At 54.1% G+C, this 57,671-nt stretch carries 51 protein-coding genes, 1 tRNA gene and 2 pseudogenes (2 of these 54 running past the window's edge); 28 read left to right on the top strand and 26 right to left on the bottom strand.

Annotation, left to right across the window (positions count from 1 at the left end; all coding sequences use genetic code 11):
- From FDP13_RS21795 to FDP13_RS13305, 4 genes and pseudogenes are all read left to right on the top strand, one after another.
- A pseudogene (locus FDP13_RS21795) lies at positions 1 to 425 on the top strand (transposase) (its annotated part extends 89 nt beyond the left edge of the window); the annotation flags it as partial.
- A gap of 118 nt (positions 426 to 543) precedes the next feature.
- On the top strand, positions 544 to 858 hold the full coding sequence (locus FDP13_RS13295; RefSeq protein WP_143839620.1) for a hypothetical protein: 315 nt from the start codon (positions 544 to 546) through the stop codon (positions 856 to 858).
- A gap of 79 nt (positions 859 to 937) precedes the next feature.
- A complete protein-coding gene (locus FDP13_RS13300) occupies positions 938 to 1,717 on the top strand; it encodes a hypothetical protein (protein ID WP_143839621.1) in 780 nt (259 codons plus the stop codon).
- A gap of 418 nt (positions 1,718 to 2,135) precedes the next feature.
- Positions 2,136 to 3,244: pseudogene (locus tag FDP13_RS13305) on the top strand (IS3 family transposase).
- Between the two features lie 49 nt (positions 3,245 to 3,293).
- Here the strand turns inward: FDP13_RS13305 and FDP13_RS13310 are convergent.
- Together FDP13_RS13310 and FDP13_RS13315 are read right to left on the bottom strand one after the other, a co-directional pair.
- Complete coding sequence (locus FDP13_RS13310; protein WP_143839622.1) at positions 3,294 to 4,295, bottom strand: NADP-dependent oxidoreductase; 1,002 nt, start codon at positions 4,293 to 4,295, stop codon at positions 3,294 to 3,296.
- Positions 4,296 to 4,543: 248 nt separating this feature from the next.
- Positions 4,544 to 5,407 (bottom strand): SDR family oxidoreductase, encoded by an 864-nt coding sequence (locus FDP13_RS13315; protein WP_143839623.1) that lies wholly within the window; start codon positions 5,405 to 5,407, stop codon positions 4,544 to 4,546.
- 116 nt (positions 5,408 to 5,523) lie between these two features.
- Between FDP13_RS13315 and FDP13_RS13320 the strand changes: the two genes are divergently transcribed.
- A complete protein-coding gene (locus tag FDP13_RS13320) occupies positions 5,524 to 6,573 on the top strand; it encodes an aldo/keto reductase (RefSeq protein ID WP_033575783.1) in 1,050 nt (349 codons plus the stop codon).
- Between the two features lie 93 nt (positions 6,574 to 6,666).
- Positions 6,667 to 7,248, top strand: coding sequence for a TetR/AcrR family transcriptional regulator (locus FDP13_RS13325; RefSeq protein WP_033575784.1), 582 nt, complete (start codon positions 6,667 to 6,669; stop codon positions 7,246 to 7,248).
- A gap of 12 nt (positions 7,249 to 7,260) precedes the next feature.
- On the opposite strand, the gene FDP13_RS13330 is transcribed toward FDP13_RS13325, so the two are convergent.
- From FDP13_RS13330 to rlmG, 11 genes are all read right to left on the bottom strand, one after another.
- Entirely contained in the window at positions 7,261 to 8,232 is a 972-nt protein-coding gene (locus FDP13_RS13330; protein WP_143839624.1) for an FAD:protein FMN transferase, read from the bottom strand.
- A gap of 357 nt (positions 8,233 to 8,589) precedes the next feature.
- Entirely contained in the window at positions 8,590 to 11,367 is a 2,778-nt protein-coding gene (locus FDP13_RS13335; protein ID WP_143839625.1) for a flavocytochrome c, read from the bottom strand.
- A 539-nt stretch (positions 11,368 to 11,906) separates the two neighbouring features.
- On the bottom strand, positions 11,907 to 13,334 hold the full coding sequence (locus FDP13_RS13340) for a coniferyl aldehyde dehydrogenase (protein WP_143839626.1): 1,428 nt from the start codon (positions 13,332 to 13,334) through the stop codon (positions 11,907 to 11,909).
- A gap of 166 nt (positions 13,335 to 13,500) precedes the next feature.
- Complete coding sequence (gene apbE / locus FDP13_RS13345) at positions 13,501 to 14,550, bottom strand: FAD:protein FMN transferase ApbE (protein WP_143839627.1); 1,050 nt, start codon at positions 14,548 to 14,550, stop codon at positions 13,501 to 13,503.
- 605 nt (positions 14,551 to 15,155) lie between these two features.
- Positions 15,156 to 15,632: an ATP-independent periplasmic protein-refolding chaperone Spy gene (gene spy / locus FDP13_RS13355; protein WP_012771156.1), complete on the bottom strand. Its 477-nt coding sequence runs from the start codon at positions 15,630 to 15,632 to the stop codon at positions 15,156 to 15,158.
- A 247-nt stretch (positions 15,633 to 15,879) separates the two neighbouring features.
- A complete protein-coding gene (gene uhpT, locus FDP13_RS13360) occupies positions 15,880 to 17,271 on the bottom strand; it encodes a hexose-6-phosphate:phosphate antiporter (RefSeq protein WP_012771157.1) in 1,392 nt (463 codons plus the stop codon).
- A 151-nt stretch (positions 17,272 to 17,422) separates the two neighbouring features.
- Positions 17,423 to 18,766: an MFS transporter gene (locus FDP13_RS13365; RefSeq protein ID WP_012771158.1), complete on the bottom strand. Its 1,344-nt coding sequence runs from the start codon at positions 18,764 to 18,766 to the stop codon at positions 17,423 to 17,425.
- Positions 18,766 to 20,283, bottom strand: coding sequence for a signal transduction histidine-protein kinase/phosphatase UhpB (gene uhpB / locus FDP13_RS13370; RefSeq protein WP_143839628.1), 1,518 nt, complete (start codon positions 20,281 to 20,283; stop codon positions 18,766 to 18,768). The genes FDP13_RS13365 and uhpB overlap by 1 nt, the downstream gene beginning before the upstream one ends.
- A complete protein-coding gene (gene uhpA, locus FDP13_RS13375) occupies positions 20,283 to 20,873 on the bottom strand; it encodes a transcriptional regulator UhpA (protein WP_015847832.1) in 591 nt (196 codons plus the stop codon). The genes uhpB and uhpA overlap by 1 nt, the downstream gene beginning before the upstream one ends.
- A gap of 242 nt (positions 20,874 to 21,115) precedes the next feature.
- Positions 21,116 to 21,412 (bottom strand): MbeD/MobD family mobilization/exclusion protein, encoded by a 297-nt coding sequence (locus tag FDP13_RS13380; protein ID WP_015847833.1) that lies wholly within the window; start codon positions 21,410 to 21,412, stop codon positions 21,116 to 21,118.
- 111 nt (positions 21,413 to 21,523) lie between these two features.
- Entirely contained in the window at positions 21,524 to 22,681 is a 1,158-nt protein-coding gene (rlmG, locus tag FDP13_RS13385; RefSeq protein ID WP_033575790.1) for a 23S rRNA (guanine(1835)-N(2))-methyltransferase RlmG, read from the bottom strand.
- Positions 22,682 to 23,124: 443 nt separating this feature from the next.
- Here rlmG and FDP13_RS13390 point away from each other — a divergent pair, with 443 nt between their 5' ends.
- Entirely contained in the window at positions 23,125 to 24,078 is a 954-nt protein-coding gene (locus FDP13_RS13390) for a TerC family protein (protein WP_015847835.1), read from the top strand.
- Between the two features lie 38 nt (positions 24,079 to 24,116).
- Here FDP13_RS13390 and FDP13_RS13395 read toward each other — a convergent pair whose 3' ends face one another.
- The 4 genes from FDP13_RS13395 to uxaC form a co-directional block, all read right to left on the bottom strand.
- Positions 24,117 to 24,665, bottom strand: coding sequence for a YgjV family protein (locus FDP13_RS13395; RefSeq protein WP_143839629.1), 549 nt, complete (start codon positions 24,663 to 24,665; stop codon positions 24,117 to 24,119).
- 113 nt (positions 24,666 to 24,778) lie between these two features.
- On the bottom strand, positions 24,779 to 26,269 hold the full coding sequence (locus tag FDP13_RS13400) for a UxaA family hydrolase (protein ID WP_015847837.1): 1,491 nt from the start codon (positions 26,267 to 26,269) through the stop codon (positions 24,779 to 24,781).
- An 18-nt stretch (positions 26,270 to 26,287) separates the two neighbouring features.
- Positions 26,288 to 27,739: a tagaturonate reductase gene (locus FDP13_RS13405; protein WP_015847838.1), complete on the bottom strand. Its 1,452-nt coding sequence runs from the start codon at positions 27,737 to 27,739 to the stop codon at positions 26,288 to 26,290.
- A gap of 214 nt (positions 27,740 to 27,953) precedes the next feature.
- Positions 27,954 to 29,363, bottom strand: a complete 1,410-nt coding sequence (uxaC, locus tag FDP13_RS13410; protein WP_015847839.1) for a glucuronate isomerase — start codon at positions 29,361 to 29,363, stop codon at positions 27,954 to 27,956.
- A 513-nt stretch (positions 29,364 to 29,876) separates the two neighbouring features.
- On the opposite strand from uxaC, the gene FDP13_RS13415 reads away from it, so the two are divergent.
- The 9 genes from FDP13_RS13415 to FDP13_RS13455 all read left to right on the top strand — a co-directional run bounded on the left by FDP13_RS13415 (position 29,877) and on the right by FDP13_RS13455 (position 36,987).
- Entirely contained in the window at positions 29,877 to 31,178 is a 1,302-nt protein-coding gene (locus tag FDP13_RS13415) for an MFS transporter (RefSeq protein WP_143839630.1), read from the top strand.
- A gap of 360 nt (positions 31,179 to 31,538) precedes the next feature.
- Positions 31,539 to 32,318, top strand: a complete 780-nt coding sequence (gene exuR, locus FDP13_RS13420) for a transcriptional regulator ExuR (protein ID WP_015847841.1) — start codon at positions 31,539 to 31,541, stop codon at positions 32,316 to 32,318.
- A 618-nt stretch (positions 32,319 to 32,936) separates the two neighbouring features.
- Complete coding sequence (locus FDP13_RS13425) at positions 32,937 to 33,611, top strand: DedA family protein (protein WP_015847842.1); 675 nt, start codon at positions 32,937 to 32,939, stop codon at positions 33,609 to 33,611.
- Positions 33,612 to 33,614: 3 nt separating this feature from the next.
- Positions 33,615 to 33,956 carry an EnvZ/OmpR regulon moderator MzrA gene (gene mzrA, locus FDP13_RS13430; RefSeq protein ID WP_143839631.1) on the top strand — a complete coding sequence of 114 codons (342 nt, stop codon included), beginning with the start codon at positions 33,615 to 33,617 and terminating at the stop codon, positions 33,954 to 33,956.
- A gap of 224 nt (positions 33,957 to 34,180) precedes the next feature.
- A complete protein-coding gene (locus tag FDP13_RS13435; RefSeq protein ID WP_015847844.1) occupies positions 34,181 to 34,486 on the top strand; it encodes a YqjD family protein in 306 nt (101 codons plus the stop codon).
- A 3-nt stretch (positions 34,487 to 34,489) separates the two neighbouring features.
- The gene (locus FDP13_RS13440) at positions 34,490 to 34,888 is read left to right on the top strand and encodes a phage holin family protein (RefSeq protein ID WP_143839632.1); all 399 of its coding nucleotides are present in this window, start codon (positions 34,490 to 34,492) and stop codon (positions 34,886 to 34,888) included.
- A complete protein-coding gene (locus FDP13_RS13445) occupies positions 34,885 to 35,187 on the top strand; it encodes a YqjK-like family protein (RefSeq protein WP_015847846.1) in 303 nt (100 codons plus the stop codon). The genes FDP13_RS13440 and FDP13_RS13445 overlap by 4 nt, the downstream gene beginning before the upstream one ends.
- Positions 35,188 to 35,502: 315 nt before the next feature.
- On the top strand, positions 35,503 to 35,898 hold the full coding sequence (locus FDP13_RS13450) for a DoxX family protein (RefSeq protein ID WP_015847847.1): 396 nt from the start codon (positions 35,503 to 35,505) through the stop codon (positions 35,896 to 35,898).
- A 102-nt stretch (positions 35,899 to 36,000) separates the two neighbouring features.
- Positions 36,001 to 36,987, top strand: coding sequence for a glutathione S-transferase family protein (locus FDP13_RS13455; protein ID WP_015847848.1), 987 nt, complete (start codon positions 36,001 to 36,003; stop codon positions 36,985 to 36,987).
- Positions 36,988 to 37,084: 97 nt separating this feature from the next.
- On the opposite strand, the gene FDP13_RS13460 is transcribed toward FDP13_RS13455, so the two are convergent.
- Positions 37,085 to 37,981 (bottom strand): LysR family transcriptional regulator, encoded by an 897-nt coding sequence (locus FDP13_RS13460; protein ID WP_015847849.1) that lies wholly within the window; start codon positions 37,979 to 37,981, stop codon positions 37,085 to 37,087.
- A gap of 109 nt (positions 37,982 to 38,090) precedes the next feature.
- Here FDP13_RS13460 and FDP13_RS13465 point away from each other — a divergent pair, with 109 nt between their 5' ends.
- Complete coding sequence (locus FDP13_RS13465; RefSeq protein WP_027713154.1) at positions 38,091 to 38,798, top strand: pirin family protein; 708 nt, start codon at positions 38,091 to 38,093, stop codon at positions 38,796 to 38,798.
- Positions 38,799 to 38,978: 180 nt separating this feature from the next.
- Complete coding sequence (zur, locus tag FDP13_RS13470; protein WP_015847851.1) at positions 38,979 to 39,488, top strand: zinc uptake transcriptional repressor Zur; 510 nt, start codon at positions 38,979 to 38,981, stop codon at positions 39,486 to 39,488.
- A gap of 250 nt (positions 39,489 to 39,738) precedes the next feature.
- On the opposite strand, the gene lexA is transcribed toward zur, so the two are convergent.
- Together lexA and FDP13_RS13480 are read right to left on the bottom strand one after the other, a co-directional pair.
- Positions 39,739 to 40,350, bottom strand: coding sequence for a transcriptional repressor LexA (gene lexA / locus FDP13_RS13475; RefSeq protein WP_015847852.1), 612 nt, complete (start codon positions 40,348 to 40,350; stop codon positions 39,739 to 39,741).
- A 109-nt stretch (positions 40,351 to 40,459) separates the two neighbouring features.
- On the bottom strand, positions 40,460 to 40,825 hold the full coding sequence (locus tag FDP13_RS13480; RefSeq protein WP_015847853.1) for a diacylglycerol kinase: 366 nt from the start codon (positions 40,823 to 40,825) through the stop codon (positions 40,460 to 40,462).
- Between the two features lie 129 nt (positions 40,826 to 40,954).
- On the opposite strand from FDP13_RS13480, the gene plsB reads away from it, so the two are divergent.
- Positions 40,955 to 43,432 carry a glycerol-3-phosphate 1-O-acyltransferase PlsB gene (plsB, locus tag FDP13_RS13485; protein WP_033575802.1) on the top strand — a complete coding sequence of 826 codons (2,478 nt, stop codon included), beginning with the start codon at positions 40,955 to 40,957 and terminating at the stop codon, positions 43,430 to 43,432.
- 43 nt (positions 43,433 to 43,475) lie between these two features.
- Here the strand turns inward: plsB and ubiA are convergent, their stop codons facing one another.
- The 5 genes from ubiA to FDP13_RS13510 all read right to left on the bottom strand — a co-directional run bounded on the left by ubiA (position 43,476) and on the right by FDP13_RS13510 (position 47,907).
- Positions 43,476 to 44,339: a 4-hydroxybenzoate octaprenyltransferase gene (gene ubiA, locus FDP13_RS13490; RefSeq protein ID WP_027713159.1), complete on the bottom strand. Its 864-nt coding sequence runs from the start codon at positions 44,337 to 44,339 to the stop codon at positions 43,476 to 43,478.
- 21 nt (positions 44,340 to 44,360) lie between these two features.
- Positions 44,361 to 44,876 carry a chorismate lyase gene (gene ubiC / locus FDP13_RS13495; RefSeq protein ID WP_027713160.1) on the bottom strand — a complete coding sequence of 172 codons (516 nt, stop codon included), beginning with the start codon at positions 44,874 to 44,876 and terminating at the stop codon, positions 44,361 to 44,363.
- Between the two features lie 351 nt (positions 44,877 to 45,227).
- Positions 45,228 to 46,874, bottom strand: coding sequence for a chaperonin GroEL (groL, locus tag FDP13_RS13500; RefSeq protein ID WP_015847857.1), 1,647 nt, complete (start codon positions 46,872 to 46,874; stop codon positions 45,228 to 45,230).
- A gap of 45 nt (positions 46,875 to 46,919) precedes the next feature.
- The gene (locus FDP13_RS13505) at positions 46,920 to 47,213 is read right to left on the bottom strand and encodes a co-chaperone GroES (RefSeq protein WP_013316258.1); all 294 of its coding nucleotides are present in this window, start codon (positions 47,211 to 47,213) and stop codon (positions 46,920 to 46,922) included.
- Positions 47,214 to 47,406: 193 nt separating this feature from the next.
- Positions 47,407 to 47,907 carry an FxsA family protein gene (locus FDP13_RS13510; RefSeq protein ID WP_143839633.1) on the bottom strand — a complete coding sequence of 167 codons (501 nt, stop codon included), beginning with the start codon at positions 47,905 to 47,907 and terminating at the stop codon, positions 47,407 to 47,409.
- Positions 47,908 to 48,350: 443 nt separating this feature from the next.
- Here FDP13_RS13510 and aspA point away from each other — a divergent pair, with 443 nt between their 5' ends.
- The 7 genes from aspA to FDP13_RS13545 all read left to right on the top strand — a co-directional run bounded on the left by aspA (position 48,351) and on the right by FDP13_RS13545 (position 55,783).
- Complete coding sequence (aspA, locus tag FDP13_RS13515) at positions 48,351 to 49,790, top strand: aspartate ammonia-lyase (RefSeq protein ID WP_015847859.1); 1,440 nt, start codon at positions 48,351 to 48,353, stop codon at positions 49,788 to 49,790.
- A 186-nt stretch (positions 49,791 to 49,976) separates the two neighbouring features.
- Positions 49,977 to 51,278 (top strand): anaerobic C4-dicarboxylate transporter, encoded by a 1,302-nt coding sequence (locus FDP13_RS13520; protein WP_015847860.1) that lies wholly within the window; start codon positions 49,977 to 49,979, stop codon positions 51,276 to 51,278.
- Positions 51,279 to 51,386: 108 nt separating this feature from the next.
- Positions 51,387 to 51,767 (top strand): divalent cation tolerance protein CutA, encoded by a 381-nt coding sequence (gene cutA, locus FDP13_RS13525; RefSeq protein WP_015847861.1) that lies wholly within the window; start codon positions 51,387 to 51,389, stop codon positions 51,765 to 51,767.
- Positions 51,743 to 53,461, top strand: coding sequence for a protein-disulfide reductase DsbD (locus FDP13_RS13530; RefSeq protein ID WP_143839634.1), 1,719 nt, complete (start codon positions 51,743 to 51,745; stop codon positions 53,459 to 53,461). Before cutA ends, FDP13_RS13530 begins: the two co-directional genes overlap by 25 nt.
- A gap of 87 nt (positions 53,462 to 53,548) precedes the next feature.
- On the top strand, positions 53,549 to 54,124 hold the full coding sequence (locus FDP13_RS13535; protein WP_143839645.1) for a transcriptional regulator: 576 nt from the start codon (positions 53,549 to 53,551) through the stop codon (positions 54,122 to 54,124).
- A gap of 162 nt (positions 54,125 to 54,286) precedes the next feature.
- A tRNA-Phe gene (locus FDP13_RS13540) sits at positions 54,287 to 54,362 on the top strand.
- A gap of 161 nt (positions 54,363 to 54,523) precedes the next feature.
- On the top strand, positions 54,524 to 55,783 hold the full coding sequence (locus tag FDP13_RS13545; RefSeq protein ID WP_143839635.1) for an integrase arm-type DNA-binding domain-containing protein: 1,260 nt from the start codon (positions 54,524 to 54,526) through the stop codon (positions 55,781 to 55,783).
- Positions 55,784 to 55,922: 139 nt separating this feature from the next.
- On the opposite strand, the gene FDP13_RS13550 is transcribed toward FDP13_RS13545, so the two are convergent.
- Entirely contained in the window at positions 55,923 to 56,111 is a 189-nt protein-coding gene (locus tag FDP13_RS13550) for a hypothetical protein (RefSeq protein ID WP_033111580.1), read from the bottom strand.
- A gap of 122 nt (positions 56,112 to 56,233) precedes the next feature.
- Between FDP13_RS13550 and FDP13_RS13555 the strand changes: the two genes are divergently transcribed.
- Together FDP13_RS13555 and mobC are read left to right on the top strand one after the other, a co-directional pair.
- The gene (locus tag FDP13_RS13555; RefSeq protein ID WP_015855074.1) at positions 56,234 to 56,584 is read left to right on the top strand and encodes a hypothetical protein; all 351 of its coding nucleotides are present in this window, start codon (positions 56,234 to 56,236) and stop codon (positions 56,582 to 56,584) included.
- A gap of 892 nt (positions 56,585 to 57,476) precedes the next feature.
- A protein-coding gene (gene mobC, locus FDP13_RS13565) for a MobC family replication-relaxation protein (RefSeq protein WP_143839646.1) crosses the window boundary here: on the top strand, positions 57,477 to 57,671 show its 5' end (the start). 549 nt of this gene lie beyond the right edge of the window; only the first 195 of its 744 coding nucleotides appear in the window; its start codon is at positions 57,477 to 57,479; its stop codon lies off the right edge, out of view.

Consider the following 57,671-nt stretch of genomic DNA (forward strand, 5'->3'; position numbering starts at 1 on the left):
GCAACTAAAATACATAGCTACGCCGGGGCATAACCAGAAGCATGATTTGGCTGGCGCGCTGCATTCAGGGAGGGGTACAAATCCCCTACGCCAGCAGCAATAGTTCTGATTTATTTATCGGTTGTTAGAAGTATTGCAGTGTACGTACCGGTGAGCGAAAAGCATCACGTTAGTGGTGGGATAACTACATCATCCATAAAAACCGCAACGTGGGGCGCTGGCTGGAAAAAATACGACGTTCCGGTTGTTATTCCTGCTAGCGTATTCGTCGTGGTTGGATCCGATAGAGCGACTGTGGCTTTCGTTACACGAAACGATAACGCGAACCATAAGCGTCTATACATGTGGTAGTTACTTGACAGTTTATGAATGCTGTTTCGCCATTCCCCGACAATCAACACGGTATGGCTGAAGTGGGGTGGTAATGTGCGAAGTTATTTAATCTGTATGAGATTAGGCGTGTATCTCTGGCAACAGATTTTAGAATAAAGGACAAGTAGAATGTTGAGGCAAGCAGTAATACCGGACTATCGGAATACCTTGATGAAAACCAAAGGAAACACTACGATTCCGACTAACCAGCCATTGTATGGCTGGTTACCAGAAGTGCATGGTTCAGTATTATTTCCTTGCTATTTCCCTACCCCAAAAATGATTCAACACACTGAAATAGAGAGTCAACATGCGCAGCCTCCCTATATTTCTCGGCACACTTTTAGCCAAAATTTCATAATGAATGGAGGAAATACGCTAACATTACTAAAAGTTCTCGGTAATACTGAAATAACGATGCGCTATGCCAGTTTTTCTCCCGAACATCTGGATGATGCAATTAGGTTTAGTCCTTTAGAGAATTAACTTAATCATGAAAAAATCAATCTTTTCTGTAATAATTACTACATTATTAATTTTTTTGTTTATATCAGTAATCACCTACATGTTGAAGTCCCATACTTCACCATTACCCAATAACACATTCAATTGGGATGACTTTAACGCTTATATTTTAGGAAATGGCGGAATTATATTCTCTGGTTTAATGCTTATTGGATTAATAATGACCTTGAGCATTACCATAAAAAACAACAATAAAAACAATGAATTACTTGAATCCAATCTTCGTGCAACGACCGAAAATCACAAAGAACAACTCGAATTACAAAAGAAATTTTATAAAAAAGAAGTCAAAAAAAGAAGAAAAGAGTATGCATTATCATTACTCATCAGATATGTTAGTGCTCTAAATAACAAACTTGATAATAAAAAATACCATATCTGGGATGAAGAATCACAGATTTATACCACAAAATCAGAAAGTGAATTTCTAGAGCTCGCTTTATTACGATATAACAATCACATTGATTCAAATGAAAGTGATGATAATGGAAAAATAAAAAAATTACCTTTTTTCTTTCACTTTTACATGATAACTGATGAAATGAAAGTTAAATATTTTGAAGAGATTTTAATATTAGAACAAATAATAAAAATAATAGATAGCTTCGATAATGAACAGTTCAAATTGGATTTGATTAATATTTTCCTAGCCAATACATCTCGCGAAAGAACATTCTGGCTATTAGTCTATGCAGAGCACAGTTACAAACCTGTTAAATATTTTTTCGAGGCCCATAGTAAGCAATTACTAATAATGCCAGAAGCAATTATGTTAAGTCAGCCAACTTATCATAAGAAAGTATCAACAAAAAGATACTAGAAATAACATACAGATAGAGGCGTATATGCTTTCTATGTTCTTTCATAATGAAAAAAATTGACAAAAAACAATTAAGGCATTGATTTAAAATGAAATAAACCGAAGGGAAACTATGTTTTTATAACCGTTTGGTCGTTGGTTCAAACCCAACAGGGGCCACCAAATTTTAGCTTTAAAATCATATGATTAAGCCACCTCTTGGCGGGTGGCTTTTTTGTTATTCAGGGGCGAGTGTCCTATTTTTGTCGCCCTATTTTTAAAACCACTCCTAATCTAATATCTCATTTTCCATATGATTAGAGTCTGCTAAATCAAACAGATAGAATCTAGCCTACAGTTCTGCACACCCTTTTGATCTTACCCAGCATTAGTGGACAGGCAACTAAGTGAGTAAACTCTCAACCAGAGGTGATTACTCATGACAAAACCCGCATCAACCAGTAAAGCGTCCCGTAAACAGTACACGCCTGAATTCCGCAATGAAGCCCTGAAACTGGCTGAACGCATCGGTGTTGCCGCCGCCCGTGAACTCGGCCTGTATGAATCCCAGCTCTACAACTGGCGCAGCAGGCAACAGCAACAACTAACCTCGTCTGAACGCGAAAACGAGCTGGCGGTTGAAAATGCCCGTCTGAAGCGGCAACTGGCAGAGCAGGCAGAGGAACTGGCCATCCTCCAAAAGGCCGCGACATACTTTGCGAAGCGCCTGAAATAAAGGTTGTCTTCATCGATGAGCATCAGGCTGAGTTCAGCATCAAAGCCATGTGTCGGGTGCTTCGGGTTGCCCACAGCGGCGGGTATGCCTGGCGTATTCATCCTTGCCAGACAACCCCGCGTTAGCAGTTCCGGCTCACTTGTGATGAGGCTGTCCGTAAGGCATTCGCTGAGGCAAAACAGCGGTATAGTGCACCGCGTCTTGCTATGGCGCTGCCGGCGTACAACATCAAAACCATTGCGGCCAGTCTGCGTCGTCAGGGGTTGCGGGCGAAAGTCAGCCGTAAATTCAGTCCGGTCAGCTACCGTGGGCATGGCCTGCCGGTATCGGAAAACCTGCTGGAGCAGGACTTCAGCGCCAGCGGTCCGAACCAGAAGTGGGCAGGCGGCATCACGTATCTTCGCACGGACGAAGGCCGGGTGTATCTGGCGGTGGTCATTGACCTGTGGTCACGCGCCGTGATTGGCTGGTCGATGTCGTCGCGAGTGACAGCGCTATGGCGTCGTAAGCGACCGAAAAACGTTATCGTTCACACCGACCGTGGGGGCCAGTACTGCTCAGCGGATTACCAGAGCCTGCTGAAACGGAATAATCTGCATGGCAGTATGAGTGCAAAGGGCTGCTACTACGATAATGCCTGTGTGGAAAGCTTCTTTCATTCGCTGAAGGTGGAGTGTATCCACGGAGAACGCTTTATCAGCCGGGAATGATTGCGGACGACGGTGTTTACTTATATAGACAATCGCTGGCGTCGCCACAGTGCCTGTGGCGGTCTCAGCCCGGAACAATTTGAAAATCAGAACCTCGCTTAGGGCTGTGTCCACATTACGTGGGTAGGATCATTTCGCCAACAGCCAACCACTAGCTTAATTTGACGACTACCTTGCCTTTTGCCCGCCCCGTTTCAACGTAAGACAGCGCATCTGCGGTAGCAGCAAACGGAAAGACCCGGTCCACCACCGGTCTGATGATGCCTGACTCAATGAGAGCGCTAATGTCGTCAAGCTGCTTGCCGTTGGCTCGCATAAAGACAAACGCGTAGCTCACTCCCTTCTGCTTCGCCCGCTTCCTGATACGGTGGCTCAAGAGGCGCATTACCTGCTTCAGCCCCCATGAAAGCCCCTGTTCTACCGCAAATTCCGGTGTGGGCGGGCCGGATATCGAGATGAGCTGCCCGCCGGGTTTTAACACCCGTAGCGATTTTTCCAGCACATCATTACCCAAACTGTTCAGCACCACATCGTATCCATGTAGTACGGTTTCAAAATCTTGTTTCCGATAATCAATGACGACATCGGCCCCCAGCGCGTTGACCCATTCGACATTACTCGTGCTGGTCGTGGTAGCGACGAAAGCACCGAGATGTTTAGCGAGCTGGATAGCGATGGTGCCTACACCGCCGGAACCGGCGTGAATCAGTACCTTTTGCCCTTTCTTCAGCTTTGCGGTTTCAACCAACACTTGCCAGGCCGTTAGGCTAACCAGCGGCAGAGAAGCGGCTTCTTCCATACTGAGGTTGCCAGGTTTCAGCGCCAGAGAATCCTCTTTGACGGCGATAAATTCGGCAAAAGTGCCGATACGCTGCTGATCTGGCCGAGCGTAGACCTCATCGCCCGGCTTAAATCGTTTTACTGACGGCCCGACGCGAACGACGACGCCGGCCACATCATTTCCCAACACCAACGGTAAACGATAAGGCAGAACAAGTCTGAATTCGCCTTTCCCGATTTTGGCATCAAGCAGATTGACGCCGGCAGCATGAACCTGAATCAAGACGTCATCGCCCCGTAGTTCCGGCTCAGGCATCTCGCCAATTCGTCCGCCGCCTCTGCGGCCATAGCGATCGATAATGAACGCTTTCATAAGGTGTTGATCTCCAGAATGATGACCGTTAACGGTATGCCAACCCGTGCTTATCGGTACGAATAACAGAAAGAAAAACAATGTGAAAATGAAGAACAGCCGTATCGACAAGAAAGCCAGAAACCGGAATCCGAGGGATAAACCGTCGTACGCTGAATTTCCTAAACATCAAGCGGCAACCCCTGCCGGATACCCAACGCCAGTAAACCTGGCACTATCGGCTCATTTGATGTCATAAAATACCTCGTCTATTGATTCGTCATTAGGCGGTCTGTTTTCTGAGTAAATAAAATCGGCGCACTGTGGACGCAATTCATGATAGGCGTATGCATCAGTCGATAACGTGCAGCAGAATGCGCCTGTGCGAACCCCGGCAGCATCGCTTGCCGGGCGTGTTGATAGCTCGCCCATTGCCCGAATTCGTGGAGCGACGGGATGGTTACCGGTTCGCGGCGATCAAAACCAACCAGTGCGGTATCCACCAGTTCCTCTACTGCCATCACGTCGGGAAGCGTATTAATATCAGTGCCTGAGCACTCCCCAATCTCCGTGTACGTCACGTCAGGAAGCACGGCCTGAACGTAGACACCTCTGGGAGCCAACTCAAGACTGAGTCCCTGAGACAGAAACAGCACGAATGCCTTGGTCGCGCCATAAACGGTCAACCCGAACTCCGGAGCCATGCCGACCACTGAGCCAATATTGATGATGGCTCCCCCACCAACCTCCGCCAGCCGTGGGGCAATCGCGCTGGTAAGCCGGACAAGCGCCGTCGTGTTGAGTGTGACCAACCGCTCGACATCGCCCGTCGCCTGTTCAATGAAATTCCCACCGATATTCATCTCCGCGTTATTCACGAGGATGCCAATACGACTGTCTTCGCGCAGTCGCGCCGCCACCGCAGCAAGATCGTCGGATCGGGTCAGATCAGCCGACAGAACATCGACAGTGATGCCATTCTTCTGGCGCAGATCGGTTGCCAGGGCATCCATGCGTACATGATCGCGGGCAACCAGCACCAGATCATGGCCACGGCTGGCGAAACGCTCGGCATAGACAGCACCAATGCCGGATGAAGCGTCGGTAATGAGAACCGAAGGAGTCGTTGTCATACGTTTGCTCTTTTGTCAGGGCGATAGAGATGATGAACTTCATGCTTGCATGGATAGATGATGTATGACATATATTATAAATGTCAACCGACATTTATAATGTGAGGGTTCGCAACATGCACTACACCACGTTTGGCCGTAACACCGGTTTACGCGTATCCGAGCTGGCGCTCGGCACAGGCAACTTTGGTACCCGTTGGGGCTATGGTTCGGAAAAAGAAGAGGCAAAGCAGGTATTTGATCGTTATGCCAATGCCGGCGGCAACTTTATCGATACGGCTGATGCCTATCAGTTCGGCCAGTCTGAGGAGATGATCGGCGAGTTCATCGCCGCTGAGCGCGATCACTTTGTCGTCGCGACGAAATACACCCTAAGCGCGATGCCGGACGCGGGCATCTCTCAAACCGGCAACAGCCGTAAGAACATGATTTCGTCGGTGGAAAACAGTCTTAAACGACTGAAAACCGACCGTATTGATATACTGTGGGCACATTTTGACGACCAATTAACCCCGCTGGAAGAGATCGTTCGCACCTTTGATGACCTGATCCGCGCGGGGAAAATCCAGTATGCCGGGCTATCCAATTTCCCGGCCTGGCGTATCGCCCGGGCGGATACGATGGCGGAGCTGCGTGGCTGGTCGCGTATTGCCGGTATTCAGGTGGAATACAGCCTGGCACAGCGCACCGCCGAACGGGAACTGCTGCCGATGGCGGAAGCGCTGGGGCTGGCGGCAACGCTTTGGTCTCCGCTGGGCGGCGGTCTGTTGACGGGAAAATACCGCCACAGCAGTGAAGGTCGCCTGCAGGGATTTGGCGGCAGGCTGGTGCACATCGAGCAGGATACCGCGCTGCTGGATGAAGTCATCGCCGTGTCACAAGAACAACAGCGGCAACCGTTGCACATTGCCATTGCCTGGCTGCGGCAGAAAGCGGCCTATTCCAGCACCAGTCTGATCCCTATTCTGGGCTCCCGTACCCTGAATCAGTTGGATGATACTCTGGCGGCACTGGAGGTGACGCTAAGTGATGAACAGATGGCGCGCCTTGATAACGCCAGCGCCGTCTCGCTTGGAACCCCGCACGATCAAATAGCAGGCAGTCTGTCCCGCGCTCAGGGTGGCGACACCGCGCGCATCGCCGCGCTACGACCGCCACGTGCCTGAGCCGTTCGATCATTATTGATGAAAGGCATCATCTATTGAGTCTGCTATTTTCATACACTAAGATGATGCCTGCCCGGTGATGAGGAGAAAGCAATGGCCCGTGTATCAAAACAGCAGATGGAGCGAAACCGCGAAGAAATCATCCACGTTTCTTCGCAGCTCTTTCGTGAACGTGGCCTGAACGGCGTCAGTGTGAATGACTTGATGGCGGCAGCGGGATTAACCCACGGCGGCTTCTATGGACACTTTGCTTCCAAGGATGAGCTAGTCGCTATCGCCAGCCGCAAGGTGTTTGAAGACGCCTGTATCCAGTGGCGGGCGATCAGCCAACAGCCGGGGCAAAACAACCTGTACACACTGGTAGAATACTACTTGTCTGCCAGACACCGTGATGACGTCAAGGACGGATGCGCAATCACCGCGTTAGCCAGTGATGTCGCTCGGGAAAGTGAAGAAAAACCGATACGAGAAGTGTATCTCAATGGCGTGAAAGACATGCTGAACAGACTTGAGCCCCTTTCCGACAAGGAAAACGGCGAACAGCGCAGGCAACAGGTGCTAACCCAGACTGCCTTGCTAGTCGGCGCATTAATGCTGTCACGCGCCACCTGTGGCGATCCGCTATCGGATGAATTTCTCGCGGCAGCCAAAAAAGCGCTGCTGAACGAGGCATAGCCCGTCGCGCTGTTACAGCACCACCCTCTCATACTCCGTATCCAGCAGCGTAAAATCATACTGCCGCTGCGAGGAGAGCATCACCCGCCGGTCTTTAGTCACCAAAATGGCTTCGATGTGCGGTAGCAGGGACAGGTAAGCCAGACCTTTTGCCACGCCCAGACCGTAAATCAGGGTGGTGTAAATGTCCCCGTCGATGGAGGCATCGGAAATGATGGTCACGCTGAGTAATTCGTTATCCAGCGGGTAGCCGGTTTTCGGGTCGAGGATATGGTGATACACACGACCATCACACTCGAAATAACGCTCGTAAATGCCGGACGTCACCACCGACTTATTCGCTACATGAATCATGCCGATGAGTTCGCCATTGTCACCAAACGGTTTTTGCAATCCGACCGACCAGGCAGTCTGGCCGCCGTTCTGCGGCCTGCCAATCGCCAGTACATTGCCGCCCAGGTTGATCAACGCATGGTAGACGTGCTGCTGGTACAACAATTGCCTGATGACATCAGCAATATAGCCTTTCGCTATCGCCCCTAAATCAATTTCCATCCCCGCTTTTTCCAGCCATACCGAGCGTTGCTGCGCGTTGAGCACAACGCAACGCGGGTCGGTCAGCGCCAGCAACGCTTGCAGTTCGTCGGCAGGCGGCACACTGCGGCCGTGAAAACCGATTCGCCAGCGTTTGACTACAGGCCCGATGGTGAAATTAAAGCTACTGTCCTCCAGCAGGCTGACCTCTTTGGCGCGCTTAATCAGATTAAACAGCGGCTGACTGACGATAACTGGGTGTTTCCCTGCCGCCTGATTGATAGTCATCACATCAGAGTGAGCGCGATTAACGGTGAGTTCATCTTCCAGTTGTTTAATCCGCTTAAACACCAGCAAAGCCAGTGGCTGATTAGGTTCAAACAATTTCAGCAGAATCGGCGAACCCATAAGAACCGTGGAATAGGTATAAACCCGATCGTCTGGCGGCATAATGAATACCCCCGAAAGAGAAGTGAATGATGCCTGCGTCAGACGTGGGCTCTGACGCAGGCCGGCGTTAATGACATCTGTATACCCGTCATACTTCAAGTTGCAGGTGCGTTGGCTTTATTACTCGGCCCCTCCCTGGGCCTCGCCCTACGGGCCGCAGCGAGCTGCGTTCAAATCTGCTCCCGGCAGATTTGTCGCTCACCCCTGTCACTTACTTGAGTAAGCTCCCGGGGATGAAATGAGAGACATCCTGCCTCTCACCAGAGGCCAGCCGTTGGCTGGTCAAATTCGTTCCCGACGAATTTGTCACTCAGTTGCCGTCTTCCTGCAACTCGAATTATTTTGGTTATATATCAATTACATCTGCACGTAGGATGCCGCGTTACGGCCCGCCTGAATACCAAAAACGATGATGTCGGCAACGGCATTGCCGCCGATACGGTTACCGCCGTGGATGCCGCCCACCACTTCACCGGCAGCAAAAGCGCCGCGGATCACCCGTTTTTTGTTGTCCAGCACCGCGGTATCGGTGTTGATGACCACACCGCCCATGGTGTGATGCACGCCGGGCGCGATGCGGATAGCGTAGAACGGCCCCTGATTGATGGGGTGACGCAACGCGGTTTTGCGGCCGAAGTCGTCGTCATGCTGTTTTTCGACAAACAGGTTATAGCGCTCCAGCGTGGCCAACAAAGCGTGAAAGTCCATCGCCAGTTTGTCGGCCAGTTCGCGTGGAGAAGCGGCGCTCACCACAAACCCACGGGATAAATACTCGTCCGCCGCCTTGTTTTTGGTTCTCACCTGCTCATCAAACAGGATATAGGCGTACTTCTCCGGCAAAGCGATGATCGATGCCGACACCTTGTCGCGGGTTTCCATTTCGTTAAAGAAACGCTGGCCTTGTTGATTGACCAGAATCGCGCCGCCGCCGCGAATGGATTCGGAAATCAGGTAAGACGTGCTCTGCTCGACGGTCGGATGGATCTGAATTTCCCCCAGGTCAACGGTATCGGCGCCCACCTTCTCCAGAATCGCGATACCGCTGCCGGTCGCGCCTTTATGGTTGGTGGTGACAAAGCCGTCCAGATCCGGGCGGTATTTCACCACCATTTCACGGTTGGCGCTGAATCCGCCGGTGGCGACCACCACACCCTTGGTGGCGATGGTCAGTTGCTCATTGTCCTCGTTAATTACCCGTACACCGGTAATCGCGCCGGCGTCGTGAACGATATCGATGACCGACGTCTCCAGCATCACGTCGATATTGCGTTTGTTGATGTTTTTCACCAGTCCGCTGATCAGGAAGCCGCCGACCGCCGAGCCATCCGCCGGGCGATGGGTGCGATCCACGCTCATCCCGCCGGTAATGGTAATGTCGTTCAGTTCGATCCCATGTTCCGCCAGCCATTCAATCGCCATCGGCGCGCCTTCGACGAATCGTTTCAGCAAATCAGGGTTATTTTTTGCCTTACCGCCTTTCAGGGTCTCCTCGTAGAAACGCTGCTTGTCGTCAACAATGCCGCGCATCTTCTGGAAGCGGGTGCCTGCCGCGTTCATACCGACGGATGCCTTGATAGTATTACCGCCGATACTGGACATCTTCTCGACAATCAACACCTTGGCGCCGTCATCACACGCCTGAATCGCTGCGGCCAGGCCAGCGCCGCCGCTGCCGATCACCACCACGTCATACTGCTGCGCCTCGGCCGGATCGCCGCCTTCCGCCATAATCGCCGCCTTGCAAGACTTGGCCAACGCTTTGGACACGGCTTTTTTCACCGCTTCGCTTTGGGTGGTGGCGCCGGTAACGGCATCCACGTGCGGGCTGTTAGCCTCCAGAATACGGGAGCGGATAACGTCGAAGCTGCTGACGAAATCGGTATTCAGCTGCGGATTCGGCTCCAGCGTGACGTCGGCGATGCGGTCTGTTTCCAGGCAGACATTGATCACCAGGTCGCCGGCATCGTCCTGCACTTTTTCCTGAAAAACGCCGGCCTGGAATTTTTTCGCCGACAGGCTCATGTCGCGGATCATCGCTTCCACCAGCGAGAAACGCCACAGCGGTTCCGGGATGGTCAGCGCTTCACGTTGGGTACTGTCGATAAACAGGTCGATTTTCTGCTGACTGATGAGACGATCGGTCCAGTCCGGGTAGGCAATACAGGCTTTTCCTACTGCGACCAAATCGTAACCGTGCTCCAGCGCCGCGTCTGCATCCGCTTTATTCACCACACCGCCGACGCCGATGACCGGCACCTTCGCCAGCATGTCAGAACGCATAGCAACATATTTGCTAATCAACGGGGTGGGATCGGTGGTCTCAACGATGGACGAGCGCAGAGTATGTCCCATAGAGAAGTGAAGATAATCCACCCCACGCGCCGCCAGCTTTTCCAGCAGATACAGGGTGTCGTCAAACCGAATGCCCGGCTCTTCGATTTCTTCCGGCGAGAAGCGATAACCGATGATGAAGGACGCATCTGCATACCGGCGCGCCATCTGGTGGGTGATTTCCAGCACGGCGAGCGGGAATCGGGCGCGGTTGTCGCGGCTGCCGCCCCATTCGTCGGTGCGCAGGTTGGAGTTCGGGGAGTAAAACTGCTGAATCAGATAAGTATTGGCGCCGTGAATTTCCACGCCGTCGAAGCCGGCTTCAATGGCGCGTCGCACCCCTTCGCCGAATTTGGCGATCATGGCTTCCACGTCTTCAGCCGTCAGCGCCAGCGGAACCGCCGCCCCTTCTCGCGGCGCGGCAACGGCGCTCGGCCCGACCGGCGTACGGCCGCCAATCAGTTTCGGCTCCACCATGCGCCCGCCGTGGTAAATCTGCAGGATGGCTTTCGAGCCTTTCTCCTTGATGGCCGAGGCGATTTTCGCCAGCCCGGCTACCTTGTCGTCGTTGTCGATGCCAATGGCGCCCGGAAACGCCAGCCCTTTATCGTCGATAAAGCAGCACTCCACGATCACCGCGCCGATGCTGCCGGCACGCACCTGATAGTACTCGACCAGCTCTTTGGTGACGGTGCCGTCATAAAAACCGGTGCAGGTGGTCATGGGTGCCATCAGCAGACGATTTTTAAGCTCGACGCCATTGGGCAAGGTAAACGGACTGAGTACCTGGTTATTAACGCTCATAGTAAGAGACTCCATAAATTACCAATGTTTTATATGCTTTGAATTTGTTATCGGTTTATTGTTTTTGGTTTTGCTTAAGCGGGCCGATGTCATAACGTTAATATGATTGTCTTTTTAGTTTATAAATAATCAAATTAGTTAATTAACTAATAATCCACTATTATGTCATCGCGTTGTTTAAAGAGTGATTCAATAAAAAATAAATCATTCACAATTATTTAAAATTAAATAACGCCTTATTTACCTGAATATGTCGCCTGCCGAACATGCCCGTTCTGGTAAGGCTCATACGCGATGTGAAGCTCCGTAGAACGGCACCCACTACCGTTACCGGAGCAGAAAAAATATGACCAATAACGCTAAATAAATAAAACACCGGTTCAAAATTACCACTTAAAAAATATCACCTCGAATTACCCTTTCTTTTTTTACGTCTATTCCATTGGCAATGCGCGTTATTTCCACATTGCCTGAAACGGGGCAATAATGTAAAAAGCCGCCTTTTCGGCGGCTTATACCAATGGCAAGCGCCAGGCGTGCTACTCATTAATCAATTGAGCGACCAGCCGACGAGATGCGTCATCAAACGGTGCCCGCATCAGCAAATTGGATTCGCCGCCGGGGCTTTGATAGAACACCGGCCGCGCATGTGAGAAACGTTTAAAACCAATCTCGCCATGGTAAGCCCCGATTCCTGATGCCCCAACACCGCCGAAAGGCACATCATGCACCAGCACATGGCTCATCACGTCATTGATAACCAGCGCGCCGGATAATGTCCGATGCCGGATTTGCGCGATCTCCAGCGGATCATCGCCGAAGTAATAGGCTGCCAGCGGGCGGTCCATCCGATTGATGAGATCCAGGCACTGTTCAAGATGGTCGTAGGCGATCACCGGTAACAACGGCCCAAAAATTTCCTCCTGCATGATGCGGGAAGTCAGCGGCGGGTTAATCACAAATGTCGGCACCATACGCCCACGCGGCAGGTCATCCTCTTCTTCCGTCGCTCGCACCAACGTCGCCCCCAACGCTCGGGCATCATCCAGTAGCGTGCAGAGCCGCGCCGTTTGACGAGCATTCACCACCGATGTGTATTCGCGGTTGTCGATAAACGTGCCGAAGCGCTGGTGTAAAAACGTCTTGGCCTGTTCAACGAACGTCGGCAGATCATCCTGATGCACCAACACATAGTCTGGAGCGATACAGATCTGCCCGGCATTAAAGGTTTTGACGGTCATGATGCGCTGTGCCGCCTGGGTGAGATGACTGCCGCGCGACACCACCACCGGCGATTTACCGCCCAACTCCAACGTGACCGGGGTAAGATTTTCCGCCGCCGCTTGCATTATCTGCCTGCCCGTCGCGGTGCTGCCGGTAAAAACCAGGTGGTCGAACGGCAACGATGAAAACCGCCTCGATGCCTCGATGCCGCCTTGTAGCGTTGAGATTTCCTCTGCACTAAAGTACTCGGCGATCAACCGGCACAGTAACCGGCTACCGTTTTCGGCTAATTCGGAAGGTTTAATCATCGCCCGGTTACCGGCGGCAATCACGCCCGCTAACGGGCCAAACGTCAGTACCAGCGGGAAATTCCATGGACTGATGATACCGACCACCCCCAACGGTTTATATTCGACGACCACTCGCGTTCCAGGAAACGGCGAGGTTCGCGGCTCCTCAGAGACCCACTGTTCCAGATGCTGCGCCGCATGGCGCAGCGCCTCGATCGAACCGAGGATATCCGAAACCAGCGTGTTGCCGGGAGCGCGGTAGCCAAAATCCTGACTGTAGGCGTCGCATAACGCGTCCTGATGCGTTCTTAACAGTACGATGCAACGGTTTAATATGGAAATACGCTCGGAGACAGTGAGCAGGTGCTCTGCGGCCACCGCTTTCATTCGGGAAAGGTGCTGTGAAATAACATCAGCCGCAACAGGCTGATTATTGAGAATAAAATGATTCATGGCGACTCATCTAAAATATACAGGAATGACGCCTTCTGAAAAGAAGGATACGGGTATATGTATTTGATGAGTAAGTAGCCGGGGTGGATTGTACGTTTGCGCCGCCGGATTATCCAGCCATAAACGCCGGAACCTGATGCATGGCGTCATCAGGTTCCTGTTCCGGTCACGGCGTCGGCAAGAGAAACGCTTTAAACTGCGGCGTCATCACCGCCTCGAATCCTTTATCGGTTTTAGTAATCAGGTACACCGCCAGCCCTTGCTGTTCCGCCAGCTTCAGCGCCTTTTCCGCCCCCAGCACCATCAAGCCGGTATCCCAGCCATCCGCTTCCAGTGCGGTTCTGGCAATCACGGTAACGGAAACCAATTGATGCGTAATCGGCCGGCCGGTAGCCGGATCGATGACATGAGAATAGCGTTTGCCATCCTGCTCAAAATAGTTGCGATAACTGCCGGACGTGCTGATACCGTAGCCGTGGAGGTCAACCGCCGCCTGAATGGCGTTTTCCTTGTCGGTAGGTTTCTGAATGGCGACCCGCCAGGGCTGCCCCTGACCGTTGACGCCGCGACTGGAAATCGCCCCGCCGACGGAAACCAAATAGTTGGTGATGCCTTTACGGGTCATCAGTTGCGCCAGCAGATCCGCACCGTATCCCTCACCCAGGGTGGAAAGGTCCACATACAGGCTCGGCAAATCTTTCTGCAACCACTCCCCCTGGTCATTGCTGACGAGGCGCAGGTGGTTCAGCCCGACTTTACGCCGCGCCTCGTCAATCTGCTGCTGGCTGGGGATGGTAACCGGCTGCTTCTGCGGCCCGAATCCCCACAGATTGACCAGCGGCCCCACCGTGATATCCATCGCCCCGCCGGTTGCCCGGCCGATACGTTGTGCGGCCAGAATGATATCCGCCATACCATTGCTAATAGGCTGCGGCCCGGCTCCGGCGTACTGATTAAAACGGGACAACACCGAGTCGTTGCGATAGGTGGAAATCTCGTTGTTCGCCTGCTCCAGCAAGGCATCGATCTCCTGTTGCAATTGCTGGCTGCTTTCCGGCAACGCCCCGCTTATTTTCACGCTGTAAAAGGTGCCCATGGTTTTACCTTCAAACGTGGTAAACGGGCGAGCGGCATCCACTACCGCCTCTTGCTTACAAGCGCTCAATACGCTGATGAGACCGAGAAAAAGGACAGATTTTAGGGCGAAAGACGCCATGAGCCGCACTCCTTGAATCACAATGACGCGCTATTGATAGAGCAAGATCGGGTGATTGAAAAGCGCTGATGGGGAAAAACCTGTCTGAACGCAAGAGATTAGGCAAACGGGGCGCCTCTGCCAGGCGAAACGCCGCTATTTTTCAGCAATCAAAGACGCATTCCGACAACAATTCGACAATAACGACAAAACGCGCCGACTGGCGCGTTTCAGACTGCTGACAAACGCATTAACTACAGGATGAAGCATCTTTCCGGCGTCAAAAACTGCGCTGAGGTGGGCGACTTCGCCGGGTGAGCGACAGGACGTCGCGAAAGCCCGTGCCGTGTTGGGAACACGTCACGGGCGGCCCGAACAGCGAAGTCGAACGCCGAAGGTAGCGCGTAGCGCCGCAGTTTAGCCACCAGCCAGTGGTCAAGGAGAGGTGGCGCTTGCACCTCTCCTTGTCGTGCGTGCGATGAAATAGCAGAGGAACCACACCGTTTATCCCGCACGAAACCATTCACTGAATAGACAGACTTCACCGTTCACAAGACAACCCGGCTGTTTGTCAACAGCCTCAAACGCGCCGACTGGCGCGTTTCGGTAAGCTCGGGTTGTCGTGGTTACGGTGCTTTTGGCGCAACAGGCTCCTGCTGGCGTTTGGCAAAGTTGTCGTTGAACTGTTTTTTCTGTTCCGGCGTCAGCACGTTGTACATTTGGTTATGCAGTTCCAGACGTTTTAACATATGCGCTTTGTTGGCTTCGGCCATTTTATTGACCATCGCTTCGGCTTTGGTTTTATCGAAGCTATCGGCAGCAATCAGGCTATGCCATTGCGTACGTTCTTCCGCTGAAGGACGTGTACGGTCTTTTTTGGCGTTCTCCATAATGTCGCGCATTTTCTGACGCTGCTCGTCGGTCAGATTCAGTCCTTTGAACATCATATTCTCTTCCATCATGCCGCGCTCACCGCGCCCGCCGTCATGGTGTTTCATCATGCGCGCCCCTTGATCCGGCATCGACGTATCGGCCGCGTAGGCAAATCCGGCGCTACCCAGTGCCAGTGCAGAGGCAATCACAATCGCAGTTAATTTAGACATAAGACCTTCCTTCACGTTACGGTTTTAATTATCAACGCATCGCAATGCGTCAACCTTTGTTATGCAGTATAGGCCGGTGAATTTCAGTTAACCGGATGACAGGGTAAAGCTTTGCAAGGGGGATATTCACAATTGGGCCAATTGTGGAGAAAGCGGAAATATTCCGTAAACAGCGTTACGGCTAATGAGGCCAGACGATGAAAAAGGGCGCGTCGGGTCACCTCGCGCCCTTGCGATTAGCGGTTCATCAGGCTGCTTGTACCTGACGCAAACGTTTTTCGCGGCGAATCTTACGCTCTTCCATGATAGCGACCATCGCCATCAGACAAATACAGCCGATAGCGGCGGCATCCAGCGCAGCAAAGGTGCCGGCCCAACCGGTTAATCCAAAAATCGGCGTGCCGTCGGCGATCATCCCCAGCCCCAGCTTCGCGAAACTGTCGCCAATCAGGTAAGCGAAGGTGCCTTTGATGCCATCGGCGGCGCTGATAGCCTTTTTCGGCACAAACCCGACGGCGGCGACGCCAATCAGCAACTGCGGGCCGAACACCAAAAAGCCCAGCGCAAACAGTGACGACAGGTACACATACTGGTTGCTGGCGTGTTGATAAATCCCCAGCGTCGCGATGATCAACGCCAGTGCGATGCAAGCCACCAGCCCACGGCGACCATTCGCGAGATCCGATAACCATCCCCACAATAACGTGCCCACCAGCGCACCGGCCTCAAACAGGGTAAACCCTTGTATCGCCACCGATTTCGGCAGTTTCAACTCCTGATAGGCATACACCGTGGACCACTGGTCGATACCGATGCGCACCACATACAGGAAGATGTTGGAGAAGCACAACAGCCAGATCACTTTATTTTTCAGCACGTACTCGACGAAGATCTGCCATTTGGTCATATCGCCGTCTTCCGCCTCTTTGTCTTCTTCGGAGATAGCTTCGTCAAACAGTTCTTCCGCTTTCCCCAGGCCATAGGCTTCCGGCGAATCGCTGCCAAAACGCAGGCCAATCACACCGACGATAAGCGCGATAATCGAGGGGAAAACAAACATGCCGATGACGTGACCGTCGAACAGGTAGTTAGCGCCAAACAGCGCGACACCCGCCGCACCGGCGCCGCCGAGGTTATGGGAAATATTCCACAACCCCAGGTAGGTACCGCGTTTGCGGCGTGGCGTCCACTTGGTAATCGTCGAGTAACTGCATGACCCGCCGGTACTCTGGAAAAAACCGCTCAATGCATAAAAGGCGATCATCAAAAACAGGCTGACGGACCCCGCGCCCATGCTGGCGCTAAAACCCAACATACAAATGGCGGAGAGGATCAACATAAACGGCAGGAACTGCTTGGTGTTTTTGCCGTCCGCATAATAGGACACCAGTGTTTTGCCCACGCCGTAGGTGATTGAGAAACCCAGGCCGATCATACCGAGTTGCGTCATGCTCAACCCGTAAGTGCCGATCATATCGTTCTGGGCAATGTTGAAGTTTTTACGAATCAAATACATGGTCAGGTAGCCGATGAATACCACCATATAGGACTGCATAAACGGCTTGAACCACATTTTGCGCCGTACATCGAGCGGCAAATCGAGCGTCGGCTGACGCACCTGGGTTAAAAAGTTGAGCATGATGTTTCCTCTTACAGGACGGGGCGGCTTGCGGCCTTTTATTTCCCTGCATTGTAAGAAGCGTCGGCGCAACGGCGCCTGAGGGAACATCCTGCTTAAACTAGGAAATTTTCCCGGTTTTCGCCGATTCGGGAAAAAAGAGTGAAGCGAATCACGCTACGTCGGTCGTGGCGCGCGGCGACGAAGCCCGCAGGAAGGGCAGCAACAACAGCGCAGAAATCCCGCCGGCTACGGCGATCACCGCGAAAAAGCCGGTCCAGTGCCACACATCCATAATGCGTGCCAGTGGCCAGCCGGACAGCGACGCCCCCAGATAGGCGAACAGGCCAACAAACCCGGTGGCGGCGCCGGCGGCGTCCTTGTGAGAGCACTCTGCGGCCGCCATGCCTATCAGCATTTGCGGGCCAAAAACGAAGAATCCGGTGGTGAAGAAGCAGGTTGCCTGCATCACATAGCTGGCAAACGGCATCAGCCACAGCGAACCGACGGACAGCAAAATGCCGGCGGCGAAAATCAGGTTCATCGGGCCGCGATTGCCGTTAAACAGTTTGTCCGACCCCCAGCCGGCGACCAGCGCGCCGATAAATCCGCCCAGTTCGAACATGGTGACCGCCGAGTTAGCGGTCACCAGGTCGACCCCCAGCGTTTCCGACATATAGAGGTTACCCCAGTCATTGATGGCGGCGCGCACCACATACACCAGCACGTAGCTGCAAGCCAACAGCCAGATGTACGGATTGGCGAACACATATTTATGCAGGATTTCCCGCCGCGATAACCCGGCCCCCTCCTGCTGTTGGGCGATCTCCAGCGCATCGTTACGCCACTCCCCCACGCTTGGCAGGCCGAGCGTCTGCGGTTTATCACGCAGCCGCCAGCATAAAAACAACCCTGCGACGATCGCGAGCGTTCCGGCAATCATCATGCCGACGCGCCAGCCGTAATGCAGCGCCGCCGCTCCGACCACCATCGGGATCAGCGCTCCGCCTACGTTATGCGCCGTGTTCCACAACGCCCACCAGCTACCGCGTTCGGTGCGCGAATACCAGCTGGTGAGTAACCGGGCGCAAACCGGCGCGCCCCAGCCCTGAAAGAAAGCGTTCGCCATCCACAATACGGCGAACGCCCACAACGACGAGGAAAAACCGAACAGAATGTTCACCACGCCGGTCGCCAGCAGCCCGATCCCCATAAAATAACGGGCATTGGAGCGGTCGCTCACGATCCCCGAAAGGAATTTAGACGCCCCGTAGGTGACGTAAAACAATGTGGCCAGCAGCCCGATATCGGTGCGCACCATCAACCCGCTGGCGAGAATTTCCGGTACCGCGGCGTTAAAACTTTTGCGAGTGAAGTAAAACAGCGCATACCCCAAATACAGCGTAATCAGGATATGGCGGCGCCAGTAGCGATAGGTATCGTCAATAGTTTGACGGTCAGTCAGCGGCGGCACATCGGCAGGGATATTCAGAAAACGAATGGTCGGAAAAGGCATCACGACTCCTTGCCGGCAGGTAGCGGCAGGCTGACGGTTAAACGGGTGCCGTGGGTACAGGAAAGTTGCAGGGTGCCACCCAGCGCCGTGACGCGCTCACGCATCCCAATCAGGCCAAAACCTTGCGAACCGGAGCCCGGCGGCAGCCCACCGCCATCATCCTCGATAACCAGCATCAGCCGCCCATCTTCATCCTGTTGCCAGGCTTGCAGCATCACCGCACTGGCGTTGGCATGTTTCACGATATTATTCAGCCCTTCCTGACAGACGCGAAACAGCGTGACCCTCAGCCCTTCGCTGAGGGTCGTTTCGTCGATATGCCAGGTAATATGACTGACGATACCTTGCGCCTCCAGCTCCATCTCACGCATTAAAGAGCGCACTGCCTGCTCCAGCGTAAGATCGTCAAGCTGGCGCGGGCGCAAGCGCCCCATCAGCCGACGCACCGAGTCATACACGCTCAGCGATAATTGCTCGATGAGCGCGCTGCTCTGCTGCACGTTGCGGCTTTCCGGCGCTTGCCGTTGGAGAATGCCCGCCTGCGTGCGAATGGCGGTTATCGTCTGGCCGATATCGTCGTGCAGTTCACGTGCGACGTCGCGCCGCACGTACTCTTCCGTTTCCAGCAAGCGCTCCGCCAGACGACGATTGCGCGCCAGCTGGTTTTGCAGCGACAGGTTAAGCTCGCGCAGGCGCTGAATACCCGCGCCGAGCAACAGCCCGGTCAGGCTTTGCGCCAGCAGCGAGAGCAATAAATCGACCGGGTGTTCATGCCAGGTCTGGCTGGCAATTAGCGCAATCGCATTCATCAGCGTGGCGATCAGCGCCCCCTGCCAGCCATAGTGCCAGGCGAGCGCAATAATCGGCAACGCCAGACAAAACGGGGTAAAACGCGCCAGTTCCGACGGTAGCCCCAGTTGTAGCCATAAACTCACCACAAACAACAGCAGATACAACAACAAGTGTCGCCCGCGCCAATCCACCGGCTGGGAAACCAGCGATGGCCCGAGCGGCAGCCAGGTCGAACTGGACAGATAATGCCAGATAAGCAAACACGTGGGCGAAAGCGTCAATCCGCCGGTCAGCGTCAACAGCAGCACGGTGAGCGCCTCTTCGCGATGACTGAGCCACGGCAGAGATTGCAGCAACGCCGCGGCAATCAACGCGCCGCCTTGCAACAGTAACGTATGCCAGTCATCCCGCCGCGGCCGCCGGGATGCCAGCATCACCGGCAGCAGCGTCAGCAGGCTTCCCACCAACAGCAACGGCAGATTCGCCAGCGCCACCTCCTTCGCCAGCCAGATAAGCAACAGCCATTCACTCACCAGCAGCACCGGCCAGAAACGACGCGGAGATTGCAACATCAATCCCAACCGTAGACCGAAGGGAAACAGCAACGCAGCCAGATCCGGGCGGGCGACCAGATGCAGGCTGATGCTCCACAGGCAAAACCAGGCGGCACAGAAGATAAAACAACTGGCGAAGGCGGCGATAAGCCGGGTAGCAATCGGGCGCATTACCAACCATCAAACATGCGGCGGGCCAATTCCACGTCATTGCTGACGCCCAGTTTTTCCATCAGGTTGGCACGGTGAACATGGACCGTTTTCGGCGATAATCCCAGCTCAGCGGCGATGGCTTTCACCGCCATCCCCTGCGCCAGTTTTTCCGCCACCTGCCGCTCGCGTCGGGTCAGCGGGTCCCGGCGGCTTGACGCCAGCTTCAGGGCGATATCCGGCGTGAGATAACAGCCGCCGCCCGCCACCGTACGCACGGCCGCAATCAACTCATCCGGGCTACAGCGCTTGGAGAGAAAGCCGCGCGCCCCGGCGTTCAGCGCCTGTTCAATCAGTGCCGGGCTGTCATGCACCGACAGCATAATCACCGCCATGCCCTTAGGCAGTTGACAGAGCAGTTCAAGCCCTGAACAGTCGGGCATCGAGATATCGCAGATACAGACCTGTACCCCCCGCCCCGGCAACCCCACGAGCGCGTCGCGCCCGGAACCGAACTCGCCCACTATCTGCATGTCGGGCTCAAGCCCCAGCAATTGGGCAAAACCGGAGCGAACAATAAGGTGATCATCAATCAGGGCAAGGGTAATCATGGTTGAACCTGGGATAACCGGGAGGCGTTTTACCTTAACGTTAAGGCCAAATCGGTTCAAGCGCTGAACCCTCACCCGACGTTTTTATATAAAAAGGTGTGAAAAACAGCACAAGATAGCCGACGTTGCCGCCAACATAACGTGACGGCGAGAAACACAACCGGCTGGCGAAGAGAAGAAGATGGTCTGCACGACAACAGCGGGTCACGGCAGGCCAATCACGATCGCGGACCAGGTCACGATCAAAGCAGCGAACGATGAAACGCCGAAGCTTCCTGAGCCAGCGCATCCAGGTGAGCGCGGATCAGGTTGATTTTCTGCAACAATGGGTTCCGCTCCGGGGATTCATCCATCATATTGACCCGGGTAACCAACTCATTGATTTTTGAGCACAAATCCGCCTCGCGCTGGCGGGCCTGCACCAGTTGCAGGTGAAGGTGCTGGTAGTCGCGCTGCCAAATCTGTTGCTGTCGGCTAACACTGGCTTCCAGCGCCTGCAATGCGCTTTCCAGCCGTGCTTCCAACTCTTCGATACACATAGGAGTTCCTTCGCTGATGTACCTTCGCTGATATACCTTCGCGGAAATAACCTGCGGATTATAATGACAGTCCCGCGCGACAACAAATGCCGCGCAGGGCTGCGTTGCCGGTCAACTCCGAGTTTTGACCGCACGCAACACAACGAATTTCGCATTACTGGCAACATTTTCACAATTGCCGAACAATCGCTTCAGCTTGTGGAAGTAGTCCAGATGTCGGTTGCCGACAATCCGTAACTCGCCCCCGACCGTCAGGCAGCGGCGCGCATCGAGGAACATCTGCCAGGCAATATCATCGGTTATCGCCTGCTGCTGATGAAACGGTGGGTTACACAATACCGCCTGCTGGCTATCCGGCCCGACGCCCGCCAGCGCATGGTTCACCACAAAGCTGCTGCGCGCCATGTCCTGCGGTCGATTGTCTTCCACATTGCGCCGACTGGACGCCACCGCCATATAAGACTCGTCGAAAAAGCTGACGTACGCCTGTGGGTTCAACGCCAGCGCGGTCAGACCGATAACGCCGTTGCCGCAGCCCAGATCGACAATTTTACCGTCCAGTTGCTGCGGCAGATGCCGCATGAAAAAACGTGCGCCGATATCCAGCCCGCTGCGCGCAAACACATTGGCATGGTTGTGAATGCGATAACCGTGAAGGGGGCTATCGGTATCGTCCAGCGGCCACACCGTCAGCTGCGGTTTTTCATCCTGCGCATCCCTCTCGCGCGCTTGCGGCTGGCAGTGAATCAACCTGGCTTTTTTCCAGGCCAGCGAGGTACGGGTCGGCCCCAGAATCTGTTCGAACAGTTGCAGCGTGGAGGTGTGGATATCGCGCGCTTTGGCTCCGGCGATGACCACCGTTTGCGGCGTTACCACGTTGCGCAGTTGACGCAACTGATGCTCCAGCAACGCCAGCGTTTTCGGCACTTTCAACACCACCAGCGCGGGCGCGTCCGGCAACGGCGCCAGGCTGTCCAGCAACGTGACCGAATCCGGCGCGTAACCATTAAGCGCCAGATTATGCCGGGTCGCTAATTGGCTGAGATACGAATCGCTGATGCAATAAGGCGCCTGCGCCTGTAAACCACAGGCCAGCGTACCGAACGCGTCGTTGAAAATCAGTTGGGGGCCGGGTCCGATCGGCAGCGTAGCCAACTCCCGTAGCAGATATTCATCCGCAGCTTCCCATGCCTGCAACGATGACTCGCGCTCGGACTGCGGATAACGGACCAACGTCAGGCTATGTGTTTCCAGAAAAAGTTGGCTCATGGCCTCTCCTGCAATACAAAATCTGGCGCTGTTTATCCCTTAAAACGGCGTCGCAGTAAATGCTTTTCCTACGGTTCGTTAGGCCGGCCGCCGATTCTCTGCGATGACGAGCGCTAACAGCGTGCTTCCTGCCGAAACGGCAAACAAACTAAACCAGCGGAATTATTTGACCCTGTACAAAAACTCCCCTATCTTTGTGGTTGCAAAGGGGAGTAACTTCTCGCTGGTCAATCGTCATTACAGTGCAGCCGCACTCGGTTACCAGGCAACCTTAATGACTCTATCCACATTAAGTTGTAAGTGAGACCTTGCCAGAAGGCGAGGTCTATTTGCAGCTTAATAGCAAACGGCCTGTGCCTTCTGACACAGGCCGTTTTGTTTTCTTAATTGATTAAAGAGCCGGTGCATTCACCTGCATGAGACAGGCTCTAAGGGATACTGTTATGGTAACAATAGGTACTCCGCTGCTGTGGGGCAGCTTCGCAGTGATTGTCGTCATCATGTTGGCGATTGACCTGTTTTATCAGGGCAAAAAAGGCTCTACCGTGATGACATTCAAACAGGCCGCGGTCTGGTCGCTGGTGTGGGTTTCGCTCGCCGTGTTGTTCAACGCCGGTTTCTGGTGGTATCTCAGCGGCACCATGGGCCGTGAAGTGGCGGATGCCCAGGCGCTGGCGTTCTTTACCGGTTACCTGATTGAAAAAGCCCTGGCCGTCGACAACGTGTTCGTTTGGCTGATGCTGTTCAGTTATTTTGCCATCCCCGCCCAGTATCAGCGCCGGGTACTGATTTACGGCGTATTGGGCGCCATCATACTGCGTACCATCATGGTGTTTGCCGGTAGCTGGCTGGTTTCCCAGTTCCAGTGGCTGCTGTACCTGTTTGGCGCGTTCCTGCTGCTCACCGGCCTCAAAATGGCATTGGCGAAAGCGGACGACACCGCCATCGGCGATAAACCGGTGGTCCGCTGGCTGCGTAGCCGCCTGCGAATGACCGACGACCTGCACGGCGAACACTTCTTTATTCGTCAAAACGGGCTGCTGTACGCCACGCCGCTGTTTCTGGTGCTGGTGATGGTGGAAATCAGCGACGTTATCTTCGCTGTAGACAGCATTCCGGCTATTTTCGCCGTCACCACCGACCCGTTCATTGTGCTGACGTCAAACCTGTTCGCCATTCTGGGGTTACGCGCCATGTATTTCCTGCTGGCGGGCGTCGCGCAGAAGTTCTCTATGCTGAAATACGGGCTGGCGGTAATCCTTGTCTTTATCGGTATCAAGATGATGCTGATCGATCTATTCCACATTCCCGTCGCCATTTCGCTCAGCGTCGTTGCAACTATCTTGCTGGCGACCATCCTGATCAACATCTGGGTTAACCGTCGCGCCGGACGTTAATTCCGACGTACGCCCCGCCGCAAGGCGGGGCATTTTTCTCAAGCGCTTTTGCTGGAAGATTGCGGCTCATCCACCCTGAACGGGTCGATACCGTTACGCTGCATACGCCAGAAACGGATGATATTGAACCCGTTTATTACCAGAAAACTGGCTTCAATCAACGAACCGCCGATCGACCCCAGCCAGATGTTATGCATCACCCACAGCGCGGTCGAACACCAAATAATGCAGCGCATAATCAGCCCATGTGCGCGAAACAGCGCCCAGGTACTGCACACCGTGCCGATGATCGGCAACAGTTCCATCGGGTGTTTCACCCCCGGCAAGCCAAGCGCCAACGTCAGCGCAATAAACACGAACATCACCACGATACTGCTGGTTTTCAGGGTAATCAGGGTACGGCCTGAGTTCAGTAAGGCGCTGACTCCCGCCGCATTCGCTCCCATCAGGAAGAAATGGCAGGCGATAACCGCACTATAGACGGAGAGCTGGATTTTGAATTTTTTTTCATTGCGGTTGAAAAACATAGTGATACCGACCATAAAGGCCAGTACGCCAACAGCCTGGGCAAATACGTAAGATGTCATGATTCCCGCCTTAAAGCGCCGTTACGAAAAAACGGCGTTCAAAATAATGAAACGCCGTTTTATTTTATGTGAAATCGTTTGGGTTTACAACGCCAGGCTTATAACGATCGGTTTTATAAAGTCACGCCGCTCTTAAATATTGCCAGTTCACGAAAGTCGTTGATCTCGTTTTTCGCCAGTTTGCCGTTGGCGATATCGACGATCAGATCGACAAACTGCGACAGCAATTCATCCATCGACACACCATGAATCAGGCGGCCGGCATCAAAGTCGATCCAGTGCGGTTTCTTCTGCGCCAATTCAGTATTCGTCGCCAGTTTTACCGTCGGTACAAAACCGCCGTAAGGCGTGCCGCGGCCAGTACTGAACAACACCATATGGCACCCAGCCCCGGCCAGCGCACTGGTGGCGACGGCATCATTACCTGGCGCGCTCAGCAAATTCAGCCCCGGCGTATGCAAACGCTCGCCGTACTTGAGCACATCCACCACCTGGCTCTGCCCGGCTTTTTGGGTGCAGCCGAGTGATTTCTCCTCAAGCGTCGTGATGCCGCCCGCTTTGTTGCCCGGCGATGGGTTCTCGTAAATCGGCTGGTTATGTTCAATGAAATACTGTTTGAAATCATTGACCATATGCACGGTTTTCTCGAATGTGCTCTCATCGCGGCACCGGCTCATCAAAATACGTTCGGCACCGAACATTTCCGGCACCTCGGTCAGCACCGTCGTGCCGCCGTTGGCGATGAGGTAATCGGAGAAACGTCCCAGCAACGGGTTAGCGGTAATACCGGACAGCCCATCAGAGCCACCGCACTCCAGACCAAACTTCAGTTCGCTGAGTTTGCCCGCTTCGCGTTTGTCATCGCGCATCACCTGATACAACTGGTGCAGGTGTTCCAGCCCGGCTTCCACTTCATCTTCCTGCTGCTGACAGATCATGAAGTTGACGCGTTCGGCGTCGAATTCGCCCAGCGTGTCGCGGAATGCGGACACCTGATTGTTCTCACACCCCAAGCCAATCACCAACACGGCGCCGGCGTTCGGGTGGCGTACCATGTTTTGCAGCATGGTACGGGTATTTTCGTGGTCCTGCCCCAGTTGGGAACAACCGAACGGGTGCGTAAACAGATAAACGCCGTCGATGCCTTCCGCGTTATTGGTTTCCTTGAGGAAACGCTGCTGGATCTGACGGGCGATCCCGTTAACGCAACCGACCGTCGGCAGGATCCACAGTTCGTTGCGGATCCCGACGTCGCCGTTGTTACGACGGTAGATCTGCACCTCGCGATCCGCCATCTGTGCCGGCAGACTGATGAATTCCGGCTGATATTGGTACTCATCCAGATCGCTCAGATTGGTTTTGGCATTCTGCGAGTGAATGTGCTCGCCGGCGGCAATCGCCGCCAGCGCATAACCAATCGGCAAACCGTATTTCACGATCATCTCGCCGGGCGCAATCGGCCTGAGAGCGAACTTATGCCCGCGCGCCACCGGCTGCGGCAACGTCAGGGAGATATCGCCAACCGATACCGCGTCATCCTGCGCCAGATCGCGCAGGGCAACGGCAACATTGTCCAGTGAGTGAATTTTGATGATGCTCTGCATGGATAAGACCTTATGCGATTAGCAATAACCCGCTAACGCGTCGCGCATACCGCGCTCGACGATAGCCTGCAGTTGTTCGGTGACCAACGCCGCCAGACCCGGCACCAGCGTCAAATCCTGCTCCCAGTGCTCTGCATCGCTCAGCACGGCGTTCACCACCTGCGCCAGCGACGCGGTGCCGGCGCGCACGCCGCCCCACAGCACTTCGTAACGCTCCAGCCAGTGAGCGTCGTCCTGCAACGGGTAACGATCATCATTGCGTTCGCCGCGATAAAACGCGATCAACGCCGCCAGTGCAAACGTCAGGCGTTTCGGCAACGCGCCGTGGCGTTCACGGTAAGTCAACAACTGCGGCAGAATGCGGGTACGGAATTTGGTCATGCCGTTCAGGGCGATAGACAGCAATTGATGCTGAATAAACGGGTTTCTGAAACGGCTCAGTACCGCCTCGGCAAATGACATCAGCTCGTCATGCGGCAGGTCCAGCACCGGTACTATCTCTTCAGCGATGGTGGTTTCGACAAACTTACCAATCTGAGCATCGTTCATGGATTCGCCCACAGTATCGAGACCCGCCAAAAACGCGACCGGCACCAGCGCGGTATGGGCGCCGTTCAGGATCGCCACTTTGCGTTCTTTGTAAGGCTTGATATCGTCGACAATCCGCACGTTCAGCGTCAGTTTGTTCAGGTGCAGCTCTTCCGCTAGCCACTGTGGCCCTTGGATAACAAACAGATAGAAGTACTCGGCGGTATCCAGGAAGGTGTCCTGATAACCCAGTTCCTGTTGCAACGCATCGACTTCATTACGCGGATAACCGGTAACGATGCGGTCCACCAGCGTCGAGCAGAAGGTATTGTGCTCGTTCAACCAAGTGGTGAACGCCGCCGGCAATGCCCACTGAGCGGCATAACGCAGCACCAGCTCTTGCAGTTTTTCACCGTTGTAGTCAATCAACTCGCACGGCAACAGCACCCAGCCTTTATCGGCGGCGCCGTTAAAATGGTTGAAGCGTTCAAACAGCAGACGGGTCAGCTTCGCCGGGAAGCTGGCCGGCGGCGTGTCAGTCAGTTGGTCTTCGGCATGGTAGCTAATACCGGCTTCCGTGGTGTTGGAAAACACAAAACGGATGTTGGCGTCATGCGCCAACGCCAGATACTCGTCAAACTGGCGGTACACATTGATTTCACGGTTAACCGAGCGGATCAGGCGCGGCTCGCGCACCGCTTCGCCTTGTTCGTTCAGACCGCGGATAATAGTGGTATACAGCCCATCCTGGGTATCCAGCGCGGGCGGGAAATCGGTATCAATCGGACGAACCACCACGATACCGGCATCCAGACTGGTATGTTCATTCAACAGATCCAGTTGCCAGTCAATAAAGGCGCGAAGGAAATTGCCTTCGCCAAATTGGATGACGCGGTCAGGGTGACGACGGCCAGGAAAATCACGACGATTCAGCGTTTGCATTAACAAGCTACCTCAGAACACGACACTTCGGGACAAACGCCAGTCAGTACAATCGTCAGCCGGTATAATCGTCAGCCGGTACAATCGTCAGATGATTACGACAGCGTCAGGTCAGCACGACAGCGTCAGGGCGGCGGATTCAGCACCCTGCGCCAACCCGAAATCACAACATTGACAGACGGGCACGTGACGGTGCCCGCCCTCCCTTTTCTTCTTATAACTCGATGCCGAAATAGTTTTTGGCGTTATCGAAACAGATATTTTTCACCATCTCGCCCAGCAACGGCAGGTCGCCCGGCGCTTCGCCGTCTTCCACCCAACGGCCGATCATCTGGCACAGGATGCGACGGAAATATTCATGACGGGTGTAAGATAGGAAGCTGCGGCTGTCGGTCAACATACCGACGAAGCGGCTCAACAGGCCCAACTGCGCCAGTTGCGTCATCTGACGTTGCATACCGTCTTTCTGGTCGTTGAACCACCAGCCGGAGCCGAACTGCATCTTGCCCGGCATCCCTTCACCCTGGAAGTTACCGATCATGGTGCCCAGCACTTCGTTATCACGCGGATTCAGGCAGTACAGGATGGTTTTCGGCAGCAGATTTTCTTCATTCTGCTTGCTGAGCAGGCGGGACAGCTCTTGCGCCAGCGGGCGGTCGTTGATGGAATCAAAACCCACATCCGGCCCCAGCAGGTTGAACTGACGCAGGTTGTTGTTACGCAACGCGCCGATGTGATACTGCTGCACCCAGCCGCGGCGCGCGTATTCAGCGCCCAGCCACACCAGTACCGCGGTTTTGAACTGCGCCACTTCGTGTTCGCTCAAGGTCGCGCCGGACAGGCGGCGAGCCAGAATGCCATCCAGCGTGGCTTCATCCGCATCGGCATACAGTACGACGTCCAGCGCGTGGTCGGACACTTTACAGCCGTGCGCGGCAAAGTGGTCCAGACGTTTGGTCAGCGCAGCCTGCAGATCGCTGAAACGGCGAATATCGGTATCGGAGACTTCACCGAGCTTCGCCATGTAATCGTTAAAGGTCGCCAGTTCGATATTAAAGGCTTTATCCGGGCGCCAGCTCGGCAGCACTTTGATAGAGAAGGTTTTATCCTGGGCAACCGCTTTGTGGTGTAACAGGTCGTCGATCGGATCATCGGTGGTGCCGACCATTTTCACGTTCATCTGCTGCATGATGCCGCGCGCGGTAAACTCGTCGCGCTCCAGCAGGGCATTGGCACGGTTCCAGATGTCTTTAGCGGTAGACGGCGACAGCAGGGTGCCGGTGATGCCGAACGGGCGGCGTAGCTCCAGATGCGTCCAGTGATAAAGCGGGTTGCCGATGGTATGCGGTACGGTGGCGGCCCAAGCCTCGAATTTCTCCCAGTCGCCGGCATCGCCGGTACAGAAACGCTCCGGTACGCCGTTAGTGCGCATGGCACGCCATTTGTAATGGTCGCCCTTCAACCAGATGTCATACAGATTTTTAAAACGATAATTTTCGGCAATCTGCGCAGGCGGCAAATGGCAGTGATAATCAAAAATCGGCTGATCTGCTGCAAATTCATGGTACAGCCGACGGGCAAACTCAGTATCCAACAAAAAATCTTCACTTAAAAACTGGGGCATGTTCGCTTCCTCACACTACATTCGCCAACCAAATGCGGTCACGCTTACAAAGATATCACACCAATTATCGACGATAACCTACATCATTAGTGAGGTCATGATCGCAAAAATGACAGAAATCGCTTTCAATTACACCATTTTTACGCTTCCGCCTCACCATACAGCCCTGTTCCCGACCGAATTATTTTATTCCCTAACAAAATAATGGTTTTGTGATATCACTCAACTTTTAAATTGGTATGACAAATTATTGTAGCGCTGCCTGATGAGGGGATTCAATCTCAATATCGTCAACAAGATTGGTATTACCACCGGAAAACAATAACGCGCGGCGGGATCGCCGTCGCAGCCCGCCAGCTGTGCCCAGCGGCAGGGCAACCGGCCAGGCGGCAACTCCCGCAGGTTTTGACCGGGGCACAGAGGTGCCCCGTCACTTTCGGCGTGGTCTACACCTACTACGGCAAACGGGTTACCGGCACGGCCGTGGTAATTAAACTCGGAGAGATATTTAACATGTTCAAGATCAAAGGCTTGCGCTGGTACATGATCGGGCTGGTGACCATCGGCACCGTTCTGGGCTACCTGACGCGTAACGCAATTGCCGCAGCGGCGCCCACACTGCAGGAACAGCTCCATATCAGTACTCAGCAATACTCTTATATCATTGCGGCCTACTCAGCCTGCTACACCATCATGCAGCCTGTTGCCGGTTATGTGCTGGATGTACTGGGCACCAAAGTGGGTTACGCCATGTTCGCCATCCTGTGGGCACTGTTCTGTGCCGGCACCGCGTTGGCTAACAGCTGGGGCGGTCTGGCGGTAGCGCGCGGCGCGGTAGGGATGGCGGAAGCGGCCATGATCCCCGCCGGTCTGAAAGCCAGTAGCGAGTGGTTCCCGGCCAAGGAACGTTCTGTTGCGGTGGGTTATTTCAACGTTGGCTCATCGATTGGCGGTATGTTGGCTCCGCCGCTGGTCGTCTGGGCGATTATGGCGCACAGCTGGCAAATGGCGTTCCTGATCACCGGCGCACTGAGCCTGGTTTGGGCACTGTGCTGGCTCTACTTCTACAAACATCCGAAAGATCAGAAAAAACTCAGCACCGAAGAACGCGAATATATTCTGAGCGGCCAGGAAGCACAGCATCAGGCCGGCAACGCCAAGAGAATGTCCGCCTGGCAGATCCTGCGTAACCGTCAGTTTTGGGGCATCGCGTTACCGCGCTTTCTGGCAGAACCGGCCTGGGGTACGTTCAACGCCTGGATCCCGCTGTTCATGTTCAAAGCCTATGGCTTTAACCTGAAAGAAATCGCCATGTTCGCCTGGATGCCGATGCTGTTTGCCGACCTCGGCTGTATCCTCGGCGGCTATATGCCGATGCTGTTCCAGAAGTACTTCAAAGTGAACCTGATCGTTTCCCGTAAACTGGTCGTGACGCTGGGTGCGTTGTTGATGATCGGCCCCGGCACCATCGGCCTGTTTACCAGTCCGTATGTGGCTATCGGCCTGTTGTGTATCGGCGGCTTTGCCCACCAGTCCTTGTCCGGTGCGCTGATTACACTGTCTTCAGATGTATTCGGCCGTAATGAAGTCGCCACCGCCAATGGTTTGACCGGGATGGCCGCCTGGACCGCCAGCACGCTGTTCGCTCTGGTCGTCGGCGCCCTGGCCGACACCATCGGCTTCAGCCCGCTGTTCGCCGTACTGGCTATCTTTGACTTGCTGGGTGCCGTCGTTATCTGGACGGTACTGAAAAACAACCCGGTTTCCGAAGAGGGCGACAAAGGCGCAGACCTGAAAGCCGCACAGCAGCACTGACAGACAAATTTCTGCTTCACGCCCTTCATCCGGTATCATAAGGTACCGGATGAATCATTTCTTCCGGTCAGGCGACAACAGCTAACTGTGACATGGGTGTTGGTCGCCACTTGTTGTAGGTGGTATAACAAATTTATTCTGATTATCATTCTATATACCCCAGGCAGTTCGAGTTGCAGGACAACATGCTCGCGTTTTGAATACAACCCATAGCGCGAGGGCCTTTTACAGATTCAGGTAAGAAAGCCATCGCACCTGCAACACGACGTCTGACGGGTATGTTACCGAAACATCATAACGGGATAGACGCAGTGACGCGCATGGCCTCAGGGAGCGTCATCTATCTTAAGAGCAGGCATCATGGCACTGACAGAATCGAGGCGGCTCTACCAGCAGCTGGCCGCAGAATTGAAGCAACGTATTGAGAATGGCGTTTATCCGGTTGGAGACAAGTTGCCGGCCGAACGCAATATTTCCGAAGAAATGAACGTCAGCCGCACCGTAGTACGCGAAGCGATCATCATGCTGGAAGTGGAAGGCTATGTGGAAGTGCGCAAAGGTTCCGGCATTCACGTCATATCCAACCAACAGCGCCATCTGCTGGCTGCTAACGGCAGCGACGCCGACTTCCTCACCGCCGGGCCGTTTGAATTGCTGCAGGCTCGCCAGTTAATAGAGAGCAATATCGCCGAATTCGCCGCCACTCAGGTCACCCGGCAGGACATTATCCAACTGATGGAAATTCAGGAGAATGCCCGTCAGGAAGACCGTTTCCGCGATTCTGAATGGGATCTCAAATTCCACGTACAGGTTGCGCTGGCGACCCAAAACTCGGCGATGGCAACCATCGTGGAAAAAATGTGGAGCCAGAGAATCCACAACCCTTACTGGCGCAAACTGCACGAGCATATCGACGACAAGTCGATCGAAAGTTGGTGTGAAGACCATGACCAGATCCTTAAAGCGTTGATCCGTAAAGATCCCTATGCCGCAAAACTGGCGATGTGGCAACACCTGGAAAACACCAAACAGATGCTTTTCCGCGCCACCACCGATGATTTCGAATTTAACGTCGATCGTTACATGTTTGCCGAAAACCCGGTTGTCCATCTGGACCATATCACCAACGGCAAGCTCTGATTTATTCCCCGTCTTTCACGCCTGTTGCCCCCACCTTTCGGGGGCAAAAAAAGTCATCCAACGTCGAGTTCTGTCAGAAAGTGTAAAATATGACGGCAATCACACTGTTTTCCCAATAAACAGGTCGTTACACGTTTTCAGAACGTGATATTTTCCTATCTCGCCTTCATGGCTTTTGTTACAGTTAGGACACTTTTTTTACGTTTAATGACTGGAAGAACGACCTGACCGTTAAAAAAACGGAAAGGAATAATGCCGACCGGGAAAAATGCCCTGAAAAGAATAAGTACGCCTCGGCACCTAAATTTCGGGCAGAAAAACTCTGTTCGTCTCCGTGGTTATCAGCGTAAACAGGACATGCCATCGGCCATACACGGACAATGACATCACCCGACCCACACTCATTCGGGTTGCGGCACAGAGCCAGCGCGTTAGACAGGTAACGCCGGCAACGCGCCTGCAAGTTGGAATAAAGAGTACAGGGCAGACATGTGAAGGAGCACGCCACCCGATGTTCAGCAATAACAGCTCTGCGTACCTGACTTGCCAGGATGTCGTTGACTGGCCGCAGGTTCCCAGCGTGGTTTCTCCAACGCCGTAGTAGTACAGGAACACCAGATGGATATCATTAAAGAACTTTTGTATGCGCTCTGGCACCAGAATTTTGATGTCCTGGCCAATCCCAAACTGGTCTGGACGATTTACCTGTTGCTGTTTTTTATTCTGTTTCTGGAAAACGGCCTGCTACCCGCCGCATTCCTGCCCGGCGATAGCCTGTTGATCCTGGTCGGCGTGTTGGTCGCCAAAGGCACCATGAGTTATCCGTTCACGATTGCCCTGTTAACCACCGCCGCCAGTCTCGGCTGCTGGATGAGCTACCTACAAGGAAAGTGGCTTGGCAACACACGAATTGTGCAGGGATGGCTGGCACATCTTCCCTCACACTACCACCAGCGTGCACACCAGCTATTCCATCGTCATGGGCTATCGGCGTTGTTGATTGGCCGTTTTTTGGCTTTCGTCCGGACCCTGTTGCCGACTATTGCCGGGCTGTCCGGGCTGAACAACGCGCGTTTTCAGTTCTTCAACTGGATGAGCGGTTTCTTGTGGGTCATCATTTTGGTTTCTCTGGGTTTTGCTCTCGGTAAAACCCCTGTATTTCGCAAATACGAAGACCAGTTGATGTCCTGCCTGATGCTGTTGCCGCTGGTATTGCTATGCGTCGGATTGGTCGGCTCGCTGCTGGTATTCTGGCGCAGAAGGCGAATGATGGCGCGTGAAAAAAGGAATTGATTGATGCTTAGGAAGCCCCTCATCTGGCGTGCACTGTTGCACCTGCTTCCACTGGCGGTGTTGCTGCTGACCATGTCGTCGCAACGCCTGCCGGACGAAGTGATGCTGCACATCACCCCGTTGCATCAGGGTGCTTCACTGCCGGATGGCTTCTACATCTATCAGCGTCTTAACGAACGGGGTATCGCCATCAAGAGCATTACCCCGGAAAACGACAGTATTATTGTACGGCTGTCTTCACCTGAACAAGGCGGTGCAGCCAAAGAAATATTGAGCACCGTGCTGCCCAATGCCATTGTGATTGCTCAACGCATCCATGGCGCCACACCGATTGCCAGAAGCTGAGGCCCCCGTTCGGGTTTGCCGACGGCTCCCATTTTGCTCCCTTACCCACTTGTTGTTCAAAAATCTCCCGGATATCCGTCGTTTTTCCGTTACTTAAAAAAAGAACCTTGCCGTGGGTTATCGGAATTATCCGTAACGATTACGCTCACAAAGATGAAAATCTGCACTATAGTTAACACGACGATTAGTTAACACTATGATTCATCAAATAAAGGAGTGTTCACATGGCACAAGAATCCGATACCGAACAGCTGCGCGCAGAACTGCGTTCTCTGGGAGATACACTGGAAGAGGTGTTACGTTCCTCCGGCGATAAATCCAAAGCAGAGCTGGAAAAACTGCGTGATAAGGCGGAAACCGTACTGAAAGAATCACGCGAGCGGCTGAATGACACCGGCGAGCGTATTACGGCTCAAGCCCGTGAAGCGACCCAATGTGCCGATAACTTCGTGCGTAAAAACCCGTGGACCGGGGTAGGTATTGGTGCGGCGGTCGGCGTAGTTCTGGGTTTATTGCTGGCGCGCCGCTAACGTATGGCGACTGAATCGCAACGTCAAGGACCAGGCCGTTCGGCAGTGTCTACCGTGCAACGTATTCTCGCCCTTCTGGTCGGCATAGCGGAAACACGCCTCAGGCTGGTGGTGGTAGAACTGGAGCAGGAAAAAAACCTGCTCATTCAGTTGCTATTGATGGTTGGGCTAACCCTGCTGTTCACTGCTTTTGGCCTGGTCGGCCTGATTGTAATTATCCTGTGGAGCCTTGATCCGGCATTACGTTTGACAGCACTATGCTGGATCACCGCCGCCTTGTTTGCACTGGCATTATTCGGCGCACTGTGGACGTTAATACGACTACGTCGCTCCATGTTATTGCGGGATACCCGTAAAGAACTGGCGGCAGACCGGGCACTGCTGGAGGACGAATCCAAATGAACCGCCGTCAGCGGCTGGCTGCCGAAAAGGAACAATTGTTGCGCCGGATCCAACAGCAACGGCTGACGCTGGTCGCGGAGAAAAAACGCTGGCTGGAGATTACCGCGCCTTGCGATGAGTACTGGCGAAAATGGTCGCACATACGCCGTTATCTGCCGTTACTCGCCCCAGCCGTCGCCATTGTGGGGCTACGCCATCCACGCCGGCTGGTCAGGTTTGTACGCAAGGCCGCTGGTGTCTGGAGTGCGGTAAAACTCATACGCGCCACATTATCGCCGGCGTCACGCCAGCCGCGCTAATACGCCGTTTCACGCTTTTTGCCCACAATCGCCGATTAAGCGCCGCTTTTTACCGGTATACCCGTTACCGTTATAGCCGTATTGCACTCCCTCTCTACCGAGGTGACGAAACAGACGCCGCTTCGGCGCGTTTTGTGCGTCCACAAGGACCATAGTCAATTTTTCTGACAAAAAACAACAATTTTACTCGCTGGTTTCTGCACGCATCCGCCCCTAGTATTTCTCCATCGGTTACACAAACGTTTAGACAAGCCACCGCCGGATGCGCCCTTATCAATTCTTGCTCCGGCCGCAAACACACTACTGGAGATATTGATGAAAAATTTTGAGAACGCTCTGCTGATGGTTGCTCGTATCCTGCTGCCAATCCTGTTTATCGTTGCCGGTTATGGCAAACTCGGCGCTTCCTACGCCGCAACCCAGCAATATATGCAAGCAATGGGCGTTCCGGGCGCACTGCTGCCGTTAACCATTCTGTTGGAACTGGGCGGTGGTCTGGCTGTTCTTTTCGGCTTCCTGACTCGTACGACTGCGATCATCACCGCGATTTTTACCCTGTTGACCGCATTCCTCTTCCACTCTGATTTTTCTCAGGGCGCCAACTCGCTGATGTTCATGAAAAACCTGTCTATCGCCGGTGGTTATGTACTGCTGTTCGTTACCGGCCCAGGCGCGTTCAGTATCGATCGTCTGCTGAACAAAAAATGGTAATAACAGTCTGAATAATTGGTTCAGTAACACAATCTGATTATCTCATGGCGGTCAGCGGTATGCTGTTGACCGCCATCGTTATCATTGCGGGAGGAGCTGACTATGGGATTGTTGGTTGACGGCGTATGGCATGACACCTGGTATGAAACCCAGTCATCCGGCGGACATTTCAAGCGACCGCAGACATACTTCCGCAGTTGGATCACCGCCGATGGTGAAGCCGGCCCCACTGGTCATGGCGGCTTCAAAGCAGAAGCCGGCCGTTACCACCTGTATGTATCGTTGGCTTGCCCTTGGGCTCATCGCACTTTATTACTGCGTAAACTCAAAGGGCTGGAGCAACACATTGATATTTCGGTCGTTCACCCACTGATGCTGGACCACGGCTGGACATTCTCCACTGATTTCCCTCACGCCACCGGCGACACGCTCTATCAGCACGAATTTCTGTATCAGTTGTATCTGCACGCTAAAGCGGATTACAGCGGGCGCGTGACCGTTCCGGTACTCTGGGACACTCAGCAGCATACGATTGTCAGTAATGAATCGGCGGATATCATCCGTATGTTTAACAGCGCCTTCGACGATTGCGGTGCCACGCCCGGCGATTACTACCCGCAAGCGCTGCGGGAACAGATTGACGAACTCAACGAGTGGATTTACCACCAGGTCAACAATGGCGTCTATAAAGCCGGTTTCGCCACGACCCAGCAGGCTTATGACGAATCCGTCGGGCTGGTGTTTACCGCTCTGGACAGGCTGGAAACGATCCTCGATAGACGGCGCTATCTGGCTGGCGATCGCCTCACCGAAGCCGATATCCGTTTGTGGACGACGTTGATCCGTTTTGATCCGGTCTACCATACCCATTTCAAATGCGACAAACGCCGGATAAGCGATTATCCGAATCTGTATGGTTATCTGCGTGAAATTTACCAGTTACCGGGCGTATCCGACACGGTGGATCTGGGTCATATCCGCCACCACTACTACCGTAGTCACGGCACCATCAATCCCCACGGCATCATCTCCGTCGGGCCCGACATGGATCTGAACGCACCACACGGGCGGGATAAGCGTTACCCGTAAGCGGGTATGAATCACAGCAAGCGGGTTGCACACCGAACAACGCCGTCGATTGATTTCAGCCAACCGAGGCGTTGTTATGCGGCGTCGACATGCCGCTTCAAAGCGAGTTGAATATGCGTGGTATCTCGCGCAAAAACCACGCCTTGGCTTCGCCCATGCTGTCGCGTCGCCATGCCATGATGATTTGGGCTTCGATGCTATTTTCCGGGCTAACGACCCGCAAGCGCCCTTCGGCGATATCCTGAGCCACACGCTCGTACGGTATAGTCGCCACCCCTAAACCAGCCAGTAACGCCCGCCGCTTGTCATCCATTGAACTTACGGTCAAACGAGGCTGTTTATCCAGTAACTGCACCGTGATGACGGGGCGTTCGCGGGCGGTATCCGCAACCGCGATGCCGCGATATTTCACACGCGTGACCTCTGATAACGGTTCAGGTTCATTATGAATAGGGTGATCCGGGCTGGCTACGTACACATTCTTCATGGAATATAATTTGCGGGTATTGATTTCCGAAGAGGCGCGAAAGTGCATATCCGGCGAGATAACGATATCCGCACGACCTTGTTCAAGCCGCTCCCATGCGCCTGCCAGCACCTCAGTCAATAATGACACCTGGGTATTGGCTTTCAGCGACAGTTTATCTATCAGGGCGAACAACGGCTCCATGGGCACCAACGCTTCCACCACGATGGTCAGGTGGGTTTCCCATCCTCGCGCCAGCGCTTCGGCATCCGTAGTCAACTTGTCGGCGGCTTCCAGCAGAATGCGCCCACGCTCAAGCAGCATTCGCCCAACATTGGTGAATTTGGTGCGATGGCCGGAACGATCAAACAGCACGACATCCAGCTCATCCTCCAGTTTCTGCATGGTATAACTCAGAGCGGAAGGCACTCGTCCCAGTTCATCAGCCGCAGCGGCAAAACTACCCCGGCGATCGATAGCGTCCATGACTCTTAAAGCTTCCAGGGTTAATGCCCGTTCTTTTGCCATTTTTTCACTCATTCAGGATTTTTGAACGTACCGACCAGATTAACTGGCTAACAATCCATCGTCCAGACAATTACTATCGCTTTATCAATAATTATCAGGGTCGAATACCATGATCATTAGCAGAGCAGCAGAACAATGCGGCCAGGCTGACTATGGCTGGTTGCAGGCACGTTATACGTTTTCTTTCGGTCATTACTTTGATCCTGATCTCCTGGGTTTTGCTTCGCTGCGGGTCCTCAATCAGGAAGTCCTGGCGCCAGGTGCCTCTTTTCAGCCGCGGACCTATCCCCGCGTCGATATTCTGAACGTGGTGCTGCAAGGTCACGCTGAATACCGCGACAGCAACGGCAATCATACCCGTGCCAAAGCCGGTGAGGCGCTTCTGCTTGCCACTCAACCCAATATCAGCTACAGCGAACACAATATCAGCGATGATACGCCACTAACCCGGCTACAATTGTGGCTGGACGCCTGCCCTACGCGGGAAAACCAGTGCACGCAACGGCTGAGGCTGGAAGACGAGCGCCCTTATCAGTTACTGGCATCGCCGGATGAATCGGCCAATACCCTCCACCTGCGTCAACAGGTCTGGATCCATCATTTGAATCTGGCAGCAGGCGAACAACAGAACCTGACACTGAATGGCAACCGTGCTTACCTGCAATCGATTTACGGTTCGCTGCGTATTAATGGGAATACCGCGGCGATACCGAATGTATTGCACTGCGGCGATGGCGCTTTCGTTCAGCAGGAAAACAGCCTTATTGTCCAGGCGGAAACCGCCACACGGGTATTGCTGATCGACCTGGTGGTTTAGCGCGCGGTAAAACCCGCCTGAATGCAGCAAGGTGACCACGCGTCAGAAAACTACCCGATAGTACTTGGGTTTTATGGCGAGACAGGGCGCCAGCGCAACCTTGAGGCAGCTATCTCGGCGTTTTTATCCAGTCATGATAATATGCCGACATAATTTCACACTCGCTTCAGGGTTACTGCAATGGATTCAACCAATCCGGACAAACTTGTTGCCCAGGCTGAACAGCTTTGCCAACAACGCAATGTGCGTCTGACACCCCAACGTCAGGAAGTGTTGCGTTTGATGGCCCAGCAACCCGGTGCGATCAGCGCGTATGACCTGCTGGACCTGCTCCGCGTTTCCGAGCCTCAGGCCAAGCCTCCTACGGTATATCGCGCATTGGATTTTCTGCTGGAACAAGGCTTTATCCACAAGGTGGAATCCACCAACAGTTATGTACTGTGCCACCATTTTGAAGAGCACAGTCATACGTCGGCGTTATTTATCTGCGATCGCTGTGGACAGGTAACGGAACGTCAGACGGAAGGTGTGGAGGAAACACTGCATCAACTGGCCAAACAAGCGGGCTTTGCCCTGCGCCACAGTGTGGTGGAAGCTCACGGCTTATGCGGCGAATGCCAAAAAGTGGAATCCTGCGAACATCGAGATAGTTGTAATCACGATCACAGCATCATTGTGAAAAAGCGCTGAACCGAAGAAAAACGGAACACATATAAAAAACGCTGAGTGTGAAGCGTTGCTTCACACTATTCATCCTGAATGCATTATCTCCCTGAATACCTCCGCTTCTGGACACATCGTCTTCCGTTGTATCAATACCCTTTCGGTATCATCAGCTCAGTTGCTGATAAAACCGGGAGGACTAAGGTGCCCATCCAGACAGAGTGAACACCGGTGTAGACGATGTGCAGCAGCGACAACCAAGGGCGGGAACAAAGCGTCAGCTCCAGTCGCTGTTGCGGATTACGCCAACCGCCAACCCTTCGATGGAGAAACTCTGTTCGCGTAAATCGACCACTATCGGCGCAAAATCTTTATTTTCCGCCAGCAGTTGTACCACATTACCCTGTTTCTTCAGCCGTTTAACCGTTACTTCATCTTCTATACGCGCCACCACCACCTGGCCGTTACGAACATCCTGCGTCTTATGCACCGCCAGCAGATCGCCGTCCAGAATACCGATGTCTTTCATCGACATTCCGCTAACCCGCAACAGAAAATCCGCACTCGGCTTGAACATCGCCGGGTCAACCTGATAGTGACATTCAATATGTTGCTGCGCCAACAACGGCTCGCCGGCAGCAACGCGACCGATTAGCGGCAGCCCTTGGTCTTCTTCTTCCATCAATAGACGGATACCACGGGAAGCACCCGTGACAATTTCAATCACGCCTTTACGGGCCAGCGCCTTGAGATGTTCTTCAGCGGCGTTCGGCGAGCGAAAGCCAAGCTGACTGGCAATTTCAGCCCGGGTGGGCGGCATACCGGTTTGTGCAATATGATCGCGAATCAGATCATAAACCTGCTGTTGTCTGGTTGTTAGCGCTTTCATTCCGCCCCCTGTTTGTTTATACAGTTTCGCTGTGAGTATATACAGGGAAAGTGCCGATGGGAACCGTGATATGGCTATTGCGAGGATTTTTCTACGATTCTGCAAAACATCACGCAAAATGACTCCACAGTATTCCCCCCCACACCGTCGCCGCCAACAGGCAGGCGACGAATACTGCCGCCGAGCCAATATCTTTTGCCCGGCCCGACAGCTCGTGGTAGTCCATACCGACGCGATCCACCACCGCTTCGATGGCGCTATTCACCAGTTCAAACAGCACGATCAGCACCACAGAACCGATTAACAGCAACCGTTCCACCATTGAAACCGGAAGCCAGCAGGCAATAATAACGGCGACAACCGTGAGCAATGATTCCTGGCGAAATGCCGCCTCATGCCGCCATGCTTGCTTCAATCCTTGCAGCGAATAACCCGCTGCTTTGATAATGCGGGTTATTCCGGTTGTTTTGTTCATGCTTACTCCGCCTTTTAATTTTTGATTGGCCACGATTTTAACGCGCAGCCATGGTTTCATCACCACAGATATCCTGTCGGGTTTCTGGTATCCTTGGCGCGCATTGCTAACAAGAGGCTTCTGGTTGTTATGTCAGGTTGGCGTAGAATTTACTATAAACTACTGAATTTCCCACTAAAATTACTGGTAAAAAGTAAGGTTATCCCACAGGATCCCGTTAATGAACAACGCCTGGATCCGACGCGGCCGATTTTCTATGTATTGCCTTACAACTCCAAGGCGGACCTGCTGACTCTGCGCACAAAATGTCTGGAGTTTGGTCTGCCCGATCCGTTGCAACCGCTGCACATCGACGGAAAAACCTTGCCGAGCCACGTTTTTATCAATGATGGCCCGCGTTTATTCCGTTACTATGTGCCCAAGCAGCAGTCGATAAAACTGTTCCACGATTATTTGGATCTGCATCGCAATAATCCGGAACTCGACATACAGATGGTGCCGGTCTCCGTCATGTTTGGCCGCTCTCCCGGCCGAGAAGGACAAAGTCAGGAGACGCCGCACCTGCGTCTGCTAAACGGTATTGAGAAATTTTTTGCCGTGTTATGGCTGGGCCGCGATAGCTTCGTACGTTTCTCGGTGCCTGTCTCGCTGCGTTATATGGCGACGGAGCACGGCACCGATAAAACCATCGCGCACAAACTGGCGCGCGTAGCGCGGATGCACTTCTCCCGTTTGCGGCTGGCGACCATCGGCCCGCGTTTGCCGGTTCGTCATGAGCTTTTCAATAAGCTGTTGTCTTCACGGGCCATCGCTAAAGCGATCGATGACGAAGCGCGGGTTAAGAAGATCTCTCATGATAAGGCTCAGCAAAATGCCATCGCCCTGCTGGAAGAGATTGCCGCAGACTTCTCCTATGAAGCCGTCAGGTTATCCGATCGCGTCCTGAGTTGGACCTGGAACCGCCTGTATCAGGGCATCAACGTGCATAATGCCGAACGGGTACGCCAGTTGGCGCAGGACGGGCATGAGATCGTCTACGTTCCCTGCCACCGCAGCCATATGGACTATTTGCTGCTCTCATACGTGCTGTACCATCAAGGTTTGGTGCCGCCGCATATCGCTGCCGGCATTAACCTTAACTTCTGGCCGGCCGGCCCGATTTTCCGCCGCCTCGGCGCCTTTTTCATCCGACGCACGTTCAAAGGCAATAAACTCTATTCCACCCTGTTCCGCGAATATCTGGGCGAGTTGTTTACCCGCGGTTATTCGGTAGAATACTTTGTCGAAGGCGGCCGTTCCCGTACCGGCCGTTTGCTGGAACCCAAAACCGGCACGCTGGCGATGACGATTCAGGCGATGTTGCGCGGCGGTCCCCGTCCCATTACGTTAGTACCGATTTACATCGGTTATGAACATGTGATGGAAGTCGGCACCTATGCGAAAGAGCTGCGCGGCGCCACCAAGGAAAAAGAAGGTTTCCTGCAAATGGTGCGTGGGTTACGTAAACTGCGCAATCTTGGTCAGGGGTACGTCAACATCGGCGAGCCGCTGTCGTTGACCTCGTACCTCAACAACCACGTACCACAGTGGCGAGACGCCATCGATCCCATCGATCCACAACGCCCCGCCTGGCTAACGCCTACCGTGCAGAATATCGCCGACAGCATCATGGTGCGCATCAATAACGCGGCAGCCGCCAATGCGATGAATCTATGCTGTACGGCGCTGCTCGCCTCCCGCCAGCGTGCGTTGACACGCGAGCAAATGGAAGAACAGCTGGAGTGTTATCTGCAACTGCTGCGTAACGTTCCTTACAGCCCTGATATCACCGTGCCTAATCAAACCGCGTCGGCACTGCTGGAACACGCGCTGAGCATGAATAAATTCGAGGTGGAAAAGGACAACGTCGGCGACATTATCATTCTGCCGCGCGAGCAGGCGGTACTGATGACGTACTACCGCAACAATATCCACCACATGCTGGTTCTGCCATCGCTGGTTGCCAGCATCGTGATGCATTGTCGACGTATCACTACGGCGGAACTGTTGCGCCAGATAACACTGATTTATCCGTTACTGCAGGCGGAATTGTTCCTGCATTACGAGAAAGCCGAACTGGCTAACGTGCTGGATGAATTGGTGGCCGAGCTGGCTCGTCAGCAGCTCATTCTGAGCAAGGATAACGGGCTGGAACTGAACCCCGCGCGTATTCGTACGTTGCAGCTGCTGGCCGCCGGCGTTCGTGAAACATTGCAGCGCTATGCCATTACGCTGGCCTTGCTGAATGCCAATCCGACGATCAGTCGCGGTGCGCTGGAGAAAGAGAGCCGCAGCATGGCGCAGCGTCTGTCTGTTCTGCATGGCATCAACGCGCCGGAGTTTTTCGATAAAGCCGTGTTCTCAACGCTGGTTAATACCTTACGTAGCGAAGGGTACGTCAGCGACACCGGCGAGGCGGTACTGGAGCACGTCCAGGCGATCTATGCCATGTTGGGCGAGCTGCTTAGCCCGGAAGTGAAACTCACCATTGAAAGCGCCAGCCTGGCGCAGGAAAGCAGCGACAGTGAACCTGCGGTAAATGCGCCGACACAGGAAGACGCTGAGTAAGACGTTATCGAGGAGCCCTGCGGAAACCCGCAGGGCCATACCGCTACAAGCCGAACAGGATGCCGAAAAACAGCACCATGCCGACATAGTTGTTATTTTTAAATGCCCGGAAACAGTTATCGCGCTCACGTCCGGCAATCAGTTTCTGCTGATACGCGAACAAGCCCGCCGCTGCCAGCACCGACCAGTAAAAGACCTGGCCTAATCCCATCATCCGACCCAACGTCAACATCGACACCAGCGTCATCAGTTGTAATACGCCGATAATCAGCGTGTCATAACGGCCAAACAGGATAGCGGTCGACTTTATGCCGATCTTCAAATCATCATCGCGATCCACCATGGCATATTCGGTGTCATAGGCGATGGTCCAGCAGATATAGGCGAAAAACATGAGCCAACAGGTTGTCGGCAATGATTCACTCACGGCAGCATAAGCCATCGGGATCGACCAACCAAACGCCGCCCCAAGAACCAGTTGCGGCAAATGGCTAACACGCTTCATGAACGGATAAATCCACGCCAGCGCCAGCGCAGCGACGGACAGCCAAATGGTCAATCGGTTCATGGTCAGCACCAAACCGAACGCCAACAGCACCAGGACCACAAACAGTACCTTGGCTGATTGCTCGCTGACTAACCCGGCAGGTAACGGACGCGCAGCGGTGCGTTTAACATGTCCATCGAAATGGCGGTCTGCATAGTCGTTAATGACGCATCCTGCCGCTCGCATCAGGAATACCCCGGCAACAAACACCAGCAGCGTCCACAGTGCCGGCGCGCCTCCCCCAGCCAACCACAACGCCCACAGCGTTGGCCATAACAGCAACAAGCTGCCTATCGGATTGTCGATACGCATCAGACGAAAATACGCGCCCCAGCGTCCCGACGTTAACAATCTTTCCAACGCCTGATTCTCCTTCTGCACTCAGCCCTGATGGGCGTCGGGGAAATAAATGGGGGCATCCGGTAAAAATAGCTCGGTGATCAACAACGGATTGCCCGACAAAAGCAAACGCGCACGCCTGACCCACAGCGCACCGCATCGGCCGGTTTGAATAATATCGCGCGGCGGCGGACCTTGCAGGAACAAGTAGCGACCCAACGGCGTGTTGCCAATCTGCGTCAAGTCGATATCCGCCTCTTCCAGCGTCTGCTCGGGTATCACCGTACGGCCAAATAACCAGGGCTTGTCATCCCCCAGCAGCGTAACTTCACGTAGCCAATAACGCTCACTCAGCGGCAGCAACGTCGACTCGCCGACCATATCCAGTGACGATACAAACTGCTCCTGCCTGACCTGCACCGTCAATCGCATACAATGCAGCTCCAGACGGCGCGTCATAGAATCACCATAAACCAGCCAGTCCATCGCCGACGCAGGTAAATCTTCAGGCGCGCACCACTCAACCGAGCGCAGGCTAACCAACGCCTCATCAGACATCTATCCCATACCACCCGGTGTTTAATAAATAAAACGCGCATATTGTAGCGCAGATGCTCATTGTAGCGAAGGATCGCACACTGATAACAGGTTACGAACCGCGCGTTAACGATTCGAGCGATTTACACACAACCTATCGGCCAGGCTCACACCCTGTTGCAAATCAGCCGAACCATGGCAGATAAAATGCGTCTCTCGCATACCCCGGCACCTCCGCTTCCCGCAGGTTACGCCTGCGGCCTGTCATTATTATTACGGCCTGCCGGATGAAAAAAAACTACCCGGCCGAAGCCGGGTAGTTTTTGTGCGACGGATACTGCAGCGAAACGACCACTGCAACAGCGCGGCTGATTACATCATGCCGCCCATACCACCCATGCCGCCCATGCCGCCGGCAGCACCTAAATCAGGCGCGTCGCCTTTCGGCAGCTCGGTCACCATACATTCGGTGGTGATCATCAGGCCCGCTACGGAAGCCGCGTACTGCAGCGCAGAACGGGTTACCTTGGTCGGATCCAGAATACCCATGTCGATCATGTTGCCATACTGTTCGGTTGCAGCGTTGTAACCGTAGTTGCCTTCACCCGCTTTCACGTTGTTGGCAACCACAGACGGCTCTTCACCGGCGTTGGAAACGATCTGGCGCAGCGGTGCTTCCATCGCACGCTGAGCAACTTTGATACCGACGTTCTGCTCTTCGTTATCGCCTTTCAGGCCATTGATAGCAGTAGCAACGCGGATTAGCGCCACGCCGCCACCGGCAACCACGCCTTCTTCAACGGCAGCGCGGGTCGCGTGCAGCGCATCTTCAACGCGGGCTTTCTTCTCTTTCATTTCGACTTCGGTCGCAGCACCTACTTTGATAACCGCAACACCGCCAGCCAGTTTAGCTACGCGCTCCTGCAGTTTTTCACGATCGTAGTCGGAAGTCGCTTCTTCGATCTGCTGACGAATCTGGGTAACACGACCCTGAATAGTGGCTTCATCGCCCACGCCATCGATGATGGTGGTGGTGTCTTTGTTGATAACCACACGTTTAGCCTGGCCCAGATCTTCCAGCGTCGCTTTTTCCAGCTCCAGACCGATTTCCTCGGAAATCACAGTACCGGAAGTCAGGGTAGCGATGTCCTGCAGCATAGCTTTACGACGGTCACCGAAGCCCGGCGCTTTCACCGCAGCCACTTTCACGATACCGCGCATGGTGTTGACCACCAGCGTCGCCAGTGCTTCGCCTTCTACGTCTTCAGCGATGATCAGCAGCGGTTTGCCGGCTTTAGCAACGGCTTCCAGCACCGGCAGCATTTCGCGGATGTTGGAGATTTTTTTGTCAGCCAGCAGGATGAACGGGCTTTCCAGCTCAACGGAACCGGTTTCCGGCTTGTTGATGAAGTACGGAGACAGGTAGCCGCGGTCGAACTGCATACCTTCCACGACGTCCAGCTCGTCTTGCAGACCAGAGCCTTCTTCCACCGTGATCACGCCTTCTTTACCCACTTTTTCCATGGCTTCGGCGATCAGTTTACCTACGGTTTCGTCGGAGTTGGCGGAAATGGTGCCTACCTGAGCGATAGCTTTGGTATCAGCGCAAGGAACGGACAGTTTTTTCAGTTCTTCTACAGCAGCGACAACCGCTTTGTCGATGCCGCGCTTCAGATCCATCGGGTTCATGCCTGCCGCAACGGCCTTCAGACCTTCGTTAACGATAGCCTGAGCCAGTACAGTTGCAGTGGTGGTGCCGTCGCCAGCCGCGTCGTTGGCTTTGGAGGCAACTTCTTTCACCATCTGGGCGCCCATGTTCTCGAACTTGTCTTCCAGTTCGATTTCACGTGCAACGGACACGCCGTCTTTAGTGATGGTCGGCGAGCCGAAGGATTTGTCCAGTACTACGTTACGGCCTTTCGGGCCCAGCGTAACTTTTACTGCATCAGCCAGCACATTAACGCCACGCAACATTTTTACCCGAGCGTCATTACCGAATTTTACGTCTTTAGCTGCCATTGGTAGTTTCCCTTGAATTCGTTTCGTTCAGATGATTACGTAAGATTAGGCTTCAACAATCGCCAGAATGTCGCTTTCAGACATGATCAACACCTCTTCGTTGTCGATCTTCTCAGTCTTCACGCCATAGCCATCATTGAAAATGACGATATCGCCTACTTTCACGTCCAGCGGTTTCACTTCACCGTTTTCCAGGATACGGCCATGGCCGACGGCCAGGACTTCACCACGGGTGGATTTACCCGCTGCAGAACCGGTCAGAACGATGCCGCCAGCAGATTTTGATTCAACTTCTTTGCGCTTGACGATTACGCGGTCATGCAATGGACGAATTTTCATTGATAGCTCTCCTTTGAGAAAGTCCATATCAGCTTAGGTTAAACACCGGTTGTACTCTGACACCCGGCCTTGTGGTGAACTAAGTGGGGACGTTTCACGACGCTTCAAGGGAGGAAAAAAATTTTTTTTGCATTAAGTTAAATTTTTCTGCGCAACCCCGCACGACGTACGCTGACGCCCCCGCAAGGTCGGATCAGCGATGCGAGGAGTCGTCGGAGGTGTTGTCGTCGCGGCGGTTATCGGGTTTGTCCAGTTGGCCGTGCTCGTCCTTACGCTGAAACTCGCCTTCAAACACATTGCCTTGGCCGCCATGATTCCCCGGCCCCGGGCGGCCGCGCCAGATTTGTAAATACGGCATCAGCTTAAGCGTCAGGTGTTTTTGCACCGGCGGCAGCAGCAACAATAGCCCCAGGAAATCGGTGAAAAAGCCCGGCACCACCAACAAAAAGCCAGCCAGGATCAACGACACGCTCTTGACCAGCTCGGCAGCCGGACTTTCCCCCGCCTGCAAACGCTGCTGCATCAGCATAATATTTTTCATCCCCTGGTTACGCACCATGGAGATCCCAATACAGGACGTCATCACCACCAACAGTAGCGTGACCGCCACACCCAGCACCTCGGCTACGCGGACGAAAATAGAGACTTCGATGTAAACGAACAAAAAAATCAGCAAAAGCGGTAACCAGCGCACCCAAAGCTCCTGTGGTTAATATCCAACGCATTGATAGAAGGGTTTACAACACCACGCAACCATCAGATTTACCTTACGTGGTCATCACAATCAGGTATGAAGATACGACCAGTTGACATGGTACAGTACCTTATACTTTAACGCGCCATTTACCCTTTATTGGCGGTCGATAATAGAGGAGATGGTAGTGCAAACACCCTTTTTCAACCATGACGGCGAGGTATCTGTTTATTTCCGCGCAACGTCATGACTCTTATCACAGTTCGTGCTCCGAAAGAGAGATGACTGCCCATCTGTGATCAGGGCAACGGAATTTCGGCTAATCAACAGAATATCATAATAGCAACAGCAAGCATGGTGGTTAAACATTCTGCTGCTGTCTTCCACGGTAAGACGATACATCCTATAAATTCTAATCGATAGAAGTATAAGAGAAGGCTCTCATGTCAGATAACATTCGTATTGAAGAAGATCTGTTAGGTACCAGAGAAGTTCCTGCTGATGCGTACTACGGTGTGCATACGTTGCGTGCTATAGAAAACTTCTATATCAGCAACCAGAAAATCAGCGATGTGCCGGAATTTGTACGCGGCATGGTCATGGTGAAAAAAGCCGCCGCCATGGCGAACCGTGAACTTCAGACCATACCGCGCAAGATTGCCGACACCATCATCAAAGCCTGCGACGAAGTGCTGGTTAACGGCAAATGCCTGGACCAATTCCCTGTCGACGTATTCCAGGGCGGAGCCGGTACATCCGTCAACATGAATACCAACGAAGTACTGGCCAATATCGGTCTGGAACTGATGGGCCATCAAAAAGGGGAATACCAGTACCTGAACCCCAATGACCACGTCAATAAATGCCAGTCCACCAACGATGCCTACCCCACCGGTTTTCGCATCGCGGTGTATATCAGCATCCTGAAACTGGTCGACGCGGTGACCGTCTTGGCCGATGGCTTTGAGAAAAAAGCGAAAGCATTCGAAAACATCCTGAAGATGGGCCGCACCCAACTACAGGATGCCGTACCGATGACGCTGGGCCAGGAGTTCCATGCTTTCAACGTATTGCTGAAAGAAGAGAACAGGAACCTGCTGCGCACCGCAGAACTGCTGCTGGAAGTGAACCTGGGCGCGACCGCTATCGGCACCCGACTGAATACGCCGGAAGGTTACCAGCAGTTGGCGGTACAGAAACTGGCGGAAGTCAGCAAACTGGCGTGCGTACCGGCGGAAGACCTGATCGAAGCGACCTCCGACTGCGGTGCCTACGTCATGGTGCACAGTGCGTTGAAACGCCTGGCGGTCAAACTGTCCAAAATCTGTAATGACCTGCGTCTGCTCTCCTCCGGACCGCGTGCCGGGCTAAACGAAATCAACCTGCCGGAACTGCAGGCCGGTTCATCCATCATGCCGGCCAAGGTCAACCCGGTGGTGCCGGAAGTGGTCAATCAGGTGTGCTTCAAAGTCATCGGCAACGACACGTGCGTTACCATGGCGGCCGAAGCCGGTCAGTTGCAGTTGAACGTGATGGAGCCGGTCATCGGCCAGGCTATGTTCGAATCGACCCAGATTCTGACCAACGCCTGCTACAACCTGCTGGAGAAATGCGTTGAAGGCATCACAGCCAACAAAGAAGTCTGTGAATCCTACGTGTTCAACTCTATCGGTATCGTCACCTATCTGAACCCGTTCATCGGCCACCACAACGGCGACATCGTCGGCAAGATCTGCGCCGAAACCGGCAAGAGCGTGCGTGAAGTGGTGTTGGAGCGCGGTCTGCTGACCGAAGCCGAACTGGACGACATCTTCTCGGTGCAGAACCTGATGCACCCGGCTTACAAGGCCAAACGCTACACTGAAGACCAAGACGCGTCCTAATTCCGCACTGTCTTCTCCGTAAGGCACGTCAGTCCGTTAGGGCTGCGTGCCTTTGTTCTATCCACTTTTTTTTCCACTCTTTTTTTCCGCGCCGCAAAAGGCCGACCTTTAGCCATAATTATAAGAAAAAGATATGGAAAGACGTTTTGCAATGTCACGGGCAACAAAATCAGAAGGAACATCAACATGGTTATTCTGGAACTATTTATCGTACTCCTCGCTATTTATCTGGGCGCCAGGCTCGGCGGTATCGGCATCGGTTTCGCCGGCGGGCTCGGCGTACTGGTTCTGACGCTGGGGTTTAACATTAAACCGGGTGTGATTCCGTTCGATGTGATTGAAATCATCATGGCGGTTATCGCCGCCATCGCCGCGATGCAGATAGCCGGCGGCATGGATTATCTGGTCAGTCTGGCTGAAAAACTGTTACGTCGTCAGCCGCGTTACGTCACCTTTCTTGCTCCGCTGGTGACCTATTTCATGACGCTGCTGGCAGGGACGGGCCACACCGCCTTTTCCACCCTGCCGGTTATCGCCGAAGTCGCGAAGGAACAAGGCATTCGCCCTTCTCGTCCGCTCTCGATAGCGGTTGTCGCCTCACAAATCGCGATTACGGCCTCGCCTATCTCAGCGGCGGTGGTCTTCGTCGCCGGCATACTCGAACCGAAAGGCGTCAGTTATCTGGCCCTGCTCGGCATCTGTATTCCCAGTACGCTGATCGCCATTCTGCTGACCGCCATACTGACCAATTTCCTCGGCAAGGAATTGAAAGACGACGAGGTTTATCAGGAACGCCTGCGTAAAGGCGAAGTCTCGTTACGCGGCCACGGCCAACTGGAACTGAAACCCGGCGCCAAACGCTCGGTTGGGCTATTTCTTGTCGGCATTATCGCCGTGGTGCTGTACGCCACCGCCATCAGCGACACCGTCGGGTTGATTCATAATCCGGTGCTGCCGCGTAACGAAGCGATCGTGGTGTTCATGCTGACTATCGCAACGCTGATTTGCCTTACCTGCCGCGTCGATACCGCACAGATCCTCAGCGCCAGTACCTTCAAGTCCGGCATGAGCGCCTGTGTGTGCGTAATGGGCGTTGCCTGGCTGGGCGACACCTTCGTCAAAGCACACATTGGCGATATTCAGAGCACAGCCGGTACGCTGCTGCAAAGCCATCCGTGGATGCTGGCGGTGGTGTTGTTCTTCGCGGCAACGCTGCTGTATTCACAAGCCGCCACCGCCAAGGCGCTGATGCCTGCGGCACTATTACTGGGCGTCAGCCCGGTGACGGCCATCGCCTCGTTTGCCGCGGTGTCGGCGCTGTTTGTCCTGCCTACCTACCCCACGCTGTTGGCGGCGGTAGAAATGGATGACACCGGCTCAACGCGCATCGGCAAATATGTATTCAACCATGCGTTTTTGGTCCCCGGCGTGGTGGCGATTTCGTTGTCGGTTGTTTTCGGCTTTGTGATTGGTCACATGGTGCTGTAATCCCCATCGGGATCGTAAAGTTTTTTCGGATCGGCGCTCCGGCGTCGATCCGACCTTACGCTTCCCTACCTCGCACGGTATAGTGTGTCTACCGTTATCGAGGTCACGATGTCAGATTCTCATGACAACTCGTCGTTTAACAATGATATACCGTTAAATAACAAGGCATTACCCAGTAACGCGGTGGTGATACTGTGCACCGCGCCTGATGAAAACTGTGCCCGACAACTGGCCCAATCTGCGCTGGATGCGCGACTGGCGGCCTGCGTCACCTTACTGCCGGGCGCGACTTCCCTGTATCACTGGGAAGGTAAACTGGAACAGCAGACGGAGATTCAACTGCTGCTTAAAAGCGACAGGGAACACCAGTCCGCACTGCTGACTCACCTGAAACAACAGCATCCTTACCAGACACCAGAACTGCTGGTGCTGCCGGTCGAGGGTGGCGACAGCGATTATCTCTCATGGCTCAACGCATCCTTACGCTGACGGCTCTGTGCCTCAGCCTGTTTTTCAGTACTTTGGTTACAGCGCAAAACCCTTTCGGGCGCAGCGCCCAGTCTCAGTTTCTGCCGGTCGATCAAGCCTTCGCGTTTGATTTTCAGCAGCGTGGCGATCAATTAACCGTGGACTGGCAAATTCACCCCGGTTACTACCTGTATCGACAGCAAATCAAGCTCGATAGCGCACTTATCGCACCACCGGGTGTAACGCTGCCGCCGGGCGAATCACACCGTGACGAGTTTTTCGGCGAAGTGGCTATTTATCGCCAGTCGCTGACGCTCACTATCCCCCTACGAGACGTACCGCCCGGCGCATCGCTCAGCATCACCTATCAGGGCTGTGCCGACGCTGGCTTCTGCTATCCGCCGGAAACCCGCTCGGTGCCGCTCAGTGCGATTAGCTCTGGCACACCTGCGGCGCCGGCCGTCATCACACCGCAGCCGGACCGCACCCATACCCCGCAATTACCGTTTTCGCCGTTCTGGGCTCTGCTGATCGGCATTGGCGTTGCTTTTACCCCCTGCGTGCTGCCGATGTACCCGCTGATCTCCGGGCTGATTCTCGGCCGCCAGCAACGCTTGCCCACCGGGCGTACGCTGCTGCTGACGCTGGTGTACGTACAGGGAATGGCATTGACCTACACCTTGCTTGGCCTGGTAGTCGCGGCGGCAGGGCTGCGCTTTCAGGCAGCATTGCAGCATCCTTATGTGCTGATCGGGCTATCGGTCATGTTTGCGGCGCTGGCGTTGTCGATGTTCGGCGTCTACAGCCTGCAACTGCCGTCATCGCTGCAAACGCGTCTGACATTGTGGAGTAACCGTCAGCAAAGCGGCTCCGCTACCGGAGTATTCGCGATGGGGGCGCTGGCAGGGCTGATTTGCTCGCCCTGCACCACCGCACCGCTCAGCGCGCTGCTGTTGTACATCGCGCAGAGCGGTAACCTGCTGGCCGGCGGCGGCTCGCTGTATTTGTATGCGCTCGGTATGGGGCTGCCGCTGATGGCGATTACCCTGTTCGGTAACCGGTTGTTACCCAAACGCGGCCCTTGGATGAACCACGTCAAGGAAGGTTTCGGGTTTGTGATTCTGGCACTACCGGTATTCCTGTTGGGACGAGTGCTGGGCGAGGTCTGGGAATGGCGCATGTGGGCGTTACTTGGCGTGGCGTTTTTCGGCTGGGCGTTTACCCTCAGCCTGCGCAGTCATGCCGGCGGTATGAGAGCCGTACAGATTCTGCTGTTTCTGGGCGCGCTGCTGGCGGCACGCCCCTTGCAAGATTGGCTATTCGCGCCAGCGCAGCCGCAACCCGCCAGCGCCGGCCAATTGCACTTTACATCGGCCAATACGCTGGACGAACTGACTACGGCGCTGGGTCGCAGCGACAACCGCATCACCATGCTGGACCTGTACGCCGACTGGTGCGTAGCCTGCAAAGAGTTTGAAAAATACACCTTCCGTGATGCAACCGTACAGCAGTCGTTATCCGCTATGCAACGGTTGCAGGCCGACGTTACCGCCAACAACGAAACCCAACGCGCGCTGCTGCAACACCTGAACGTGCTGGGATTACCGACTATTCTGTTTTTCGACGCCAGCGGACGGGAGATTCCAGGATCGCGCGTTACCGGCTTTATGGATGCCGCCGCGTTTGCCGCACATTTGCAAACGCTGAAACCGTAGTCAGGCAAAGGCTGGCGGCGGGAGACTTGCAAGATAACGGGGATAAACCACACTGAGTAGTGATGGCTAATGAGCAGGAGAAGCATGATGCAACGGGAAGAGGTACTGGAACAGGCGCTGGCGCTGTTGGAGCGTCGCGGATTCGCCGACACCACGCTGGCGATGCTGGCCGAACAATTGGGCGTTTCTCCTGCCGAACTCCAGCCCTTTTGGCCTGACCGCGATGCGCTGCTGTACGACAGCCTGCGTTATCACAGTCAGCAGGTGAGTATCTGGCGCAAGCAGCTCCAACTGGACGAACACCTCAGCCCGGAGCAAAAGCTGCTGGCGCGTTACCAACGGCTACAGGATGCCGTCAGCCAGCATCGCTTTCCGGGATGCCTGTTCATTGCCGCCTGCAGCGCGTATCCAGACCCGCTCCACCCGATTCATCAAATTGCAGAACAGCAGAAGCAGGCGTCGTATCAGTACACCAAAGCGCTGCTGGAAGAGATGGAAACCGACGATGCCGATATGGTGGCATTACAGTTGGAGCTGATTCTGGAGGGCTGCCTGAGCAAATTACTGGTAAAACGCCAGTTATCCGATGTGACCGTAGCGAAACGACTGGCGGAAGACGTACTGCGTGTTGCCATGTGCCGAAAACACGGCGCACTGGCGTAATGTTTTCACTCCCGGCATCCACCGCCAGACATGACATTCAGCCATAAGCTGTTGCTTATTTACGCAAAAAACGCATAAACGCTGAAAAAGCAGTCAAACCGTCAAAAAGCAGGTGAATTCACGTTGACGCAGGCACCTGAATCCGGTTTAATGCGCCCCGTTGCCCGGATAGCTCAGTCGGTAGAGCAGGGGATTGAAAATCCCCGTGTCCTTGGTTCGATTCCGAGTCCGGGCACCACCTTTCCTTTTTTATGCCTCCTTATCAATCCCTATATTTTTGTGATTCAATAAGTTGGCGTGAAAATCTTTTCCGATGCGTTTTGATTAATCCCTTCGCATCGGGGAATTTGTGGGTCAGATTGCGGGTCATTCAGTTCGATGAACGGGAGTGACCCTCATATGTTAACTGACAGCAAAGTCCGATCCGCGAAACCTCTCGCAAAATCTTATAAGCTCACCGACTCGCAAGGCCTGTACCTCACGGTATCCACCAGCGGCGCTAAGCTATGGTATTTCCGCTATCGCCTCGGCGGTAAAGAAACCCGTCTGGCTTTTGGCCCCTATCCTCAGACTACACTGGCGGAAGCCCGTGAAAAGCGCGATGCAGCACGTAAGTTACTGGCGTCCGGCATCAGCCCTTCTCAGCTTCGCAAAACGAACAACCCCGTCGTTGAGGAATCCCGCACCTTTCAATATGTCGCTCAGGCGTGGCACACCAGCAGCCTCAAGCTCTGGTCAGACGCGCACGCCGATAAAATTCTCATCTGCCTGAAACGCTACGTTTTCCCTACTATTGGCGCGATGGATATCGCTCAGGTCGAAACCCGTCATTTAGCACAGTTGGTTAAGGCCATTGACGACAAAGGCGTGCATGACGTCGCCGGACGAGTGCGCCAGCATCTGACCAAAATCATGCGCCACGCCGTACAACAAGGCGTAATCAAATACAATCCGGCTTACGATCTGGACGGCGTCGTGACCCCGGTCGTGACCCAACATCACCCCGCCCTGCCGCTGAAACGCCTGCCAGAACTGCTGGGGAAGATTGAGAACTACAAGGGCCGGATGCTGACCCGTCTGGCACTGGAGCTGAGTCTGCACGTTTTTCTGCGCTCCAGTGAACTCCGCTTTGCCCGCTGGGATGAATTCAATCTCAAAGCGCATATTTGGAGCGTACCCGCCCAGCGTGAAGCGGTAAACGGCGTGAGGTTCTCAGAGCGTGGCGCAAAGATGAAGGATGAACATCTGGTGCCACTGTCACGGCAGGCGGTCGCCTTGCTGAAACAGATTCAGGCGATTTCCGGCGAATCGGTCTTCGTTTTTCCGGGCGCACATACTCTGAACAAGCCGATGAGTGAAAACACCATCAACAAGGCGCTGCGCGTGATTGGCTACGACACAAAAACTGAGGTATGCGGCCACGGTTTCAGAACCATGGCCTGTAGCGCCCTGAACGAGTCCGGACGCTGGTCAAAGGATGCCATTGAGCGGCAGATGAGTCACAAAGAGCGCAACGGCGTGCGGGCTGCTTACGTGCATAAAGCCGAGCATCTGGAAGCCAGAATCGAAATGATGCAGTGGTGGTCGGACTATCTGGACATCAACCGTGAAGGATATGTCGCGCCGTATATTTATGCGCGAAGTTATACGGCTGGCTAACGCGCTGCGCTTGTTGGCTCCTGACGGGCTTTCTATGTGATAGAAAACCCGTCAGGAGCGTTGTCTTAAAACCATCCGGGCATTCTGCCAAACGTTTCTTACACGTTAGGATCTGCGACATCAACTGCCCGAATCACTGTTAACCTTTGGGTTCGATGCCTCGGGTCTGGAGTTCTTTGCGCAGAATACGCTTTATCCATGTAGCCAATGTCTTGTCGCCATCTTTGTGGGCTTGTTCTTCCAATTGCGCCCGAAACTCGTGGGACAGTCGAATCTGATACTGGTCTGTTTTTGACTTTTCACTTGACATTGTAATTACAAATTCCATAGCATGGTCTTGTTGTAATTACACCGCAATTACACGGTATTTTGCAACGATAAAGAGCGAAGCCCGGTAGTGCTAGGAACACTCACCGGGCTTCTGACCACAACATTATGAGGACTAATGCTATGGCTGACACCGATAGTAACACGGGCCCGTCTTACCAATCACTGCCGGATTGCGAGAGCCTGTATTCCGCCATGAATGCCGCGCTGGCGCGTCTGGATTTTTCAAACATGGACGATGACGAACTCTCGCAGGTGGCAGAGTATTGCGCCGAAACCAGCGCCGGGCTGTGTCATTGCCTGAATTTCATTGGCGATGCGCTGATTACCTTTGCCGATAATGACGTGTGCGAATCCACGCCGGAAAGTTTATGCCAGTTGGGGCATGGGCTAAATGCCATCAGCTTACTCATCCCGGCGCTTAACGATATGCACAGACGCGCACACGCACCGACCCGCCCGATAAGCCTCTGAACCCGCGCCTGATTAAAGCTCTGCCGTGGGTCACTCACGGTCAGGGCTTTTTTGCTGCCATAACTGAATCCCCCTAATTCTTGATATGCGATATTGAGTTGTTTGCAGGCCTCCTCCTCTTTTCCCGATAGCCTTCCCTACCGGCTGATTTCAGTAGGGAGAAGACATGCCCGCTGGTTTTATTTTCGCAACGCTGACAGCGCTCAACAGGCCATCCAGGCACGACGCAGGACGCGACGGGTTTAGGCGGTTGAATGCCTGCGCCCCGCGGGCATTCAACCGTGGTGTGAGGCGAGTAAATTCAATTTCGCAGAAATTGCTAATTTGCGTCACCCGAACCCACCGGCGAGCGTTCCCCCCAAGGGGAACCGAGCAGGCCGGGGGGGGCCGAATAAATTTTGCCGCCCCAGCGAGCAAAAAGACGCGCCCACGCGTCGGTTTATTTGGGGGGCTTCAGCCCCGCACACCGTCGTGGCTAAGTCTCCGGCCACCAGCCGGTAGCGAGGCGCGACTACCCACTTTGAAGGCGTTTTCCCATTTTTTCGCTGACCGGAACGGGCAAAAGAAAAAGTGGGCGAAAAACGGTGTCTCAAAGGGGGTAGTCGCGCGTAGCGCGCGACGGTGTGCCGCCGTTGACGTTGGGGGTTTTGGCGTGGCGTCCAGCCGCGACATTACCCCCATGCGACAGGCAATAAGGGCGTCCAGCCCGCATGAACTGGCGCACGCCGTTCTGTGCCGGGAAATGTATTTCCCGGTGCATGGCTGCGAAGCAGTCACCGTATTCGCCTCATGCTGTCGGCGCATCGCATGGACGCATACCATTCACAGAAATATGAGTCGATGTCATGAGGCGAGAAAGACGAAAAAAGCAACCAGAGGCAAAGGGGGAGCAATGCTGATTTCTGATTACCGTAAACGCCGCGAACGTCATTGCAAAAAGCTCCGGATACTGCTCAATTTTCTGAAAGAAGAAACCTACAGCGACTTTAAAACGCTGATGCTGCTTTTTGATTATAAAAACCACAAGCCGCTTTACCTGTTGCTGGCAAAAGCCATCGACATGGGATTCATTCAAAAGCAGACGTTC

The sequence above is a fragment of the Dickeya sp. ws52 genome, assembly GCF_007210685.1.
GTDB lineage: Bacteria > Pseudomonadota > Gammaproteobacteria > Enterobacterales > Enterobacteriaceae > Dickeya > Dickeya chrysanthemi.

Bases quoted from the DNA above. Each gene is read 5' to 3' on its own strand.
- FDP13_RS13295 (WP_143839620.1), top strand. From the start codon at position 544: ATGAAAACCAAAGGAAACACTACGATTCCGACTAACCAGCCATTGTAT.
- FDP13_RS13300 (WP_143839621.1), top strand. From the start codon at position 938: ATGTTGAAGTCCCATACTTCACCATTACCCAATAACACATTCAATTGG.
- FDP13_RS13310 (WP_143839622.1), bottom strand. From the start codon at position 4,295: ATGAAAGCGTTCATTATCGATCGCTATGGCCGCAGAGGCGGCGGACGA.
- FDP13_RS13315 (WP_143839623.1), bottom strand. From the start codon at position 5,407: ATGACAACGACTCCTTCGGTTCTCATTACCGACGCTTCATCCGGCATT.
- FDP13_RS13320 (WP_033575783.1), top strand. From the start codon at position 5,524: ATGCACTACACCACGTTTGGCCGTAACACCGGTTTACGCGTATCCGAG.
- FDP13_RS13325 (WP_033575784.1), top strand. From the start codon at position 6,667: ATGGCCCGTGTATCAAAACAGCAGATGGAGCGAAACCGCGAAGAAATC.
- FDP13_RS13330 (WP_143839624.1), bottom strand. From the start codon at position 8,232: ATGCCGCCAGACGATCGGGTTTATACCTATTCCACGGTTCTTATGGGT.
- FDP13_RS13335 (WP_143839625.1), bottom strand. From the start codon at position 11,367: ATGAGCGTTAATAACCAGGTACTCAGTCCGTTTACCTTGCCCAATGGC.
- FDP13_RS13340 (WP_143839626.1), bottom strand. From the start codon at position 13,334: ATGAATCATTTTATTCTCAATAATCAGCCTGTTGCGGCTGATGTTATT.
- apbE (WP_143839627.1), bottom strand. From the start codon at position 14,550: ATGGCGTCTTTCGCCCTAAAATCTGTCCTTTTTCTCGGTCTCATCAGC.
- spy (WP_012771156.1), bottom strand. From the start codon at position 15,632: ATGTCTAAATTAACTGCGATTGTGATTGCCTCTGCACTGGCACTGGGT.
- uhpT (WP_012771157.1), bottom strand. From the start codon at position 17,271: ATGCTCAACTTTTTAACCCAGGTGCGTCAGCCGACGCTCGATTTGCCG.
- FDP13_RS13365 (WP_012771158.1), bottom strand. From the start codon at position 18,766: ATGCCTTTTCCGACCATTCGTTTTCTGAATATCCCTGCCGATGTGCCG.
- uhpB (WP_143839628.1), bottom strand. From the start codon at position 20,283: ATGCGCCCGATTGCTACCCGGCTTATCGCCGCCTTCGCCAGTTGTTTT.
- uhpA (WP_015847832.1), bottom strand. From the start codon at position 20,873: ATGATTACCCTTGCCCTGATTGATGATCACCTTATTGTTCGCTCCGGT.
- FDP13_RS13380 (WP_015847833.1), bottom strand. From the start codon at position 21,412: ATGTGTATCGAAGAGTTGGAAGCACGGCTGGAAAGCGCATTGCAGGCG.
- rlmG (WP_033575790.1), bottom strand. From the start codon at position 22,681: ATGAGCCAACTTTTTCTGGAAACACATAGCCTGACGTTGGTCCGTTAT.
- FDP13_RS13390 (WP_015847835.1), top strand. From the start codon at position 23,125: ATGGTAACAATAGGTACTCCGCTGCTGTGGGGCAGCTTCGCAGTGATT.
- FDP13_RS13395 (WP_143839629.1), bottom strand. From the start codon at position 24,665: ATGACATCTTACGTATTTGCCCAGGCTGTTGGCGTACTGGCCTTTATG.
- FDP13_RS13400 (WP_015847837.1), bottom strand. From the start codon at position 26,269: ATGCAGAGCATCATCAAAATTCACTCACTGGACAATGTTGCCGTTGCC.
- FDP13_RS13405 (WP_015847838.1), bottom strand. From the start codon at position 27,739: ATGCAAACGCTGAATCGTCGTGATTTTCCTGGCCGTCGTCACCCTGAC.
- uxaC (WP_015847839.1), bottom strand. From the start codon at position 29,363: ATGCCCCAGTTTTTAAGTGAAGATTTTTTGTTGGATACTGAGTTTGCC.
- FDP13_RS13415 (WP_143839630.1), top strand. From the start codon at position 29,877: ATGTTCAAGATCAAAGGCTTGCGCTGGTACATGATCGGGCTGGTGACC.
- exuR (WP_015847841.1), top strand. From the start codon at position 31,539: ATGGCACTGACAGAATCGAGGCGGCTCTACCAGCAGCTGGCCGCAGAA.
- FDP13_RS13425 (WP_015847842.1), top strand. From the start codon at position 32,937: ATGGATATCATTAAAGAACTTTTGTATGCGCTCTGGCACCAGAATTTT.
- mzrA (WP_143839631.1), top strand. From the start codon at position 33,615: ATGCTTAGGAAGCCCCTCATCTGGCGTGCACTGTTGCACCTGCTTCCA.
- FDP13_RS13435 (WP_015847844.1), top strand. From the start codon at position 34,181: ATGGCACAAGAATCCGATACCGAACAGCTGCGCGCAGAACTGCGTTCT.
- FDP13_RS13440 (WP_143839632.1), top strand. From the start codon at position 34,490: ATGGCGACTGAATCGCAACGTCAAGGACCAGGCCGTTCGGCAGTGTCT.
- FDP13_RS13445 (WP_015847846.1), top strand. From the start codon at position 34,885: ATGAACCGCCGTCAGCGGCTGGCTGCCGAAAAGGAACAATTGTTGCGC.
- FDP13_RS13450 (WP_015847847.1), top strand. From the start codon at position 35,503: ATGAAAAATTTTGAGAACGCTCTGCTGATGGTTGCTCGTATCCTGCTG.
- FDP13_RS13455 (WP_015847848.1), top strand. From the start codon at position 36,001: ATGGGATTGTTGGTTGACGGCGTATGGCATGACACCTGGTATGAAACC.
- FDP13_RS13460 (WP_015847849.1), bottom strand. From the start codon at position 37,981: ATGGCAAAAGAACGGGCATTAACCCTGGAAGCTTTAAGAGTCATGGAC.
- FDP13_RS13465 (WP_027713154.1), top strand. From the start codon at position 38,091: ATGATCATTAGCAGAGCAGCAGAACAATGCGGCCAGGCTGACTATGGC.
- zur (WP_015847851.1), top strand. From the start codon at position 38,979: ATGGATTCAACCAATCCGGACAAACTTGTTGCCCAGGCTGAACAGCTT.
- lexA (WP_015847852.1), bottom strand. From the start codon at position 40,350: ATGAAAGCGCTAACAACCAGACAACAGCAGGTTTATGATCTGATTCGC.
- FDP13_RS13480 (WP_015847853.1), bottom strand. From the start codon at position 40,825: ATGAACAAAACAACCGGAATAACCCGCATTATCAAAGCAGCGGGTTAT.
- plsB (WP_033575802.1), top strand. From the start codon at position 40,955: ATGTCAGGTTGGCGTAGAATTTACTATAAACTACTGAATTTCCCACTA.
- ubiC (WP_027713160.1), bottom strand. From the start codon at position 44,876: ATGTCTGATGAGGCGTTGGTTAGCCTGCGCTCGGTTGAGTGGTGCGCG.
- groL (WP_015847857.1), bottom strand. From the start codon at position 46,874: ATGGCAGCTAAAGACGTAAAATTCGGTAATGACGCTCGGGTAAAAATG.
- FDP13_RS13505 (WP_013316258.1), bottom strand. From the start codon at position 47,213: ATGAAAATTCGTCCATTGCATGACCGCGTAATCGTCAAGCGCAAAGAA.
- aspA (WP_015847859.1), top strand. From the start codon at position 48,351: ATGTCAGATAACATTCGTATTGAAGAAGATCTGTTAGGTACCAGAGAA.
- FDP13_RS13520 (WP_015847860.1), top strand. From the start codon at position 49,977: ATGGTTATTCTGGAACTATTTATCGTACTCCTCGCTATTTATCTGGGC.
- cutA (WP_015847861.1), top strand. From the start codon at position 51,387: ATGTCAGATTCTCATGACAACTCGTCGTTTAACAATGATATACCGTTA.
- FDP13_RS13530 (WP_143839634.1), top strand. From the start codon at position 51,743: ATGGCTCAACGCATCCTTACGCTGACGGCTCTGTGCCTCAGCCTGTTT.
- FDP13_RS13535 (WP_143839645.1), top strand. From the start codon at position 53,549: ATGCAACGGGAAGAGGTACTGGAACAGGCGCTGGCGCTGTTGGAGCGT.
- FDP13_RS13545 (WP_143839635.1), top strand. From the start codon at position 54,524: ATGTTAACTGACAGCAAAGTCCGATCCGCGAAACCTCTCGCAAAATCT.
- FDP13_RS13550 (WP_033111580.1), bottom strand. From the start codon at position 56,111: ATGGAATTTGTAATTACAATGTCAAGTGAAAAGTCAAAAACAGACCAG.
- FDP13_RS13555 (WP_015855074.1), top strand. From the start codon at position 56,234: ATGGCTGACACCGATAGTAACACGGGCCCGTCTTACCAATCACTGCCG.